Below are 46,486 nucleotides of genomic sequence, written 5' to 3' on the forward strand. Positions count from 1 at the left end.
GTGCTGTGACAACTTGGGCAAAATAGGTACATAATCTTTGAGTTTAGTCACTCCAAAGTTAGGCATTTGCCCCCGTTGTCTATTTTTTTGTTATAGCATTACTTTGCGCGCACTGCCGTCAATTTAAGTCTTACAAAAATTGAGAAACCATGAAAAAAAACATTTACCCTTATTTGTTGGCACTTGCTATCTGTGGAGGCAGTGCTGTTGGCTTTGCCCAGAACATAGTTTCGAACGGCCCACTAAAAGTTTCAGATAACAAACGGTTTTTGGTGCATGAAAACGGCAAACCCTTCTATTGGTTGGGCGATACGGCTTGGGAATTGTTTCACCGACTGAATCGGGAAGAAGCCGATAAATACCTCAAAAACAGGGCTGAAAAAGGCTTTACCGTCATTCAGGCGGTGGCTTTGGCCGAGCTGGATGGTGTTCGTGACCCCAATCCCTACGGAGAAATTCCATTGGAAAACAACGACCCGACCAAGCCGCGCGAAGCCTATTTCAAACACGTAGATTACATCATTGACCGTGCGGCCGAGTTGGGTTTGTACATTGCGTTGTTGCCTACGTGGGGCGACAAACTATCCAAAGAACGTTGGGGGGAAGGACCAGAGGTTTTCAATGCCGAAAATGCCAAAATCTATGGCAAATGGATTGGCAATCGCTACAAAAACCGAAAAAATATCATTTGGGTCATGATGGGTGACCGCAACCCGCGAAATGAGGCTGACGTAAACACATGGCGAGCTATGGCAACTGGTATAGAAGAAGGTGTTGGAGGTCCCAATAAAGCCCTTATCACCGCTCATCCTCAACCCAATGACATGGCCGACGGCGGTTCGGGTAAATGGTTTCACCAAGACAATTGGTTCGATTTCAATATGTTCCAGACGGGACACTGCCGCGAAAATCCCGTGTATGACCGCATTCAGGTAGCGTATAACCGCATGCCCATTAAGCCGACTATTGACGGAGAACCGATTTACGAAGACCATCCGGTTTGTTTCAACAGCAAAGAACTGGGTCTTTCCAATGCTTATGATTGCCGTATATCTGCTTACTTGGATGTGTTTGCGGGAGCTTTTGGCAATACCTACGGCTGTCATGATGTATGGCAAATGTACGCTCCCGGTCGCAAAAGCATCAATGGAGCAGCCATGCCTTGGTACGATGCTATCAACTTGCCGGCGGCAGGTCAAATGCAATACCTTCGGAAATTGATTGAATCACGCCCGATGCTCGACCGAATTCCCGACCAAAGCGTCGTGACGCAATCGGGAGAAGTTTATGACCGGATTCAGGCGACTCGCGGCAAAGACTACGCTTTTGTGTATAGTGTGAAAGGAAAGGCCTTTACCGTAAATTTAGGAAAAATAGCGGGCGCTAACCTAACCGCTTTTTGGTACGATCCGCGTACCGGCAAGAGCAAAGAAGCGGGAACGTTTGCCAACAAAGGACAACAGGCATTTACGCCGCCTAACTCAGGTTATGGGCAGGATTGGGTATTGGTGTTGGACGATGCCGCCAAGAATTACGCAAAACTATGAGAATTGCCATCGTCGGAACCGGTTTTTGGGCAAGGTACCAGATTCCTGCCTGGCAGGAACTGGAAGGGGTGGAAATTGTAGCCGCCTATAATCGAACGCGGTCAAAAGCGGAAGAAATGGCTCAAAAGTTCCGGATTTCTAAGGTACTATGACAACGTAGAATCCTTACTCCTGAATGAAGAATTGGATTGCATTGACATCATCACGGATGTTGATACGCATCCAATTTTTGTAAAAATGGCGGCTGAAAGTGGTGTGAACGTTATTTGTCAAAAACCGATGGCGGCATCTTTTGCGTTGGCTCAGGAAATGACAAAAGTGTGTCGGAAACAGGGGGTAAAATTCTTTATTCACGAAAATTTTCGTTGGCAGGCTCCTATCCGAGCCCTTAAAAAAGCCATACATTCGGGTGTGATTGGGGAGCCTTTCAAGGCAAGAGTTAGTTTTTGTTCCGGTTTTCCAGTATTTGATAATCAACCTTTTTTGGCTGAATTAGAGCAGTTTATCCTCACGGATATTGGCTCACACGTTTTGGATGTGTGCCGATTTTTATTCGGCGAAGCAGACAATTTACGTTGCATGACTGGAAGAGTCAATCCCACCATCAAAGGCGAAGACGTAGCCTGATGGAAATGTAAAGCGGTCTGCATTGTTTTGCCGAAATGTCGTATGCGTCCATTTTGGAAAAAGAGTCTTTTCCCCAAACCTTGGTTTTGGTAGAAGGCACCAAAGGCTCGCTGCATTTGACCGACGATTTTGTCTTGAAAACCACAACTCGGCAAGGGACTTTTTCGGAAATAATCAAACCCGTTTTGTACGATTGGCTTGACCCTGCGTACGCCGTAGTTCATTCGAGTATTGTGGATTGTAACCGAGACATTCTCAAGGGATTACGGGGGGGAGTTGCTGAAACGACGGGTGATGACAATTTTGAAACGGTAAAATTGGTCTTTGCGGCGTATGAATCTGCCCGAACGGGTAAAGTTATACGCCTAAAAAACCTCAGTGAATGGCTATCTTAACCTTACAAACTATCTCCAAAACCTTCCCCGGCGTAAAAGCCCTTTCGGACGTTTCGTTTGCGTTGGAAGCAGGGGAAGTTCATGCGATTTGTGGTGAAAATGGAGCGGGTAAAAGCACTTTGATGAATATTCTGGCGGGCAATCTGCAACCGGATAGCGGTGGGAAAATTTTCATTGAGAATAAACCCGTGCAAATCAGGAACTTCAATCAGGCACGTGAACTCCGTATCGCCATTGTGTACCAGGAGCGTTCGTTGATTGAAATGCTGAGTATAGCCGAAAATATCTTTGCCAATCGGCACCCGAAAACCAAATGGGGATTGATTGATTATCCGCAACTGTACGCCAACACGCAAGCCTTACTTGAACAACCCAATTTAACTCATTTGAGTCCGAAAACGCGGGTAGAAACGCTATCACCTGCGGAACGGCAAATGGTAGAAATCGCCAAGGCTTTGTCTCAAAACCCTCGAATTTTGATTTTGGATGAACCTACGGCCAGTATCTCCGAACAGGAAATCAATACACTTTTTGCAACGATTCGTGAGCTCAAAAAACAAGGCATTGCGGTGATTTATATCTCGCATCGCATGGCCGAAATCTTTGAAATTGCCGACCGAGTCACGGTGCTGAAAGACGGAAAATACCAAGTTACCCTCTCTATTTCTGAAACCAATTCCGCCCAACTCATCAGATTGATGGTTGGGCGTGACTTGGCTAAAATAGTGCATGAGTCGGCAGCGCAGGCCGAAACGTTGTTGGAAGTTAAAGAGTTGGAAAGTGCTTTATTTCAGGATATTAATTTTCACATTAAAAAAGGCGAGATTGTTGCCTTGGCGGGGCTTGTAGGAGCAGGACGCACCGAAATAGCCCGAGCAATTTTCGGGATTGATGCCAAAACTGGTGGCAGTGTGTGGCTCGACGGACAATTGTGCAGCATTCATCATCCTGCCGATGCCATTGCCTACGGGATAGGTTACGTGCCCGAAGACCGAAAAAATCAGGGGCTTTTTTTGGACATGAGTGTGCAGGAGAATATTGTGGCGGGCAGGTTTTTGGGAAAACAAGCCATTTCAGACCAAGAGAAGCAACAAATTGCGACTCAATTCAAAGAAGACCTTCGTATTCAAACACCTACTGTTTCGCAGAAAGTTAGGTTATTAAGCGGTGGAAATCAGCAAAAGTGCGTATTGGCCCGTTGGTTGCACCTGAATCCGAAACTGCTGATAGTAGACGAACCCACGCACGGAGTAGATGTAGGAGCGAAGTTTGAAATTTACGAACTGTTGAAAAAAATGGCGTTGACCAGCACCAGTATTTTACTGATTTCAAGCGAATTGCCTGAAGTGCTTGCGTTGGCGGACAGAATTCTGGTGGTTTATCACGGAAAAATTGTTGGTGAATTGAGCCGCTCGGAAGCTACCGAAGGGCGGATTTTGGCCTTGGCCTCGGGTGAAGAGAGTGACAAATAGCACACGGATAAAACGGATGTAACAGATTTGAACGGGTCTTTTTATCAGTTCAAATCCGTTACATCTGTTCAATCTGTGTTCAATCAGTAATCAAATAATAGAAAATGAAATACCTGCAAGACCGAATTTTTACCTTATTTGTGCTCATTTTATTGGTGTGTATTGGGGCGTCGATTGCCTTTCCCCAACAGTTTCCCACGTTTGAGAATTTTAGCCAAATCCTGCTCAATGTCTCCATTGAAACCATTGTGGCGGTGGGGATGATGGTGTTGATGATTACGGGGGTTTTTGATCTTTCGGTAGGTTCGGTGGTGGCGTTGTCGGGTGGTTTAGCGACCTATTTGATGATGAACATGGGTATTTCAATGCCGATTGCTGTGTTGGCGGGCTTATTGGCTTCTTTGGCCGTGGGTTGGGTTAATGGGTATTTTATTGCCAAAGTAGGCGTAAATCCGTTGATACAAACGTTGGCAACGATGGGCATGGTACGGGGCTTGGCCTTGATGATTGCTGGGGCCGGTATTCAAGATCTGCCCTATGAATTCATTTATATCGGTCAAAGTAAACTGCTGAAAATCCAGTCGCCCATTTGGTGGATGTTGGCCCTTGTGTTGATTTTCCATGTACTGACAACCCGCACCGTTTTCTTTCGTCGCTTTTATTACATTGGCGGCAACGAAAAAGCGGCCGATTTGTCCGGAATCAGAGTCCGCAAAATGAAGCATTACGCTTTTATTCTTTCCGCATTTTTGGCAGGAATCGCTGGAATTTTAATTGCTTCTCGCTTGGGTTCTGCCATTGCTTCCATTGGGAAAGGCATGGAGTTACGGGTAATTACAGCCGTGATTTTGGGCGGAGCCAGTTTGGCAGGAGGACAAGGCCGAATTGTTGGAGCGTTGCTGGGAACGGTTTTTATGGGCATTATTTCCAACGTCATGGTGCTGTCAAGAGTGTCGGGTTATTGGCAGGAAATTATTTTGGGAGCTATTCTGATTTTGGCTATTTGGTTTGATATTGTGGTACAAAAGCGCAGCCCCCTAACCCGCGCGGCGTCGCAGTGGCGCACCACCCGTCCCAATGGGGGAATAAAAAAAACAATTTCTTTATTGTTCCCCCTTTGGGCGGCAGCCGTTGCTGGGTTAGGGGGCTGGGCATTATCGTCCTGCGAAGGCCCGCCTCGTGATAAAACAGCCGCTAAAATCGGCGTTGTCAATGAGGCTGATTATGCCATGACCGAGGCGCCAACGTCGACGAAGAATACGTCATGGTGACTACGGCGACGAGCTTGCCCTTGTTTGTCACCCACGACCAGGCGGCGTTTAAAGCTTGGGGAAAGGCACGAGGCGTGAAAGTGAGTATTGTGGGGCCTACCGACTGGAGTGTGCCCGCACAAATTGAAGCGATAGAGCAGGTAATTGCCACAAAACCCGCAGGAATGCTCATCAACGGTACCGATTTAGCAATAGCCAATGCCATCAACAAAGCCGTGGAAGCTGGTATTCCGACCGTCGTTTATGATTCAGAGATTCCGAGCAAACGGCATTGCTTTTTGGGGTCGGATTGGTATCAGATGGGTTTGAAACAGGGAGAAGCTATTGGGAAATTGGCCAATGGAAAAAAAGGGAAAGTAGCTTGCGTGGGGATATTGGGTCAGAGCAACCAAGAAGAAGGTTTCAGGGGGTTACAGGAGGCGTTAAAAAAGTATTCCAATCTTCAATTTTTGGGAAAATTTGAAACCCATAATTCAACGGAAGAAACGGCACGCATCACCTCTGATTTGATGAGCAGTTACCAGGATTTGGTTGCCATTGCTGGTTTCACCTCCGAAACAGGCCCGGGAATTGGTTTGGGAATTAAAGAAATGAACCGCGTGGGAAAAGTCATCGGTACCAATGTAGATGCCAGTCCGATATTGCTTAAATTGTTGAAAGAAGGCGTGTTGCAATTTTTAGTGGAGCAAAAACGAGAAACGTTTGTGTGGTACGGGGCGCAATTTTTATTTGATATGGTTCACAATGTCAATGCCTTTCCCAAAAACTACATTCAGGCAGGAAGCCACGCGCTGCCGTATTCGGTCAATACGGGCATTATAGAAATCAATAAAAATAATGTAGATAGCTTCATTAAATAAACTTCGGTTTTTTGACGGAATAATACAATGAATGGGTAAAATAGTATTATAAAACTGCGGAGGCGAATCTGTTACTTTGTAACAAATTACGAAGAGAATAGTACCATTTTTTGGGTACAATTCCTGTATCGTACAACCGAACAGTAGTGTTTTTTTCATCATAGATAGATTGTTATTGCATAGATTAGGGGTGGGTAGCTACCCATCCCTAATTTTTTACAAAACCCAAAAATCAAACCCCTATGCAAAGACCTCTCCTTCTGCTTGTTCTCCTTATGCCTTTTATTCGGGCGTTTTCTCAGATTGACAGGAAAGCCACGAAGGAAACCCAATCCCTCTATACCAATTTAAAACGAATACAAAAACAAGGCGTACTGTTTGGACATCAGGATGGTTTGGCGTATGGACTGAACCGTGATTCAACGCGTTGGATGGGCGAAGAAAATCGTTCGGATGTAAAAACAGTTTCGGGTGAATTTCCCGCCGTCATTGGCTGGGACTTAGGAAGAATGGAGTTTGACAGTTCTCGAAATCTGGACGGAGTACCGTTTGATTTGATGAAAAAACGCATTGTGCAGCACTATCGAAGAGGCGGTATTAACACCATCAGTTGGCATCCGAATAATCCAATTGACCCCTCTAAAACGACGTGGGATAAAGTTGATTCGACCATCAAACGGGTGTTGAATGATAAAAAAAGCCTCAAATCTTACAAAAAATGGCTCGATAAAGCCGCCGTTTTCTTCAAAAGTTTACAAATACCTGACGGCACCTTGGTGCCCATTATTTACCGTCCTTACCATGAACATACTGGCAGTTGGTTTTGGTGGGGTGCTGGGCATTGCAGTCCTGATGAGTACAAAGAGTTTTGGCAAATGACGGTGAAATACCTCCAGAAAAAGAAGAAAGTTCACAACCTGCTCATCGCGTATTCGACCGACCGCTTTACGTCCAAAGAGCATTATTTAGAACGATACCCGGGTAATGAGTGGGTGGATTTGGTCGGTTTTGACCTGTATCATCGCAATGCACCCGCGACCAACGAAGCTTTCAAAGCCGACTTTCAAAGAATGGTTACGACCTTACAGGAAATTGCCACCGAAAACGACAAGCCCTGCGCCGTGACTGAAATGGGATTGGAAAAAGTCTCGGAAGCCAATTGGTGGACCAACATTGTATTGCCCGTGGTGCAGGATACCAAACTATCGTATTTTTTGGTGTGGCGTAACGGTCGCCCGGACCATTATTACGCACCGTTTGAAGGTCAGAAAAGTGCGGCTGACTTTATGAAAATGATTCAATCCGGTAAAGTGTGGTTGGAAAGAAAAACCGCCGACCAACGCTTCTACCAAAACAACTAAACCATATCTGCCATTTCGGAAAAGAGAAGTAATCTATGAAAATACAAGGACTTGATTTTTTAGTTATCGCACTGTATCTGATAGTGATTTCGGCCATCGGAATCATCATGAAAAAACGCGCCCAACGCAGTAAAAACGACTATATGCTGGGCGGAAATACCCTGCCATGGTGGATGTTGGGGATTTCCAATGCGTCGGGCATGTTTGATATTTCGGGCACTATTTGGATGGTGTCCATTATGTTTGTGTATGGCCTGAAAAGTATTTGGTTGGTGTGGCTTTGGCCCGTTTTTAACCAAGTGTTTTTGTTTGTCTATTTAGCAGTATGGCTGCGCCGGTCGGGGGCGTCGACGGGGGCGGAGTGGATGCTTACGCGCTTCGGGACGAAGAAAGATGCCCAAATGGCCCATAAAATCATCATCGCTTTTGCGCTCTTGAGTTGCTTTGGTTTCATGGCGTACGGCTTTATTGGTTTAGGGAAATTTATCGAAATCTTTCTCCCGTTTTCCTCCGTTGCTCCGTATGTACCGTTTCATGTTTCTCCTGAGTTTGTGCCTCATTTTTACGGCATCATCTTTACCCTTTTTGCGGTGTTTTATTCCGTTATGGGCGGAATGTCAAGCATTGTGTGGGCGGATGTGATACAGTACGGACTCATGGCATTGGGCTCGGTGTCCATTGGCATCATTGCTATGAGTGAACTCTCGGGGCAAACGCTCAATGTACCACCCGATTGGTCCAAAATCTTCTTCGGCTGGAACTTGAATTTGGATTGGTCAAACATCATTGCTGACGTAAACCAAAAAATTACGGATGATAAATACAGTCCGTTCGGGATGTTTTTTTCGCTCATGTTGGCCAAGGGGATTTTGGCAAGTATTGCCGGTCCGGCACCCAACTATGACATGCAAAAAATCCTTTCTACCAAGTCGCCCCGTGATGCGGCGCTTATGAGTATGTTTGTCAATATCGTGTTGCTGCCCACGCGCTATTTCATGATCATTGGTTTTACCGTTTTGGGACTTTTGTACTATAATGACCTTAACATCCAAACGGCTTCGGGCGGCGTTGATTTTGAACGTATTTTGCCCGCCGCTATTCTCAAATTTGCTCCTGCGGGTCTGTTAGGGCTGTTTTTGGTTGAATTAATGGCGGCTTTTATGGGGACTTTTGCCGGCACGCTCAACGCCGCCCAAGCCTACATTGTGAACGATATTTACCTCAAATCCATCAAACCCAAAGCAACTAACCGGGAAATCAGTCGGGTTAATTATCTGGTCGGTATTGTGGTCGTCGCGATCAGCATTGTGTTGGGTATTTTTGCCAAAGACGTCAACAGTGTTTTGCAGTGGATTGTGGGAGCTCTCTACGGTGGGTATGTAGCTGCCAACGTACTCAAATGGCATTGGTGGCGCTTCAATGGGTCGGGTTTTTTCTGGGGTATGGCGGCAGGGATTATTTCAGCTATGGTTTTACCGTATGTTTTTCCCGATACGTTGCCCTTGTATTATTTCCCCTTGATTTTAGTGTTATCGGCGGTGGGTTCGGTAGCCGGTTCTTTGCTGACACCACCAACCGATAGAGAAGTGCTGAAGAAATTTTACCGCAATGTTCGCCCGTGGGGATTTTGGGGGCCGATTCATGACGCAGTGCTGAAAGAAGACCCTGCGTTTGAACGAAATAAAAATTTCAGTTGGGATCTATTTAATGTGGTGGTTGGGACCATCGCCCAAACTGCCATTACGTCGTTGCCCGTTTTTGTGGTGCTATTGATGCCCATGCAGGGTTTCATTACCGCGACAATATTGGCCGTTTGTGTTTTCATTTTGTGGAAAACCTGGTACAAAAAACTGCCAAGCGCTTAGCGGAGTGCCAAGTATGGATTGACCTGTTTTTGTTGAAACCTATGACTTATTACCTATCATAATGACTTATTTTAAAAATCGTCTTTCGGCCTTAGAAACGGCTTATAACGAATTGGTTATCCAAAAAAATGCCAAAGAAAAATTAGGGAACGGAATATATGACCGTTACGAAAACCCCGTGTTGACAGCTGCTCATGCCCCTCTGTTTTGGCGGTATGATTTGAATCCGGAAACAAACCCGCATCTGATGGAACGTTTCGGAATCAATGCTGCTTTCAACGCGGGGGCTATCAAGTGGAACGGTAGATATCTATTATCCGTAAGGGTAGAAGGAGTAGATCGCAAATCCTTTTTTGCCATTGCCGAAAGTCCCAACGGTGTTGATAATTTTCGTTTTTGGGATTTTCCCATTACCATGCCCGAGTCAGACGTGCCCGACGGAAACGTGTATGATATGCGATTGGTAGCGCACGAAGACGGTTGGGTTTATGGTCTGTTTTGTACCGAGCGCAAAGACCCCAATGCCAAAAAAGGCGATGAAAGTTCGGCCGTAGCGCAATGTGGGATAGCGCGTACCAAAGATTTGAAAACGTGGGAGCGCTTGCCGGACTTAAAAACGCCTTCGCCGCAACAGCGCAACGTAGTACTTCATCCGGAATTTGTGAACGGAAAATACGCGCTGTATACGCGTCCGCAGGATGGTTTTATTGAAGCAGGAACGGGCGGGGGCATTGGTTTGGGTTTTACGGATTCGATGGAAAATGCGGTGGTAGACAAAGAATTTATTGTGGACGAAAAAAGCTACCACACGGTGTATGAAGTCAAAAACGGACAAGGCCCGGCTCCCCTCAAAACCGACAAAGGCTGGTTACACTTAGCGCACGGAGTACGCAACACGGCGGCTGGACTGCGCTATGTATTGTATATGTTCATGACTGATTTAGAGAATTTAACCAAGGTCATTTATAAACCTGCTGGCTATTTCATTGCGCCCGACGGCTACGAAAGAGTGGGGGATGTTTCTAACGTAACTTTCTCCAACGGCTGGATTTTGGACGACGACGGCACGGTGTTCATCTATTACGCTTCGTCCGATACGCGGATGCACGTAGCCACGAGTACGATTGATAAATTGGTGGATTACTGCATCAATACGCCCGCTGACGGCCTGCGCTCGGCAGCTTCGGTAGAGCGATTGAAAGGGTTGATTGAGAAGAATTTAGCGTATTTGGTGGGCACAAGAAAGCAGTAAAGGCAATGTAGTCAGCAGACTTGGAAAGTCCCCAATACTTTTCAAGTCTATCCTTGCTTGGGTTTCATCAGTTCCTGTAACGTTGTTTTATTGATTTGTTCGTCAAAAACAGCAGCAACGGGAATCTCAAAACCTTCAATCATGAAACTTTTGATGTCTTGACTGATTAAATGCGTTTTGGCAGGCATATATTCGGTATCATTGCCAATTAAAATGAATTGGTCAATGAGTTGGCGATTGGGATCAATAATCCAGTATTCTCGGATTCCGTGGGCAGCGTAATCTTGATGTTTAATTGTGCGATCATTTTTGGCAGTGCTTCTGGACAGGATTTCTACCACAAAATCAGGGGCAGGAAAAATCATTTGGTCATTGGAGAAACCCTTTGTTTTCTCTTTTAACCAAAAACAAATGTCGGGTTCATAATCGTTGCGGGTAAGCTCTATTAATGCCTTCTCGACAGCGATTTCTCCTAAGTCGTTTAAACGTACATAAAATTCTAACAGAAATGTTAAATGGCTGGAAGATGACCAATGCTTACGCTTCACGGGAGAGTGCATAATGACCTCACCATTAATAAATTCCGCTTTTTTGTCTTCATCCAGCCATTCGCGGAAAGCCATGCGTTTTTGGTATTCGGCAGATAAAAAGTAATTTACTTTATCCATCAATAACTTAGCATCGGGCCGTTCCAAAATTTTTTCAACGGTAATATTCATCATTCAACAGGATTTTAAACTCAAATATAACGTATTTTAAGCGTTTTCAAATTCGGAATGCACCTTTTACTTCAGACTTATAAACAGGAAATTCAGAAAGAATTAACCCGAATTCTTTCCTTTTGGGAAACGTATTCCCTCGACTCAATCAACGGTGGTTTTATTGGGAAAATGGACTTCGATGGTACTGTTCACCCCGAAGCAGAGAAAGGTAGCGTACTCAACGCCCGCATTTTATGGGCCTTTTCGGCTGCTTTTAATGCTGATTTCGGTGAATCTCTCGAAATCGCCAATCGAGGTTATCACTACATCAATCAACATTTTCGAGACACGCTTCATGGCGGTGTATATTGGTCGGTGGATGCGCAGGGAAAACCGTTGAGTACCCGCAAACAGATTTATGGCTTGGCCTTTACAATGTATGGTTTGACGGAATATTACCGAGCCACAGACAATCCCGAAGCCTTGGATTTTGCCGTTGAGCTGTTTGAACTGATTGAAAAGCACAGTTTTGATCCTGAACATGGCGGTTATTGGGAGGCATTTACGCAGGATTGGCAACTGCTCCAAGACCTGCGCCTGAGTGAAAAAGACCGCAACGACCCCAAAACGATGAATACGCATCTTCACATCATCGAAGCTTACGTCAATCTGTATCGGGTATGGCCTAATGAACGGGTGGAAGCGCGGATTCGGCATTTATTGGAGGTGTTTGAAAAATACATCATTGACCCCCAAACCAGTCACATGAAGCTGTTTTTTGACGCAAAATGGAATCCTCAGTCGGCCGCCGTTTCCTTTGGGCACTACATTGAAGCGTCGTGGCTGTTGTACGAAGCTGCCGAGGTTTTACACGATGAAACTCTTTTGAGAAAATGGAAATTCATCGCGCTTCGCATGGCGGATGCAGCCGCTGAAGGTTTCAACGAAGACGGAAGTTTAAACCATGAATTTGACCATACCACTCAACATTGGGATACGCACCGCGAATGGTGGGTGACAGCGGAGGGTATGGTTGGGTATTTTAATGCTTTTCAATTGAGTGGGGAAGCGCGTTATCTACGCTATGTAGAACGTCTTTGGGAGTTTGCCAAAATGTACCTTATCAACACCGAAATCGGCGAGTGGAATTGGGGCGTGTACGACGATATGTCACCTATGAAGAACGAAGACCGCATCGGATTTTGGAAATGCCCGTACCACAATGCCCGTGCCTGCATGGAAATTTTGAAAAGAATCTAATGAATGTTCCTAATGTTGAAATTACAAACACACCTATTGTTTCTGACTTTTGGCATTCTCTTCAGTGCAGCCCTTTTTGCCCAAAACACCCTCAAAAAAATTAAGGTAGAGGGAAATAAATTCGTGACCGAAGATGGCAAAGCGGTTGTATTCAGGGGACTTAACGTAGCCGATCCCGATAATCTGCACACCAAAGGACATTGGAGCAAAGCATTTTTTCAGGAAGTCAAAAATTGGGGAGCCAACATTGTCCGTTTCCCCGTTCATCCTGCCGCGTGGCGAAGACGGGGAAAAGAGGATTACTTAGAATTACTGGACGAGGGTGTAAAATGGGCCGCAGAATTGGGAATGTATGTCATCATTGACTGGCATTCCATAGGTAATCTGCGTACTGAAATGTACCAAGCAGACATGTATGATACCACCCAAAAAGAAACCTTCGATTTTTGGCGGAGAATGGCGGAGCATTTTAAGGGCAACACGACTGTGGCTTTTTTTGAATTATTTAATGAACCCACCATAGCCGGTGGAAAGTTGGGGACATGTACGTGGGAGCAATGGAAAGAATTGAATGAAGAGATGATTGGCATCATCCGTACCCACGGCAACGAGGCGATTCCGTTGGTGGCGGGATTCAACTGGGCCTATGATTTGACACCCGTGAAAAACAATCCCATCAATGCGCCTGGCATTGCCTACGTAAGTCACCCCTATCCGATGAAAAACGGCGGAAAGCCTTGGGAGGATAAATGGACGGAAGATTGGGGTTTTGTAGCCTCAAAATATCCACTTTTACTGACCGAAATAGGCTTTTCGGGAGCGGAAGAAGTGGGAGCGCACGTCCCTGTGATCAGCGATGAATCCTACGGCGATACGATTACTAAGTACACTGCCGAGCGCGGTATCAGTTGGGTAGGGTGGGTATTTGATGACCGCTGGGCTCCGCGCATGTTTTCGGATTGGAACTTTACGCCTACCAGACAAGGAAAATACTTTAAGAAAGCGCTTTTAGAATATAAGTGATCAAGTCTTGATGTCAATCAACTCTTTAGGTAGAATAAGGAAAAACTGATACCGAATGACTAATTGGATAATTTCAGCAAACTCTCAAATGTATGATCATACGTCATCTTTTGAACATTTTTCATTCATTGACTGGCGACAAGGGCATGCAAATTTTGAAATTGGAGATATAGTATTTATATATTCGACGAGACCGATAAGTATGGTACAATACATATTGTAGAAAAAATTAATTTATTTTATCCAAATATTAGAGACGATAAAGAGTACTGGAAAGAAAAGAAGGAATACCAAAAATCAATTGATGGAAAGTTTATGAGGCTAAAACTTATAGACCAAATTTACAATCAAAAGTTAAGTTTTGATAACCTGAAAGCGAATGGATTAAATGCCGCACCACAAGGTCCAGTAAAAACTAAACAAAATTTATTAACCTATATAAATTCAAATTTTTCTAACAATTATCAGACAGAAATTTTTCCAGAGATTATAGATGGAGAGATAGTTGAATTTGAAGGTATTAAAAAACAAATACTTGTAAACAAATATGAAAGGAGCTCAATTGCACGAAAAAAATGTATTGAATTTCACGGGCTGAATTGTAAAGTATGTGGACTTAACTTTTCTGAAAAGTATGGTTCTATTGGCAATGAATTTATACATATCCACCATTTGATACCTATTTATAAAATAGGGAAAGAATATAAAGTAGATTACAAGAACGATTTAATTCCTGTTTGCCCTAATTGCCATTCTATGTTACACAGAAAAATTAACGGGACTGAACCCACAATAAATGAACTAAAAGAAATGATTAACAAAAACTATATCAGCTAACATCGCTTTAGTAGTAGAGTGATTGACACAGTGTACCATTGCCATACTTCGCAAGAGTGCACTAATCTAAATCTACAAAAATCTCCTTCTCCTCAATCTGACAATGAAAAAACTATTTATTCTTTGCTTTCTTTTTATTCAAATTCAAAGTTTTGCTCAACTCAAACTTGCCCGTTTATTTTCTGACCACGTGGTGCTACAACGTCAAAAACCGGTTCCCGTCTGGGGTTGGGCTAAGCCAAAAGAAAAGGTAACGGTGACCTTGGCAGGGCAAAAGCAAATTGCAACGGCCGATGCTTCCGGGAAATGGACAGTAAAATTTACGCCCATGGAAGCAGGCGGCCCGCACCAAATGATCGTTATGGCTAAATCCGGCAAATTGGAAGTCAATGATATTTTGATGGGGGAAGTGTGGCTTTGCTCCGGACAATCAAATATGGAATGGCCTGTTCGACAAGCCGATAATTTCAAAGAGGAAAAGAAAAATGCTGATTTTTCGCAAATACGGCACTTTTTTGTCGCACACGATGTCACCATGCAACCACAAACGGACCTAACTTCGGGCGATTGGAAGATTTGTAATGAGGAAAATGTCGGAAACTTTACGGCAGTTGGTTTTTTCTTTGCCCGGGAGTTGTATCAAAAATTGAAGATTCCGGTCGGGCTTCTGCATTCGTCGTGGGGCGGGTCGCAGGTGGAAGGTTGGATTAGTAAAGAAGCTATGTTGACCAATGAAGAATTAAAACCCGTAGCTGAAAATTTACCCAAAACCTGGGAAGAAGCCGACGCCATTCTTGACCTAAAGACAAGAAAGGAATTATTGAAAAGTAAGGGAACTCCGACGTTGGCCGACGAGAAAAAATACACCGAAGCAGGCTATGATTTCTCGAAATGGCTCAATGCCGGCAGTCCGCTGGGGCAATGGGATTGGAAAGGAATTTGGATGTTTCGTGGCAAAGGGTATATGGCGCGTACCGTCGAGATTTCGGAAGAAATGGTCAACCAACCCACAATTTTAGGTTTGGGAATTCAGGACAGTTTCAATGAAATTTATATCAATGGCCAATTAGTGTCGCAGGGAATTGTGGAAGGTACGCGCAAAATCACCTTACCTGCCAATACCTGGAAAAGTGGTAACAATCAATTAGTGGTCAAGTTCGGCAACATGGTGCAGTTTCCATGGTATGGATTGGGCGTCAATGGGTCGCCTGATGATTTGTTTGTGAGCTCCAAAGACAGCAAACTGAGTTTGGCTAACGGCTGGTATCTGATGCCGTCTTTTGCAGAATCTCATACTTATATCCACAGCAGCAATAACGTAGGAACCACGATTTATAACGGCATGATTGCCCCGTTGGCACCCTTTGCTATTCGCGGCTCCCTGTGGTATCAAGGCGAGTCAAACGCAGGGCGGGCGTATCAGTATCGTCAAACGTTCCCGTTGATGATCAATGATTGGCGGCAACGTTGGGGCGATGAATTTTCCTTTTATTTTGTCCAATTGGCCAATTATGGCGGGTATCAAAACAGCAACCAAGGCAGTAATTGGGCCGAACTTCGTGAAGCGCAAACCATGACGTTGAGTCTTCCCAAAACGGGGATGGCCGTCATTACCGACATCGGAAATCCCAAAGATATTCACCCCACCAACAAACAGGACGTGGGGCATCGTTTGGCATTGAATGCTCTTAAATTTGATTTCGAGCAGGAAGTGTTGCATTCGGGACCTATGTACAAATCAGTTGAATTTGAGGAAGATAGAGCCATGATTACGTTTGATTTTGCAGGGGAAGGATTGATGGCACAAGATAAATTTGGCTACGTTAAAGGGTTTGAAATTGCGGGCGAGGACAAAGTGTTTTACTACGCCAAGGCCGAAATTATTGGGTACAAAGTAGAAGTGTATCACCCGAAAGGTCAAAAACCCGTGGCAGTGCGCTACGCATGGGCCGACTCTCCCGATGATGCCAATTTATTCAACAGCGACGGACTTCCAGCCAGCCCTTTTCGCACCGATGATTGGAAAGGAAAAACGGTTGGGCAAAAGTTTGAGTAAAATTATTAACCGCATAAAAATCTATGACTTACGTACCCCATCACGCTCGCTATGAGCGCATGACCTACCGCCGTTGCGGCAAAAGTGGACTCAAATTGCCCGCGATTTCGCTGGGCTTATGGCATAATTTCGGAGGTGTCGATGTGTTTGAAAACTACCGCGCTATCCTTCGTACCGCTTTTGACGCGGGCATTACCCATTTCGATTTAGCCAACAACTACGGTCCGCCGCCGGGCTCAGCTGAAGAAAATTTGGGACTATTGCTCAAAAAAGACTTCGCGGCGTATCGCGACGAACTCATTATTTCCTCCAAAGCGGGTTATCTGATGTGGCCTGGGCCGTATGGTGAATGGGGCTCGCGGAAATACGTCATGGCAAGCTGCGACCAAAGTCTCAAACGCATGGGCTTGGATTACGTGGATATTTTTTATTCGCACCGACCTGACCCTAACACACCATTGGAAGAAACAATGGGTGCTTTGGACAGCATTGTACGTCAAGGGAAGGCGCTGTACGTGGGTATTTCAAACTATTCAGCCGAAGATTCGGCCAAAGCCATTCAGATTTTAAAGGAATTGGGAACGCCATGTCTCATTCATCAACCCAAATATTCGATGTTTGAACGGTGGGTAGAAGGCGGTCTGATGGATGTGTTGGGAGAAACGGGCGTTGGATGTATTCCTTTTTCACCGTTGGCGCAAGGCCTTCTGACCGATAAATACCTGAAAGGAATCCCGAGTGACTCACGGGCGGCCAAAGAACACGGCTTTCTGAAAACGAGCCAAATTACCCCTGAAACGCTTCAAAAAATCGAAAAACTCAATGCGTTGGCCGTCGAACGCGGACAGACATTGGCTCAAATGGCGTTGGCGTGGTTGCTGAAAGATGAGCGTGTTACGTCCGTACTGATTGGAGCAAGCCGGGTTTCTCAATTACATGATTCATTGAAATGCCTTGATAATCAATTTTTCAGTCTGGAAGAGCTCTCGAAAATTGAGGAGATTTTGAACATGAATAGCCCCATGCTTTAGGGTAAAATGAATAGTGGGGTAAAATGAATAGCCCCATGCTTTAGCGTGGGGTAGGGGTAGAAAATAAATAGTGTAAGAGGATGACTAAAAAGGATGTGTTTTTATACCTGTTTATGTGGTTACTTGCGAATGCGGGCAGTGCCCAAATTGACAAAAACGCTACCAAAGAAACCAAAGCATTGTATCGTTTCCTGAAAAAAACGTCAAAAAAGCACATTCTTTTCGGTCACCAACACGCCACCGAATACGGCCACGGTTGGGCAGGTGAAAAGGATCGCTCGGATGTGAAATCAGTAACCGGTTCGCACCCCGCCGTAATTGGCGTAGATTTCAGCGGTTTTTCGGGCAGACCCAAAGCGGTGATTGACCAAACGGTTGCGGCATTGAAAAAGAATGTAGTGGACACCTACAACCGAGGAGGCATCACGACGGTGGCGTGGCATTTTTCCAATCCTGCTTCCAAAGGAGGATTTTATTGGATAGATACGGTATCAGCACCTGCCATTTCCCTGATAAAACCGGGAGGCTCGCATCACGAAAAGTACAAAGAGATTTTACGTACGGTCGGCGATTTTGCAAAGTCTGTACAGGGAAATGACGGCACGTTGGCTCCGATGATTTTTCGTCCTTTTCACGAGTTTGACGGCGGTTGGTTCTGGTGGGGAAAACCGCATTGCAGTCGCGAAGATTTTATCGCTGTTTGGCAGTTTACGGTTTTGTATTTGCGCGACAGTCTGGGTGTTCATAATTTCATTTATACCTTTTCTCCCGACAATAAATTTACAACCGAAGAAGAGTTTTTGGAGCGCTACCCGGGCGATGAGTGGGTAGACATGGTGGGAATGGACAACTACGGAGATTTTGGCAGAGATGGGAAATACAATGTAGAAGCGGGTATTAAAAAACTGAAAATTGTGTCGGATTACGCCCAAAAAGCCAACAAATTAGCGGCCTTTACCGAAACGGGATTGGAATCCATTCCCAACTCGACTTGGTGGACCGAAACGCTTTTGAAAGCCCTCAAAGCCGAAAAAATGAGACTGTCGTATGTATTGGTGTGGCGCAATGACATTCGCAGTCCCACGCATTACTATGCGCCCTTTCCTGGCCATACGAGCGTGCCTGATTTCCTGAGTTTTTACAATGACCCTTATACTTTGTTTGAAAAAGAGTTGAAGAACGTATACAAAAAACGATTCTTAGGCATCTTCTGAATCCATGAAAAAACTCATTCTCTCGTTATTTTTGGCACCTTTTGCTGCCTTGGCGCAACAAACTCCTGCCGTGATTCCACTATGGGAAAAAGGCGCGCCCGGTTTTGAAAACCGCAGAAATGAACCCGAACAGGCCAAAGATTGGTGGGTGAAAAACATTCATAATCCGTCGATAACGGTCTATTTGCCCCCTAAAGACAAAGCCAACGGGACGGCGGTCATCGTTTGTCCGGGCGGCGGGCATAATCAATTGGTGATAACGTCGGAAGGGAAAGACGCAGCTGAATACCTGAACAGCATTGGAGTAACGGCATTTGTGCTCAAATATCGTTTGACGCGGGAACCTAATTCGCCTTATAAGTTAGAAACGCACGTTCGGGAAGATGCGCACCGAGCCATTCGTTTGGTGCGAAACCGCGCTTCCGAATGGGGTATAGATACCAGTCGCGTTGGGATGTTGGGCTTTTCAGCCGGTGGAGAAACGGTGGCGTTGGTTGCTTACGTTAGCGGAAAAGGCGCCCCTACAGCCCCTGATGCCATTGACCGATTGAGCGGAAAACCCAGTTTTCAGATGTTGATCTATCCCGGACCATTGTATATTCCGGGTACGGTGCCAAGCGATGCACCACCTGCGTTTGCTTTAGTCGCTAACGAAGATCCCTGCTGTGCAGGTCCGGTCGTGGATTTGTTACGCAAATACCGGGAAGCGAAGGTGCCCATTGAAGTGCATATTTATGCGAAAGGAAATCACGGATTTAATATGGGCAAGCGTACCCCCCTCAAAACCCTGCAAACGTGGCCGCAGCGAATGGCTGATTGGATGTTGGATGCGGGATACTTGGAAAACAAGTCAAAATAATAAAAGAGATAATTTCTCGAACTTCGGCGAGGCTCCAAGCCTCGCCGAAGTTGCTTTTCGCAAAGCCACAATGAAATTACTCGCCGATATTTTTTTTATAAGTTTTTAAGGCCATTTTTATGATTAAAAAATACAGCGTACGCAACCGATATGGATAATTAGCCGTACATACTGTTTTTAATAGATGGTTCCTCTATACCTTAAAACTTCATGAACAACTATTGCGATGAGATACTCAAAGTGTTGATCTATTATGAAATGTTTCAGTATCCACTTACCAAAAACGAATTGTTTGAGAGAAGCAAATTGAGCAGAGAAGAAATAGAAAGCGGTGTAGAAGAATTGCTGACTGCCAAAAAAATTTTCCGGTTTGGTGCATTTTATAGTTTACAGAATAACCCTTCCATTGAAGAGCATCGTATAAAAAGAAATCAATTAGCGCAGAAGTCTATCCCTAAAGCCCGATTTATTGCTAAAATCGTGGCCAATTTCCCGTATATCAGAGGGCTGTTTTTGTCGGGGTCTATTTCCAAAGACTGCATGGACGAAAACAGCGATATAGATTTTTTCATCGTTGCGGCCCCAAATCGCCTATGGATTGCGCGTTTGGCCTGCATAGTATTCAAAAAGATTTTTTTGCTGAACAGCACCAAGTTTTTTTGTTTCAACTACATCATTGACAGCGAGCATTTGAAATTTGAAGACCACAGCCTTTTTATCGCAACTGAAATTTCAACTTTAATTCCTGTCTACGGGGAAGAATACTATACCGCAATCCTCGATAAAAATGGTTGGATAACCGATTTTTCCCCAAACTTTCCTAAGAGAAAAATGATAGAAAAGGCTAAAAGTCAGCCATTTATTCAAAGGATGGCTGAAAGCTTTTTTAATAATTCATTTGGAGATTGGTTGGACAATTGGTTGTTGAATAAAACGGTTGAAATCAATAAAAAGAGGCATGACCCGAAGCTTTTTAATAATCCGAAGTATTACCTTAACTTTCAAAAACACGTAGCCAAATCTCACACCACTGACAATTATCCAACTATTTTGAAAGTGTATAGAGAAAGAATTCAGGAATACACCCAAAAATGCACGGCCGGACAAAATGCCTGATTCAAAAAAAATACTGTTTACGCATTCTTACTTTTACCGACTTGACCCCAAGCAGTGGAAGGCTCAACAGCCGTATCCCCCCTACAACACGATTTTGGCGGCGAGTATGATGGAGAAAGAAGGGTTTGAGGTCGCCTTGTTTGACAGTAACCTTAAGCGCAGCCCGCTTGAAATTGAGCCTTATTTGCAAAAAGAGCAGCCCACTTACTTGGTGATTTATGATGATTCGTTCAATTATCTCTCAAAAATGTGCCTGACCGCGATGCGATATGCCTGTTTTGAGATGATTCAATTGGGAAAACAATACGGTTGTGTCGTGATTGTCAGCAGTTCGGACGCAACCGATCATTTTGACAAATACTTAGATGCCGGTGCTGATTTTGTACTGTTGGGCGAAGCAGAACTGACGCTCAAAGAATTGATAAAAAGCAGTGAGCAAAAGCTGTCATTTGAGACGATTGACGGGATGGTTTTTCGGGTAAATGACGAAACCGTTAAAACCAAGAAACGAACGATTTTAACGAGCCTTGATTTGCTGCCCATGCCGGCGTGGGATTTGGTTAAAATTGGTGATTATCAACAAATTTGGCAAAAAAGGCATGGGTATTTTTCGTTGAATATTGCCACTACTCGAGGGTGTCCCTACAAGTGCAATTGGTGCGCAAAGCCCATTTATGGTAATCGTTACAATAGCCGATCGCCTCAAAAAGTAGCCGACGAAATTGCGTTTTTAATGAAAACCTATCAAGTCAATCATTTTTGGATTTGTGATGATATTTTTGGGCTGAAACCAGGTTGGGTGAAGCAATTTAAGGCAAGTTTGGAGGAGAAAAAGGTGAAACCCAAATTGAAGATTCAGTCTCGGGCAGACTTGTTGTTGAAAGAAGATACGATTCAGGATTTGGTGGAGGTGGGACTGGACGAAGTTTGGATGGGGGCGGAAAGCGGTTCCCAAAAAATCTTGGATGCCATGGATAAAGGAATCACGACGCTGGAAATTGAGAAATCAACCCAATTACTGAAGCAAAAAGGGGTAAAAGTGGCTTTTTTTCTGCAATACGGGTATCTTGGTGAGCATTGGGAAGATATTGAGAAAACACTTTCGATGGTCAAACAACTCTTGCCTAGTGACTTGGGAATTTCGGTATCGTATCCTTTACCGGGTACTGGATTTCACGAAAAAGTAAAGGCAGAGTTGCAAACCAAGCAAAATTGGGAACATTCAAATGACTTGGCGATGATGTACCAAGCGACGTTCTCGCCCGAGTTTTATCGGCAGTTACATCAGCATACACACCGGGTTTATCAGAAAGAAAAACTTTTAAAAAACTTTCAGAATCTCTCCACAAAGTCACTGATAAAATTGTCGTATTTATGGTTTAGAGAGAAAATTAGTTACCGAAAACTAATAGGATTACGAAGTGAGGCATTATGAAAAAAAGCACTTTAACACTACTTACTGTAAGCTATTTATTGCTACCCAATCTTATCTTTTTGGGTGGTTGGATAAAACCATATTGGGCTATTCCAGCGGTTGGGGTGTTATTGTTTTGTTTTTGGAAGACATTTATCATAAAAGTAATAGCGACTGATTCTGAAAGAATAGTAATCAAACACGGATTGATTTTGTTGCTATTAGCAGTGTTTTTTACTTTCATTTCGGGTATTGGCGAATATATGCCACAACATGGCGATATGTATGCTCACAATTTACTTTTCTATGATTTGATTACACAGAACTGGGCGGTTACTTATCAAAATCAAGTGTTTAAGAATCCATATTTGTGTTATTACATTGCCTATTATTTACCTACGGCCTTTTTTGCAAAAAGCTTAGGTATCGAATATGCCAATGAAGTTTCATTTGTTTGGGGCTTATTGGGTATGTTTTTAATTTTTTCTTGGCTCTATTGGCTGGGTGGAAAATACAAATGGTGGGTTTGTGCTGGTTTTGTGTTTTTGGGGGGGCTTTATTTTTTAACTCATTTTACACAAGTTCAAGATACTTTTCTAAATGTTTTTCGCAGCGTTCCTATAAAAAGCCACATTGCAATTACTGACGTCTCCACGGGTATTTTTTCAAATGGGATCTCCGATACTCGAATTACCTATTCTTCCCAAATTATTCAATTAATGGCTGCACCTTCACAAGCCATAGGAGGTTGGCTGGCAACAGTTTTGCTATTGTATTGGGCAAAAACCAAGCAATTTAAAGGGTTTTTCTTCGTTGGGGCTTGCACCTTGTTATGGTCACCTTTTGTATTTATAGGTTTACTTCCCCTGGGTATTTATGTATTGTTTCAGTCAAAATTTGCAATTTTTCGCTCTTCGATTGAGTTTTTGGGTATTATTATACTTTTATTTTTTGTAGGCTTTTATTTTCAGGGGCATCTGCAACACGGCTTTAATGGCTGGATTTTTGAAGCGCTTATTACCCCAAAAGATATAGCTAAATATCTTTACTTTGAGCTATGCCAAGTTGGATTTTATGCACTTATTGTCTATTGGTTAAATAGTGAATATAAGCTTTTAGCTGAATGGAAATCGCTGTTTTATCTATCCGTTTTTACCTATTTGGTATTGAGTTTTTATCATTTTGGTTCCGTAAATGATTGGGTTATACGCACAGCTATTCCAGCAAATGCCATTGTGAATGTGGTTTTGTTGATAATACTTGGAAAACTCGTTGAAAAACGAATCTTCAATTTCAAATCAGCCATTTTTATCTTATTTATTGCCATGGGAATGTATGCCACAACCATCACATTGGCACATTTTGTACAGGTTTTTGGTAAAGAAGATTCTTACAGGAAATTTCGTTCTATATTAAATGCAACTCAAGATAGAAAAATTAAAAATCTCGGGGATAATCAAGGAGGGGAATATCCACTAAATGTAGAGTTCTGGCTGGGAGAAAAAAAATCTTTTTTCGGAAAATATTTAATGAAGTGAAAGCTGCTTTTGACCATATTGCCCAACATTATGATGGTGATTTTACGAATACCCTTGTAGGTAAGTCTCAACGGAAATTAGTTTGGCAGCATCTTGAAAAATTAGTAAACTCTGAGAAAAACCTAAAGATTTTAGAGCTTAATTGTGGTACGGGAGAAGACGCGATTTGGTTAGCCCAAAAAGGACATGACGTTTGGGCAACTGATATTTCAGAGGAAATGATTATTTGTGTCAACAACAAGGCTAATCAGTATGATTTAGCGGGTAGCGTAAATACTAAAGCATCTAATATTCAGGAGATTAGTGAAGTTTTTAAAGGGAAAGAGTTTGACTTGGTTTTCTCAAATTTTGGTGGCTTAAATTGCTTGTTACCCGAAGAAATAGCCCATTTTTTTCAAGTACAACTACCTAATTTGCTAAAACCTAACGGCCGATTTGTAGGCGTAATTATGCCTCAATTTTCATTGTTTGAAAGCACTTATTTCTTTTTGAGTTTACAGTGGAGAAAAATTTTTAGAAGGTTATCAAGAAAAGGAATTGAAGCTAAATTGAATGAAAATATCTCTGTCATAACTTGGTATTATTCAACAAAAAAGGTTCAAAAATATTTATCAAACAATTTACAAATTATACACCAACAACCCATTGGATTCTTCTTACCCCCTTCCTATTTGAATTCTTCTCTTGAGAAAAGACTAAAGTGGTTTAAACAAATGGAAGAATGGGAACAATGGGCCATAGATATGCCTTTTTTAGCCAATTTTTCCGACCATTATTTGATAGAAATTATAAGAAAATGATACTATTGACCCATGCCTATTTTTTGGCAGACGACGCTAAAGAACAACAAATTATGAAGCCCTATCCTCCGTTGGGTATTCTGTATTTGTCTGGCTATCTCAAAGAAAACAACATTATCCATGAGGTTTTTGACACCACTTTTTCTACAAAAAACGAATTTTATAATAATCTTTTACAAAAAAAGCCTTCTTACTTAGCTGTTTATATTAACTTGATGACGAAGTTGAACGTTTTGGAAATGATTCAATTTGTCAAGAATAGTCCTGAATTAAGTGAGACAAAAATTATTTTAGGAGGACCTGATGTTCGATACAATACCGATAATTTACTGAATTACGGGGCGGATTTTTTGGTAATAGGAGAAGGTGAAGAAACATTTTTAGAAATTGTTAAAAATGAATCTGATTTTCAATCTATTGATGGTTTGGCTTATAAAGATAAGTCAGGTAAAGTATGTGTCAATAAAGAACGAACCTTACGTAAAAACTTAGAACATTTACCGTTTCCTAATCGAAAATCTATTGATTTAAACCTCTATTTAAATGCTTGGAAAAAGTATCATAGCGAAAGCTCAATGACAATTTCGACCATGCGGGGCTGCCCCTATACTTGTCATTGGTGTAGCCGTGGAGTATATGGATTAAGTTATAGAAGAAATTCGCCCCAAAAAGTAGTCGAAGAAATTATGTGGATTCAGACTAATTATGAAGTGGATAATTTTTGGTTTGTGGACGATGTTTTTACAATCAGTCATCGTTGGCTTGAAAATTTTGGAGAAGAGTTAGAAAAAAATCAAGTAAAAATCCGATTTGAGTGCATCACTCGTGCCGACCGTCTAAACGAAAATGTTATACTTTTACTTAAAAAAATAGGTTGTTTTCGAGTTTGGATTGGAGCGGAAAGCGGTTCTCAAAAAATAATTGACTTGATGGATAGACGTGTTAAAGTGGAACAGGTACAAGAAATGATTCAACTGTCTCAAAAATCAGGAATTGAAGCAGGTACGTTTATCATGCTGGGATACCCTGATGAAACAGAAAAAGATATTCATCAAACACTGGCACATTTAAAAAAGGCAAACCCATCTCAGTTCACTATTACGCTTACTTATCCTATAAAAGGTACAGAACTGTACGAAGAAGTAGAGACTTTCAGTACTGCCAACGAACTTGATTGGGCAAAAACTACTGACCGTGATGTAGATTTTAAAAGAACATATTCTCGCAAATATTACGGCTATGCTATTCAATGGATTGTAAGTGAAATGGCTTTTTTTCAACAACAAAAATGGCAATTTAAAGTAAAATCTATAAAAGCACGTATTGGAATGGCTTTAAATAAGTAGAGTCCAGATAGACTCTAATAGGTGTTTTATTCAAGAAAAAAATAGGCAATGAGGTTATCAAAATTTGCTCGAAAACTACTTGGTAAATGGGTGTTAATTCCTTTTTTTCAAAATTATTTATCTCAGGAAAGAAAAGTAAAAGTAGGGGATATGTCTTTAAAAGTCCCCGTGGGCGTATTTCATCCTACTTTATTTTTAAGTACTAAGTTTTTGTTAGAATACATTAAAATACAGGAGTTTAAAGATAAAAAGATGCTGGAGTTAGGGGCAGGGTCGGGACTTTTGTCGATTGAAATGGCAAAACGAGGAGCTACGGTTATGGCTTCCGATATTAGTTTAAAAGCTTGTCAAGCTGTACAAGAAAATGCGTTGCAAAATGGTGTAGTCATTGAAATAATTCATTCCGATTTATTTGCTGATTTTGAAAAAAAAACGTTTGATTTTATTTTAATTAACCCCCCTTATTATCCGAAAAATCCAGAAACTGAGGCCGACCAAGCGTGGTTTTGTGGCGAAAATTTCGAATATTTTCAAAAATTATTTCATCAATTGAGGCATTTTTTAGCTAATAATGGAAAAGCAATTATGGTACTTTCCGAAGATTGTGATATTTTGAAAATCAGTCAGTTAGCAGCTCAGTTTGGCTATTTGTGGAAGCAGGTTGCCCAAAAGAAAAGCTGGGGTGAGTGGAATTATCTGTTTGAAATAACAATTTAGGTTATCGTTGAAGAAAATGATAAAAGAAAGACTACAATCCCTCAACCGAAGTTTATACCCAAGACACAATTTTTTTGCGCCTCAATGGATTGTATTGGGGGTCAACAATATTTGTAATTTGCACTGTAAAATGTGCGATGTAGGGACCGAAAGTCTTGATACAACTTTTGCCCAAAACTTGGTTGGGACTCAGCCTCTCAATATGCCTTTGGACTTATTGAAAAAAATTATTGACCAAACGGCTGCTTATTTTCCGAAAGCCAAACTTGGGTATGCCTTTACTGAGCCTCTCATTTACCCACATTTGATTGAATCGTTGGTTTATGCCAAACAAAAAGGGCTTTATACGACCATTACTACCAATGCGCTGACCCTCAAACAAAAAGCTGGAAAATTGATAGAAGCAGGGTTAGACGAAATTTTCATTTCATTGGATGGAACATCTGAAATACATAATGAAATTAGAGGAAATAAAAAGTCTTTTGAAAAGGCAGTGGAAGGTATCGAGGCCCTTAATGCCTATCCCAATAGCCCCAAAATAACCATTGTTTATGCTATTACGGAGTGGAATATTGAGTGTATGATTCCCTTTTTAGATTTCTTTAAAAATTATAAAATAGCCAGAATCGGTTTTATGCACACGCAGTTTACTGAAAATGAGGTAGCTCAAATTCACAATACCAAATACGGTGATATATACCAAGCGACTATCAGTAATGTGCAGGAATTGGATTTTACAAAAATGGATTTGAAAAAGCTCTTAGAAAATATCCAAACGATAAAAAAACAGAGCTATCCTTTTGAAGTTTTTTTTAGCCCTGAAATGGCATCAGAAAAGGAATTGGAGTTGTATTATTTTCAGCCTGAGAAGATTTTAGGAAAACATTGCCACGATGTGTTTAGCAATATGATGATAAAATCGAATGGTAGCGTGATTCCTTCCCACGGGCGATGTTTTAACCTAACTGTTGGAAATCTTTACGAAGATTCTCTTGAAAATATCTGGAACTCCGCAACTTTTAGTAAACTCCGAACCGACATTATGAAAGCGGGTGGTTATTTTGACGCGTGCAGCAGGTGTTGTAGTGGATTTAATGGTTACACAGCAAAACAACAAAATGGATAAGCGCGATTTAGGGGCGAACAAAATTATCATTTTCAACCCACTGGTTACCAAACAAAAAGCCCGAATTCCTTTGACCATTTTGCAAGTGGCCGCTTCTATCTATGGTAAATTCGAGTTTGTGTTGGTGGATGGAAACCGTGAAGAAGACGCTTGGCAGACTATCCAAAATTACTTGGATTCGGGTGAATTTAAGTACTTTGCCTGTACTGTAATGCCTGGTCCGCAATTGCGGCAGGCAATTCCTTTTACTAAAAAGATAAGAGAAGAATACCCCAATATCATCACCATTTGGGGTGGGTATTTTGCGTCCAATCAATACAAAGTTTCGATAGAATCAGGCTATGTAGATTATATTGTGAATGGGATTGGAGATGTTGCTTTTCCAGCGTTGTTGGAAGCATTGGAAGCGGAAAGCGGGACGGTTATCGTTCAACAGGTCGGAATTACAAATTACGACCAACAAATAAACTCCCTTCCTCTACTTGGAGGAAGGGTCGGGGATAGAGGCTTACATAAAATCAATAACCTGATTTTTAAAGAGAACGGCAAGATTGTTAAAACCCATAAAATCACTGCGATTGACATGGATTTATTACCCAAGTTGCCGTTTGCAGAGCTTGAAAAGTTTTATCCCGTTCCGTCTTATTTTGGCAAAACCCACCTTGGTAAAAAGACCGCTATGTACCACAGCAGTTTTGGTTGTCCGTTTACCTGTTCGTTTTGCGGCATTGTTCCCATTTTTGAGGCTCGTTGGAAAGGGGCGTCTGCCGAACGAATTTACGATGACATCAAATATTTGAAGGAAAAGTACGCCACAGATGCGGTTGAGTTTGCCGACAATAACTTTTTTGTGTCCGAAAAACGAATTCAGGCTTTTTCTGAACTTGTTAAAAACGACTCAATTTCATGGTGGGGTGAAGCTCGAATCGACACCCTTGATAAATTCTCGGACGATACCCTTGCTCTGATGCGGGCGGCGGGCTGCAAAATGATTTTCTTGGGTGCTGAAACCGGCAATGAAGATACCCTCAAGGCGATTGACAAAGGCGGTACTCAAAATGCTGGTCAGATGATTCGATTCGCGGAACGTTTACGACGCTTTGACATTATCCCTGAGTATTCATTTGTGTTGGGTTTTCCTGCCGAAACTCCCGAAAAAGTGATGGCAATGATTGACGAGGACATTGAGTTTATCAAAAAAGTAAAGAAGGCCAATCCTGATACGGAGATAATCATTTATTTGTACAGCCCCGTTTTGACGGAAGGCAGTGAATTGTTTGAGAAAGTAAAAGCAACGGGTTTTCGTTTTCCCGAGAAATTGGAAGATTGGCTGGAACAGGAATGGAGAGGGTTTGATTTACGAAAAAATCCCTTGACTCCTTGGCTTACTTCTGCCATGATTGACAAAATTCAAAACTTTGAGGTGGTCTTAAATGCGCGTTATCCTACTGCACAAGATGTAAAACTGACTCGTTTTCAGCGAAAAGCCATTTCGACACTCGCTGAAGCAAGGTACAAAACCAATTTTTTTCATTTTCCGTACGAACTCAAATTTTTGCAACGTTTTTGGCTCAAATACCGCCAACCCGAAACGGAAGGTGCCGAAATGATTTGATGCAATGGCCCAGAAAACCAACCGCTATGAATAGTCGCCCAAAAGTAGTCCTTTATAATCCTAAAGCTGAATACTATACCATGCCATTGGCGTTGGTGGCCATAGGTTCTTATTTAGACAGCAGCCGTTTTGAAGTGATTATCATTGATGGACGCTTGGAGAAAGACCCGTTGATCAAGATTCGAGAGGCATTGAGCCAAAACGCGCTTTGTTTTGCAACCACAGTACTCACGGGAAGTATCATAAAAGATGCCTTAGAAGTGTCGAGAGCAGTTAAAAGCCAATTTCCAGAGGTTCCTGTTGTTTGGGGAGGGTGGCATGCTTCTTTGTTTCCAACCGAAACGTTGCAAGATGCGAGTGTTGATATTGTGGTACGGGGGCAAGGAGAAATTGTCTTTGCCGAACTGCTCGAAAGACTCCAAATAAAATCCCCGCTCCAAGGACTGCAAGGGATTTCGTACAAAGAAGAGGGGAAAATCCATGCCAATCCGGAACGAAGTATGGTTGACATCAACGCGTTTCCTGCCTTTAATTATGACCTGATAGCCGTTGAGAAATACATGCAGTTGAGTGGACGAAAACAACTTGATTATATATCATCTCAAGGCTGCCGTTTTAGGTGTACTTTTTGTGCCGACCCTTTTGTGTTCAACAGGGGCTGGTATGGCTATAGCCCCAAACGAATCGGTGACGAAATCGAACAGCTTTGGAAAAAATATGGCTTTAATCACGTTCATTTTCAGGACGAAACCTATTTTACCAATAAAAAAAGGGTAGCGGAGGTAGCGCAGGAGTTCATCCGCCGCCAATTACCCATCACTTGGTTTGGGACGATGCGTGCTGACCAAGGGTATAGATTAGACGACGAAATTTGGGCGTTGTGTAAAAAATCGGGCTTGGAACGCGTAATGATTGGGGTAGAAGCAGGCTCGCAGGAAATGCTCGATTGGATGAAAAAAGACATTAAGATTGAACAGGTATTTGACTGTGCCAAGAAATGCCTCAAGTATGATATCGGCATCAATTTTAGTGTGATTGTGGGTTTTCCCGACGAAACCGAAGCGAGTATTAACGAGTCGTTGCACGTAGCCAAAGAGTTGAGAAAAATGAGCGCGAAGTTTCAGGTATCTATTTTTTATTTCAAGCCTTATCCGGGCAATGAAATTGCTGATTTGCTGACCCAAAGAGGGTATGAATTTCCCAAAAACTTGGAAGGTTGGGCCGATTTTGACTATGTAGGGGCAATAAACAGCGATTGGATTGCTGATAAAAAAGTGCAGGAAATAGAAGGATTCAAGTTTTATCAGCAATTGGCATGGTCAAAACCAACACCGCTTAAATATGTAGTTCAAAAAATTGCGCAATGGCGATGCGAATATAAAATGTACCAGTTTCCAATCGAAAAAAAATTAATTAACTGGCTAAAACCAAGGGTAGAAATGAGTTAATTGCTCGCTGTCAGCAGTGTCCGGTATAAATCTTCATACTTTCGGCTTTGAGCTGCTAAATCATTTTTCTTACTCCATGCAATTCCTTTGTTTCTTAATGCTTCCTGTTTCTCCCGGTCATTGAGTAAATGAAGAACTTTTTGAGCCAGCTCTTCTGCATCCCCTACGGCAGCAACGGTAGTGATTTCGTCTTCCAAATCCGCAATAATGCCAACTCTTGTTCCGCACACTAATACTCCGCACGCCAAAGCCTCATTGACCGCCATGGTTTGCGATTCTGAATAAGAAGTATGCAGTAAAATATGGGCTTGGGCATAAAAAGCCGGTAAATAATAATGAGAAATGCGGGGTAGAAAGGTGATTTTGTCAGCAAGTCCCAACTCCAAAGCCAGTTTTTGGATTCGGCCATTGAGCGTATCTACTCCAATAATTGTAAGGTGGGCCTTTACCTGCTTGGTAATCAGTTGAAAAGCAGCAAGCAGCATAGGTTGATTTTTGACCAAATTCAGGTCAGCAATGTGTAAGAATTTATAGGGCTCGCTCAGTGATTTGGGAGTGGGAACAAAGAGAGAAGTGTCAATTCCGAAAGATATGGTATGGTGTTTTTTGGAGTTGGGCAGATTGGTTTGGATTTGATCCGCCGCTGTTTTGGTAAGAATCACTAATTCATCACAATGATTGAGGGTAAAACCCAGAAAAGGGCGGAGATGTTTATGACTCCAAAGTCCATAGTTAATTTCAGGAATGCTGAGGTATTCACCGCCCAAGAGGGTAACAAGCGACTTCTTTTTGACAATTTTACTTTGAACAACGGCTAACAAACCCGCAGGAAAGGCCCCAAAACCATGAATAACCTGAAATGGACGAAAAAGATGATGCCATAGGATTTTGAAAAATAACCAAAACAGTCGTAACCAGGCATTTTGAAGATGGGTAAATTGAATATCAATGACTTGAAAAGGAAGTTTTACTTTATAGGAGTCGGTTTTTACCAAAGAGAAAACAATAAGGTCGAAGGTAGAAGCTAACGATGAAAGTAATTGGGTAATGACGGCATCGCCCTCTGAAAAATGACCCGTAGCAATACCTCCGTTGATAATAATGGCGATTCGTTTTTTTGGAGAAGTCATGCCGTAATTGCGTGAACTAACTTTTAATTTCTTTTTCTATACCAGAGGCAATTGCCTGAAATGACAAATCTTTGTTGAATTTATCAATTACCTTTTTTATAAAAGACGCTTTGTCAATTGTAGGAAGTTTCATTAAAACTCTATACAGACCTTCAGCATCTCCTGGTGTGAACAAAAAACCACATTTGCCTTCATCGGTCATTTTTTTGAAGGATGGAATATTACTTACAATGGGAATGCACCCGCAGGCCATGGCTTCGCAAAGTGAAAACCCACTGCCTTCTCTGGAAGATCCTAATAGAAAAAAATCGGCGGCACAATAATACTTTTCCAGTTCTTTATAAGGTAAACGCCCCAACAAGATAACTTGTTGATGTAAGGAATTGCTTTCAATAAATTCTTTAACTTCATTAATAAGTTCTGAAGAGTTAAAAACCATGTATAAATAAGAGGTTGGATTTACTTGACTGTATTTTTCAAATGCAGTCAAGATTGTTAGAGGGTCTTTATTCTTGTTTAAACTACCGCACCATAAAAATAAAGTGTCGCCTTCAAAGTGCAGTTCTTTCTTACTGTCAAATTTATTTCTGTAAGTAAAAAGGGTTGAACCCTCCATTATTTCACGTATTTTTTTTTGAGAATCGAATACTTTTCTTTGTATCCAAATAGGAGCTTGTTCAAATGAAACTAAAAAATAAATGTCTATGCATTTTGCGGCAATTTTTTGAATAATAAGTTTAGGGTATCGAAATGGAAGCTCTGCGTGATTTTGAACTATTATTTTTGTTTTCTTGCCAACAAATAAACGTAATATAATTATTTGCCAGGCAAACATAAAGCTGTGGATAAATATTGCAGTGGGTTTGTGCTTTTTTAGTTTGTAAAATAAACTCAAATGCATATTCCATTTTTTATTTTTCCCTTTTATGAACTCATATTTTATCCCATCTTTTTCAAATTTCTTATTAATGCCACAATACTTTATGACTTTTTTTTCAATTTCATTATCTATAAAACGCAAATATGGTAAACTGTGAACTTGTGAATTTATTATTTCTTCCACATCGGTTTCGCCTTCTAAACTATACAGTGTTAAGTCTATAAATTTTAGTTTTTTCATCCTTAAAATAATAATTTTATGTTATGAGTTCATGCCTAAATAATCAAACAATTCTCGCCAATCTTTGGCAAAAGGATACGTTGGAATAATGGCTTCATTTTTGTCATATTCCAATCTGTTTTTGATAAACTTATCCAAATTATTAGCCAGTGAATCAGGTGAGTTAGGGTTGAAAAATTTTATTTTGTTGTAGTTTCCTGCCGTTTCCCTTGCATAAGGAAAATCTATGGCGAAAATAGGCTTTTGGAAAGTCATTCCTTCCGAAATACCCATTCCCCAGGTTTCGGTTTTTGAGGAGAAAATAACCGCATCCGATTGTTTATAAAACTCAAAAACCTGTTTCCTGCTCAGTTCCCCTACAAATTTAATCTGTTTTATGTGCCCGTACTCTTTGTAAATACTTTGGGCATATTTGTTTTCAGTACCCGAAAAAGTAAAAACCATTTCAAAATTTGAAATATTTTCGGATAGTAAAATTTTAACAGCTTCCGTAATCAGCTCGAAATTTTTGAAAACACGAGGAATGGAAGGGTAAAAAAAAGTAAAGTGGTTTTTATTAGGTTTAATTTCTTCTTTTAAGTCACCAGTCAAGGCTGTAATTTTTGGATAAGCAACGAGTACATTATTTATTTCGAAAAGTTGTTCAAATTCTTCTTTTAGCCACTGTTGCTGAACAATCACAAATTTATTTTTTCGTATGTTGATTTGATAAATGTATTTAAAAATAAAGTGGTAAATGGCCAAAACTGGGTCGAATTGTGCGTCTTTTCGGGTGATTTTATAGAATGGAGCTAAATTGTGACAATAAACGGCTTGGACAGGAGCGATAACTCGCGGAGTGGCATCGGCCAATGATAACCAAATGTCAGGCTTTATGTCCTTTGAGAGTTGGTAAAAATATACATACTCATAATACAATCTCCAATACCAATTGCTGCGTGCTTTCGGGAATTCTAAATACGTAATTCCTTCAATTCCAACCATGGATTTGTTGTAAACCAAAGCCGTAATTTCAATAGTATTCCCGTACATATCAATCATTTCCTGTAAGCAATCCTGAACAACGGAAAGTACACCACCACCGAACGAATTGATCGCAGAAACGACTATTTTTTGCTTCATTATTCCGTACTTAAACTTTTTGCTATGGTTGCTCATTTTGCTTCTGAATCAATTCATGATTTTGAAGCAATAACAGAGCAGGAACCAGAAATGATAATACGCACTTTTGCTGGTGCCGGTTGCTTGCCGAAAAGTTGAAATAACCGAAAATCTGCCTAAAAATCGGCTTTTTATGTGAAACGGCTCGTAAATACGTTGAAATTTATAAAAAAACGTGCGGGTAAAAACTAAGTTGCGTCTATGTGGATGGCTATTATTATGGCAGGAAAACTTGAAGTTTTATCCTGCCATGATAGATCTGTGATAAACCTAAAAGAACCCAGCTGTATTACTCTGGCCCCGCCGCGAGACGCGAGCTACTGCCGGAGCATCAAAAAGCAGGGTTAAAAATTTTACTGATTGAGTTTATATTTTCCGATGTAGGGAACAACGTCACCTCCGATGTACAGATATCCATTGTGTTCTTTCACTGCGCCCGTTTCAGGTGTGAATGTGCCGGTGGTATCAAAAAGAGCGTTGATTACTTTTCCTTCCTGTGAAATATTCAAAATCATACCAAACAATTCCTGTTTAGGTTGAAGGAAATTGGGTAAGGCATAGACCACTTTTTTCAGGGTAGGTTTTGGATGGATTTGGTCAAGTGCATCATTTCTTTTGGTAGAAAAACCTAACCAATAACTGCCATCCTCCCGTATCGAAATGCCATTGGGAAAGCCCGGAAGATTATCCATAAAAATATCGGTTTTCCCTGTTTGAGGCCCCTTTAACCAGTATCGCAGTATTCTGTACTTCTCAGTTTCGGTCATCAAAATATAGCTTTCATCTTTACTTAGTACTACACCGTTTCCAAAATAGGTTCCCTCAATTAAAGTTTTCACTTCGTGGTTTTTAGGGTCATAGCAATGCAAGCCGCCTGTAGGGCGCATTTCCATTATAATTTTTCGGCCATAATTGATGTTATAGGCTGATTCATGAGAGGTATTGGAAAAATAGATTTTACCGTCGGTCGCGATATCCAAACCATTGGGAATCAGGAAAGGTCTTCCTTTTTCGTCTTTATTCGCCAATAGTATTGCTGTTTTGTCGGAGTTGATGCTGATTAGACCGAGTTTATGACTTAGAGCGATCAAGTTTCCTCGGTTATCAAAATGGAGTCCCGCCACCCACGAATTGCTACTGAAGAAAACCTCTGCTTTGCCTGAAGTGTCAATTTTTAGAATTCTTCCGTCGCTAAAATCCTTTTCTCCGATGTGTACACCGCAATACATATTTCCTAAACTGTCAAAGACAATATCTTCTGGTCCATACCAGCTGTTAAGACCAATTTTTTGGATTGTACTTAGTTTTTCGTTTAGGGTCAATTCACCAGTAAATGTAGGTTTAACTTTGGGTTGCCATGCTAAAGGATGAATGGTGCAGGCATTGAATAGTAAACCCATTCCTGCTGCCATGATGATTGAAATAGAAGCGAAGAGTATTTTTTTTTGATGTTTTCATTCCCTTTAGTTGTTATGTGTGAAGTCACAAAGGTATTTTCGTACCAAAGGAGTCGCATTAACATAGGTTAAGGAATGAGGACTTATTTTTTTGCCGATTGGCGGCGGATACGGCTTAGCTGAATAGGAGTGATGCCAAGATAAGAAGCCACGTGGTATTGAGGGATGTATTGTTCAATTTTTGGAAATTCCGCTTGAAATAGCTGGTAGCGTTCAGTTGCGTTTAGCAACACGATTTCGAGTTCTTTTCTTTCTTTTTCCAGAAAGTAGTGTTCTGCCATTTTTCTTGCCAGACGCTCAAGGTCGGGAAAATCATCGTAACGACGGGTAATTGCAGCGTACTCGGCAGTCCAAATGATACAATCTGTAAGTGCCTGTTGCGGAATAAGGTTAGGACTTCCCGTCAGGAGTGAAGTGTAAGCTCCGATACTTGAGGGTGCTACAAAAAATTGCTTATTATATTCCTGACCTTCTTGGTTGGTAAAATAGGCCCTAACTATGCCTGATTCCAAAAACGCGATTTTATGGGCAGTTTCATTTACATCAATAAAGTGCTTCTGTTTGGGGAGTAAGGTCCTGTGGAAAAGAGGCTCAATCTCTTTCCAAGTTGCTTCTTTTAAAGGAGAAACGGCGCCAAAAAAGATTTTAATGTCATTTGAATTTGATTTAAGTATTGAGTAATTGAGTATTCAGAAAATGTATAATTATTTGTTTATCAATAACTTAACAAACTCAATACTTGGTACTATTTACTTAATACTCCTTAATAACAATGATTGCAAAATAGAGGCTTCATCGTGAGACTGCAAATAATTTCCTCAAAATTTCAACATTCTTTAAACGGTTTTTAAACTGGGAATTTTGCCCTAATCGAATGAAAAAGCAAAGACCGAGCGATAGCCAAGATGTACTCTGATTTGAGTATGACTACCGCCCGATTCTGCCAATTACAACCTATTTAAGTTAAGGTTTGAAAGTAACGATTAGGGGTTTGTCTAAGATAATTTCAGAGGCAAGCTGCGTAAGTTTTTACCCGTCAAATCAAATACTGCTGCGGCAATAGCTGGTGCAACGGGCGCCAGCGGCGGCTCGCCCACGCCATACGGTTCATCGTGCCCTTCCAAAATAATTACCTCAATTTCAGGAGTATCCGATAGCATGGCAACCGGGTACAGGTGAAAATTAGTTGCGGTTATTTGCCCGTCTTTCACTTCCAGTCCTTCATACAGAGCCGCCGTAATGCCCATCATGGTGGCTCCTTCCACCTGCTGACGAATTCCTTCGGGATTAATGGCGAAACCCGCATCAATAACCTGCGTTACTTTTTTTACCTGAATTTTTCCGTCCACTACGGCCACTTCAATTACCGCTGCTGCAATGCTTTTTCGGTCGTTGCCGATGGCGACCCCACGGCCTATGCCCGCGGCTTTGGGGGTGTTCCAGCCGCTTTTCTCGGCGAGGGTTTCGAGGACTTTTTTGTAACGCTGATTGATTTGTTCATTGCCTGACAACAAGCCCAAACGCATCTTCAAAGGGTCTTTTCCTGTTTTGTGGGCCAATTCGTTCATAAAACTTTCAATGGCAAACGTATTGGGAAACATCCCCACGCTCCGCCAAATGCCCGTTTGAACGGGCAGCTTGTTTTGCCAGATCGTCGCTGATTTGTGCTCAATGTTGTACAAAATACTGGCCCCGTGCCCGGCAGAGACAAAATCAGCTCCTAAAAGAGTGTAGCCCAAATTGGCCGGAAGAACCCCGAGGATTTGGTCGGGAGTGGCTTGGTTGTGGGTAATGGCTTCGATATTCCCCTCTTTACCGATTTTGGCGGATAGAACATGGTGCGTTTGCGGACGATAGATGGCGTTCTGAAATTCCTGCTGACGGGTATTGAAAACGTGAACTGGTTTCCCGACAATTTGAGCAATGCGGGCTACTTTTTCCGCCTGTTTTGAATCGATTCTTCGGCCAAAACTACCCCCCGCAAACGTGGTTTCAATGTTTACCTGTTCTGCCTCTAAATCAATGGTTTTGGCGATATTGCCCCGGAACATTGTAGATGCCTGCGTTCCCACAAACACCGTGGCTTTGTCTTTTTCTACCTGTGCTACGGCGCCGTTCGGTTCCATGTGAGCGTGCGTAGCCAAGGGAGTTCGGTATTCCTGTTTGAAGACCTCATTGGGGCTTTTTTCGAGAATAGATTCGGGCGAGCCTTCACTTTGAATGCGAACCTCCGTTCCAATACCTACGGTGGTCAGTGCTGCAAATTCGGCTTGTTGCCATTTTTTGGGAATATCCCAGACGGCTTCTAATTTCTGCAAACCCATTTCGGCAGCGTAGCGGTTTTTGGCAACAACGGCTACCAAATCCTGGTCTTCAATGACCTGTACAACACCGCTGATTTTGGCGGCCTCTTTGGTATTCAAGCTCTTGAGCGTTCCGCCAATGTAAGGCGATTGCAAAATCACCGCATACAGCATATCAGGCAGGGTTTGGTCAATGCCAAAAATGGGTTTTCCCATCACTTTGGGCTTTAAATCCACCCTTTTTACGTTTTTGCCAACGTATTTGAAAGCTGAAGTTGGCTTCAGTGCTGGGGTTTCAGGGGCTTTCCATTCTTTGGTAGAAGTGGAAATTTCGTAATAAGTGGCTTTGTGATTGCCCGAGGTCATTACTCCATTTTCTACCTTGATGGCAGTAACCGGCACACTCCATTGTTTGGCTGCCTGTGCCTTCAACATTTCGCGCATTGTGGCGGCTACTTCTCGGATCGGTTTGTACAAAGTCAAGGTTGAATTACTTCCTCCTGTTCCCAACGAATCCTCTACTCCGTTGGCCGTATTGGCATGAACCACCTTGATTTGTTCGAGTGATACCTCCAACTCTTCGGCGGCCAACATGGCCAAGCCCGTAAAAACGCCCTGTCCCATTTCCAGTTTAGTGGATTTGTACTGAATAGTATTGTCGGGCATGACCTCAAACCAAAAGGTAGGTTCAAGGCTTGAAATCAAGATTGGTGTATCGGTGTTTTCGGCCGTTTGGGCAATAAAACGGCGTATGGGGCCTTTCGCCGCGATGGTTGCTACTATTGTGCCGCCAAAAACAATCGCTCCCCGTTGTAAAAACTTACGGCGTGAAAATTTCTTTTTTGGTTTTTTCTCTTCGGTTGCCATGGTATTAAAGGGTAACGGTTTGTTGGATTTGAGCGGCTCTTTTGATGGCTTTCAGGATGCGAGGCTGCGTGCCGCAACGGCAAATATTGCTGATGCCGGTCTTGATGTCTTCGTCGGTTGGATTGGGATTTTTGGCAAGGAGACCGGCGGCGGCCATCATAAATCCGGGCTGACAATAACCGCACTGAGGCACGTTTTCTTCCATCCATGCCTGTTGAACAGGGTGTAAGTTGTCTTCACTTTCCGATAATCCTTCGAGGGTGGTTACTTCTTTCCCTTCCGCAAAACTGACGGGAATGGAGCAGGAACGGTAGGCTTCGCCGTCGATGTGCAGTGTGCAGGCACCGCACAAAGCCGCGCCGCAACCGAATTTTGTGCCTTTGAGGTTCAGTTCATCCCGAACGACCCAAAGCAAAGGCATGGACGGGTCAACGTCCGGTTTTGCCGGCTTTCCGTTTATTTTAAAGGTGATTTCCATTTGATTAGGTTGTATAAATTGATTTGACTAATCACTCTATTTGTACGGCAAATTTTTTAATTACCTTTTGTCAGGGGAGCAAAGTCTTTGATTTCCAATACATTATTTTTATAGCCTTTGGTAGCAACGTAGATCATAGCTTGCCCCAATTCCGCCAACGTACTTACATAGTTTGGGAAAAACTTGCGTGCGAATGGATACATCCAACTGATGTATTTGTAAGCGGGAAGGGTATTTTTCAAACCCGGTGTGGAATGCATATACCCCGGGCGGAAATTATACACGGCTTTGAAAGGTAATTTCGTCAAATCGTTTTCGGTTTTTCCTTTGACTCTCGCCCACATGCTGCGACCTTTTTCGGTGCTGTCGGTACCACTGCCGGATACATAACAGAAGGTCATGTCAGGGTTAAGTTCGCTTAACGTTTCGGCTACGTGCATCGTGAGCGTGTAGGTCATTTTGGTATATTCCTCTTCTTTCATCCCGACGGAAGAAACCCCCAAGCAGAAAAAACAGGCATTATACCCTTTCAATTGGGCTTTGATGGGAGAGATATCAAAGAAATCTTGGTGAATGATTTCCTTTAATTTGGGATGAGTAATGCCCGAAGGTTTGCGGTTGATAATTAAAACTTCTTCTACTTCAGGACTTTGCAGGCATTCGTGCAATACTCCTTCGCCGACCATACCGGTAGCACCGGTGACAATGGCTCGTATTTTTTTGGTTTCTTTCATGGTTATTTTTGTTCGGTTAGCATATCCCACAGCATGTCAAAGCCGCTTTCGATGATGGGTTTTTGTTCATCGGTCGGTAAGTTGACAACGTAATTATAAATCCCCATTAGGTGGCTGTTGGTCAAGGTATATATCAAGTTGGTAGGTAAATCTTTGATGACTTTGGTGGCTTTGGCTTCTTCAATGAGCTGAATGTGTTTTTGTGATTGCTCCATGGCGACCGACTCAGGGATTTGGAAAATGTGGGGCGAAAACAACACCTGTTGGATATAATGGTTCTTTTCTCGGTTCTCTAAAGCCCAGTAAATGAAATAGATAAACACTTTTTTGATAACCGCTTCAATGCCATCTTGGGGCGTGATTTTTGAGAATAAAAATTGGTTTAGTTCATTTTTGATGGAAATGTATAATTCCTTGATGAGGTCTTCTTTGGTGGCGAAATAATGGAAAAGGGTTCCGTTTGACACCCCCGCTTCTTTAGCGATTTTGCTGGTGGGCGTACCGTGAAAACCAAACTCCACAAAAAGCCTCAACGCACTCGCCAGTATCTGTTCTCTTTTATCCATTGACAATAGATTGACTAATCACTCTATAAAAGTAGGGTTTGCTTTTGATAATTCAAATTTGTTTTTGGGATTTTAAACCTTGATTGGAAAATAGACCAAGATAAGCGCTGCTGTCATACCGCTGAAATTAGCTAAAAACTGACATATCGCTTACCATACAGCCCTCTGCAAGCAATTCAAACACCCCCTTTTTTTTGCGCAGTTGTTGGTGAAAAACACCATAGCCGTCAGACTAACGGCCTCGGAACGGTCCGCCGCGCGGAGGCCCAATCCGAAGCTTACTAACTTACTGAATATGGGTTTCAACAAACGTCTTGCTTCTCCGAAGCTATACTTAGCCTGACGGCTATGGTGATACCACCAACAACGGCGTAAATTTCCCAAAGCGGAGGGGTGTTCAGGTGATGCCCCTTTTTGTTTTTGCTTGTGCCCAACGGTTGCATGGATGCTGCCCTGCCTCGGCTTTGAGCGCCGGGCATGGGCCGCGTAAGCGAGCATGCAAACCATTGGGCGGGTTTAATTACTGTTCAAATACATCCACAGACGGGGGTGAAACTACCTTGTTACATTAGACTTGTTGCGAGGGGAATCATCGAGGGGTCAAAAAGGCCCTTTTTTTCCCATACTGTGCCTTTTTTCGGTCATATAGCGCGGCTATACTCCCTCAAAAAGCCTTCGTATGGATAAAAAATGACTCTTTTTTCCCACCTCGCTGACCCCTCGCAACAAGTCTATTATTTTATATGCTTTTTTCTCCTTCTATAACTAACCAAGCCTCACCAAGACCCTTTAAACTATATTTAGATTCAATTTTTAGAGAATTACTCAAATATCTACGAAATTGACTCATAAAATCATTCAGAGAAAAACCTGCTCCTTTCTCATCTAATAAGGGAATATTCAATGTAATATCTACTGAATAATCGTTTTCTTGATTGTCAATATTGTAACGTTTTAATTTTTTCTTTAAGTAAACATCCATCCAATCTAATAGTCTTTTCTCTTCTTCAGCAATATTCATGTCTTTATCTAAGTTAATATTCGCTTTTTTATTAACACGAACAAAAAGTTTAGATTCACGGCCTTTTTCCATTAAAACATCAAAGTATTTTTGCAAAGAAGCAGTAAAATTATCCATTTGAGACAATACAGCTTCTTCTAATAAGACGGGTAAATTTACTGAAACAGATGGTGCGCCAGTACCATTTGCCCCTACAACTTGGTTTTGATTGTATGCATCCAATGCTTGAAGATTAAAAACGATGGATTTTTTAGGGCCTTCTTGCATGAGTGTATAAGTAATTTGGATAATCATATCCGTTTTAAGGGTTCTGAGTAGCTGCTCAAATGGTGTTTCTGGAATGGCTTCTGCAAAAGCGGCCATTGTATTGCTTGTATTTTCTATTTTTTTTATTTCAGATTCTAGGTTTTTTAAAGGAAAACCTCTTTCGGCCATAATTGTATTGATTTTAGAAATGACAAGTAATAAATTAGCGTCATTTTGAAAGGCTTTTTTATAATCAGGAATAAAATATCCTTTTTCGTTCATGTCCCCAAAATTATTGGTTTTCATCCAAACATCTGAAGGAATAATTATTAATGTTGGTTTTTTAGCTTGCATATTTTCCATTGCCCACGAATAACGCTTCGCTTGGCAGTGCTGCGCCCTACTAGTTTCCCAAATCGGAGGGGTGTTCAGGTGATGCCCCTTTTTGTTTTTGGTTGTGCCCAACGGTTGCATGGATGCTGCCCTGCCTTGGCTTTGAGCACTGGGCATGGGCCGCGTAAGCGAGCATGCAAACCGTTGGGCGGGTTTAATTACTGTTCAAATACAGCCACAGACGGGGGAGGTTAAAATCCTATTATGGCTCCTTCAAGGTCGGCTCCGGTAAGGTCGGCTCCCTCAAGTCGGGCTCCGCTAAGGTCGGCATCCATAAGGTTGGCTCCGCTAAGGTCGGTGAATGTAAGTTGGGCTCCGCCGCTAAGGTTGGCTCCGCTAAGGTTGGCTCCGCTAAGGTCGGCTCTGAAAAGGTTGGCTCCGCTAAAGTTGACTCCTCTAAGGTCAGCTCCGCTAAGGTTGGCTCCGCTAAGGTCGGCATCCATAAGGTCGGCTCGGCTAAGGTTGGCTCCGCTAAGGTCGGCTCCGCTAAAGTCCCTTTCACCTGCGGCGCATGCCGCCAATAATTCTTGTGCTGTCATATTTTCCATTGCCCACGAATAACGCTTCGCTTGGCAGTGCTGCGCCCTGCTAGTTTCCCAAAGCGGAGGGGTGTTCGGGTGATGCCCCTTTTGGTTTTTGCTTGTGCCCAACGGTTACATGGATGCTGCCCTGCCTTGGCTTTGAGTGCCGGGCACGGGCCGCATCGAGCATGCAAACCGTTGGGCGGGATTAATTATGGTTCAAATACACCCACAGACGAGGGGTAGGCTACCTTATGACTCCATCTTGGTTGGCTCCATCAAGGTTGGCTCCATCAAGTTGGGCTCCGCTAAGGTAGGCCTTGCTAAGGTTGGCTCCGCTAAGGTTGGCGTTGAGAAGGTTGGCTCCGTTAAGGATTGCTCCGCTAAGGTTGGCCTTGCTCAGGTCGGCTGCGCGGAGGAAGGCGTCGCGAATGTCGGCCTTGCTCAGGTCGGCTCCGCTAAAGTCTGCTCCGCTAAGGATGGCCTCGCGAAGGTAGGCTCCGCTAAGTTTGGCTCCGCTAAGGTTGGAAAACTCAAGGTCGGTTCCGATAAGGTTGGCTTCGTAAAGGTAGGCCTTGCTAAGGTTGGCTCGGCTAAGGTTGGCTCGGCTAAGGTTGGTTCTGTTAAGGCCGGCTTCGCTTAGGTTGGCTCCTTCAAGGTTGGCTCCGATAAGGTTGGCTGCGTGAAGGTCGGTTCCGCTAAAGTTTCTTGCACCTTTGGCGTATGCCGCCAATAATTCTTGTGCTGTCTTTGGGCTACCATATGACTTGCTGTCTTCATCCAGGTTGGCTCCGATAAGGTAGGCTCTGAAAAGGTTGGCTCCGCTAAGGTTGGCTTCGCTAAGGTTGGCTACGCGAAGGTCGGCTTCCATAAGGTCGGCTCCGCTAAAGTTGGCACCGCTAAGGTTGGCTCCGCGAAGGTAAGCATTGGAAATTCCGGCTCGGCTAAGGTTGGCTCCGCTAAGGTTGGCTCCGATAAGGTTGGCTCCGATAAGGTCGGTTCCGATAAGGAAGGCCTTGCTAAGGTTGGCTCCGCTAAGGTTGGCATAGCTAAGTTCGGCATCGTTAAGGTCGGCAAACGAAAGGTCGGCAAACGAAAGGTCGGCTCCGCGAAGGTTGGTGGTGTTAAGGTTGGCTCCGCTAAGTTTGGCTCCGCGAAGGTTGGCTCCGCGAAGGTTGGCTCCGAAAAGGTGGGCTCGGCTAAGGTCGGCTCCGCTAAAGTTTCTTCCACCTGCGGAGTATCTCGCCAATAATTCTTGTACTGTCATATTCTATATTGCCCACGAATAACGCTTCGCTTGGCAGTGCTGCGCCCTACTAGTTTCCCAAAGCGGAGGGGTGTTCAGGTGATGCCCCTTTTTGTTTTTGATTGTGCCCAACGGTTGCATGGATGCTGCCCCGCCTTGGCTTTGAGTGCCGGGCATGGGCCGCGTAAGCGAGCATGCAAACCGTTGGGCGGGATTAATTATGGTTCAAATACACCCACAGACGGGGGGAGGCTACTTTATGACTCCATAAAGGTTGGCGTAGCTAAGGTTGGCATCTCTAAGGTTGGCTCCGCGAATGTCGGCTCGGCGAAGGTTGGCTCCTTCAAGGTTGGCTCTGCAAAGGTTGGCTCCGCGAAGGTTGGCCCCGCTAAGGTCGGTGAATTCAAGGACGGCTCCGCCAAGGTCGGCTCCGCTGAGGTTGGCATCGCCAAGATTGGCTCCAATAAATTCGGCTGCGCTAAGGTTGGCTCCGCTAAGATTGGCTTTGAAAAGGTCGGCTCCGCGAAAGTTTCTTTCACCTCTGGCGTATGCCGCCAATAATTCTTGTACTGTCATATTCTATATTGCCCACGAATAACGCTTCGCTTGGCAGTGCTGCGCCCTACTAGTTTCCCAAAGCGGAGGGGTGTTCAGGTGTTGCCCCTTTTTGTTTTTGATTGTGCCCAACGGTTGCATGGATGCTGCCCCGCCTTGGCTTTGAGTGCCGGGCACGGGCCGCATCAAGCATGCAAACCGTTGGGCGGGATTAATTATGGTTCAAATACACCCACAGACGAGGGGTAGGCTACCTTATGACTCTATCTTGGTTGGCTCCGGTAAGGTCGGCTCCGTCAAGTCGGGCTCCGGTAAGGTCGGCATAGCTAAGGTTGGCAAAGCGAAGGACGGCTCGGCTAAGGTTGGCTCCGCGAAGGTTGGCCCCACGAAGGTCGGCTCTTTCAAGTTTGGCTCCTTCAAGTTTGGCTCCTTTAAGTTTGGCTCCAACAAATTCGGCTTCGCTAAGGCTGGCTCCGCTAAGGTCGGCTCCCATAAGGTTGGCAAAGTAAAATCCTCTTTCACCTCTGGCGTATGCCGCCAATAATTCTTGTCCTGCCATATTGGCTCCATCAAGGTGGACTCCGATGGCTCCATCAAGTTTGGCTCCATCAAGTATGGCTCCATCAAGTATGGCTCCGCTAAGATTGGCTCCCCAAAAGTCGGCTCCGCGAAGGTCGGCTCCGCTAAGGTCGGCGTGCACAAGTTCGGCTTTCCAAAATCTGGCTCCGCGAAGGTCGGCTGCCCTAAGGTCGGCCTTGAGAAGGCCGGCGGAGCAAAGATCGACTCCGCGAAGGCTGGCTCCCATAAGGTTGGCGTAGTCAAGGTCAACTGCGCTAAATGATCTTCTACCTTTGGCGTATTCCGCCAAAAAATCTTCTAATCTCATTTTTTTCATTGCCCACGAATAACGCTTCGCTTGGCAGTGCTGCGCCCTACTAGTTTCCCAAAGCGGAGGGGTGTTCAGGTGATGCCCCTTTTTGTTTTTGGTTGTGCCCAACGGTTGCATGGATGCTGCCCTGCCTTGGCTTTGAGCACCGGGCATGGGCCGCGTAACCGAGCATGCAAACCGTTGGGCGGGTTTCATTGCTGTTCAAATATACCCACAGAATGGGAGAGGCTACCTTATGACTCCATCTTGGTTGGCTCTGGTAAGGTCGGCTCCGTCAAGGTCGGCTCCGCTAAGGTTGGCTCCGCTAAGGTTGGCTCCGCTAAGGTCGGCTCCGCTAAGGTTGGCTCTGCTAAGGTCGGCTCCGCTAAGGTTGGCTCTGCTAAGGTCGGCTCCTTTAAGGTCGGCTCCGCTAAGGTTGGCTCCGTTAAGGTCGACTCCTCTAAAGCTTTTTTCACCTTTGGCGTATTCCGCCAATAATTCTGGTCCTGTCATATTTTATATTGCCCACGAATAACGCTTCGCTTGGCAGTGCTGCGCCCTACTAGTTTCCCAAAGCGGAGGGGTGTTCGGGTGATGCCCCTTTTGGTTTTTCCCAGAGGGATGCTGTACCGCATCTTCTGACACAGCTCACATCTCGTACAATCCAGAAACAGCGTAAAAGTGAAACCCCAGGTTTGATTTTCCTAATTTTTGACATGTACAACGTATGTACAAATTGGGTCTGGAGGGCAGTTTTTACCTAAAAAAGCCAAGATTTAGCATGAAGAGCCTGTATATTCACCCAACCAAATTCATTTTCCTGGTAAAGGAGTTTGTCTACCTGCCCATGTTCCCAAACTTCCATTTCAGCAATAGTTCTGTATCTTTGTGTTCAAGCGCAAACAATTTTTATATGGGCAAGAAACTTCCACTGGGGCTACAGGATTTTCGAAAAATCATCGAGAATGATTTCAAGTACATCGACAAGACCGAGTACATCTACCGGATGGTGAGTAAGCCAGGTGCTTATTTCCTTTCCCGTCCCCGTCGTTTTGGCAAGTCCATCACA

General features: G+C 43.1%; 44 protein-coding genes. 27 read left to right on the plus strand and 17 right to left on the minus strand.

The window, feature by feature from the left end:
* Positions 1 to 149 precede the first annotated feature (149 nt).
* The 10 genes from Q0081_RS20895 (at position 150) to Q0081_RS20940 (ending at position 10,650) form a co-directional block, all read left to right on the plus strand.
* Positions 150 to 1,547 carry a glycoside hydrolase family 140 protein gene (locus Q0081_RS20895; RefSeq protein WP_298358045.1) on the plus strand — a complete coding sequence of 466 codons (1,398 nt, stop codon included), beginning with the start codon at positions 150 to 152 and terminating at the stop codon, positions 1,545 to 1,547.
* Positions 1,544 to 1,699 carry a Gfo/Idh/MocA family oxidoreductase gene (locus Q0081_RS20900; RefSeq protein WP_298358049.1) on the plus strand — a complete coding sequence of 52 codons (156 nt, stop codon included), beginning with the start codon at positions 1,544 to 1,546 and terminating at the stop codon, positions 1,697 to 1,699. The genes Q0081_RS20895 and Q0081_RS20900 overlap by 4 nt, the downstream gene beginning before the upstream one ends.
* Positions 1,638 to 2,174 carry a Gfo/Idh/MocA family protein gene (locus Q0081_RS20905; RefSeq protein ID WP_298358138.1) on the plus strand — a complete coding sequence of 179 codons (537 nt, stop codon included), beginning with the start codon at positions 1,638 to 1,640 and terminating at the stop codon, positions 2,172 to 2,174. The genes Q0081_RS20900 and Q0081_RS20905 overlap by 62 nt, the downstream gene beginning before the upstream one ends.
* Before the next feature lie 35 nt (positions 2,175 to 2,209).
* A complete protein-coding gene (locus Q0081_RS20910; protein ID WP_298358052.1) occupies positions 2,210 to 2,569 on the plus strand; it encodes a hypothetical protein in 360 nt (119 codons plus the stop codon).
* Positions 2,557 to 4,041, plus strand: coding sequence for a sugar ABC transporter ATP-binding protein (locus Q0081_RS20915; RefSeq protein WP_298358055.1), 1,485 nt, complete (start codon positions 2,557 to 2,559; stop codon positions 4,039 to 4,041). Before Q0081_RS20910 ends, Q0081_RS20915 begins: the two co-directional genes overlap by 13 nt.
* A 104-nt stretch (positions 4,042 to 4,145) precedes the next feature.
* Entirely contained in the window at positions 4,146 to 5,312 is a 1,167-nt protein-coding gene (locus tag Q0081_RS20920; RefSeq protein WP_298358058.1) for an ABC transporter permease, read from the plus strand.
* Positions 5,306 to 6,172 carry a substrate-binding domain-containing protein gene (locus Q0081_RS20925; RefSeq protein WP_298358061.1) on the plus strand — a complete coding sequence of 289 codons (867 nt, stop codon included), beginning with the start codon at positions 5,306 to 5,308 and terminating at the stop codon, positions 6,170 to 6,172. The genes Q0081_RS20920 and Q0081_RS20925 overlap by 7 nt, the downstream gene beginning before the upstream one ends.
* Positions 6,173 to 6,414: 242 nt before the next feature.
* Positions 6,415 to 7,533: a glycoside hydrolase family 26 protein gene (locus Q0081_RS20930; protein WP_298358064.1), complete on the plus strand. Its 1,119-nt coding sequence runs from the start codon at positions 6,415 to 6,417 to the stop codon at positions 7,531 to 7,533.
* Between the two features lie 35 nt (positions 7,534 to 7,568).
* On the plus strand, positions 7,569 to 9,398 hold the full coding sequence (locus Q0081_RS20935) for a sodium:solute symporter family protein (RefSeq protein ID WP_298358067.1): 1,830 nt from the start codon (positions 7,569 to 7,571) through the stop codon (positions 9,396 to 9,398).
* A gap of 61 nt (positions 9,399 to 9,459) precedes the next feature.
* The gene (locus Q0081_RS20940) at positions 9,460 to 10,650 is read left to right on the plus strand and encodes a glycosidase (RefSeq protein ID WP_298358069.1); all 1,191 of its coding nucleotides are present in this window, start codon (positions 9,460 to 9,462) and stop codon (positions 10,648 to 10,650) included.
* A gap of 47 nt (positions 10,651 to 10,697) precedes the next feature.
* On the opposite strand, the gene Q0081_RS20945 is transcribed toward Q0081_RS20940, so the two are convergent.
* Positions 10,698 to 11,372 carry a Uma2 family endonuclease gene (locus tag Q0081_RS20945; protein WP_310586516.1) on the minus strand — a complete coding sequence of 225 codons (675 nt, stop codon included), beginning with the start codon at positions 11,370 to 11,372 and terminating at the stop codon, positions 10,698 to 10,700.
* A 54-nt stretch (positions 11,373 to 11,426) separates the two neighbouring features.
* Here Q0081_RS20945 and Q0081_RS20950 point away from each other — a divergent pair, with 54 nt between their 5' ends.
* The 16 genes from Q0081_RS20950 to Q0081_RS21025 all read left to right on the plus strand — a co-directional run bounded on the left by Q0081_RS20950 (position 11,427) and on the right by Q0081_RS21025 (position 30,751).
* Positions 11,427 to 12,611, plus strand: coding sequence for an AGE family epimerase/isomerase (locus Q0081_RS20950; protein WP_298358071.1), 1,185 nt, complete (start codon positions 11,427 to 11,429; stop codon positions 12,609 to 12,611).
* A 12-nt stretch (positions 12,612 to 12,623) separates the two neighbouring features.
* Positions 12,624 to 13,634 (plus strand): glycoside hydrolase family 5 protein, encoded by a 1,011-nt coding sequence (locus tag Q0081_RS20955; protein WP_298358073.1) that lies wholly within the window; start codon positions 12,624 to 12,626, stop codon positions 13,632 to 13,634.
* Between the two features lie 315 nt (positions 13,635 to 13,949).
* Positions 13,950 to 14,471, plus strand: a complete 522-nt coding sequence (locus tag Q0081_RS20960) for an HNH endonuclease (RefSeq protein ID WP_298358075.1) — start codon at positions 13,950 to 13,952, stop codon at positions 14,469 to 14,471.
* A gap of 103 nt (positions 14,472 to 14,574) precedes the next feature.
* Positions 14,575 to 16,527: a sialate O-acetylesterase gene (locus Q0081_RS20965; protein ID WP_298358078.1), complete on the plus strand. Its 1,953-nt coding sequence runs from the start codon at positions 14,575 to 14,577 to the stop codon at positions 16,525 to 16,527.
* 23 nt (positions 16,528 to 16,550) lie between these two features.
* On the plus strand, positions 16,551 to 17,558 hold the full coding sequence (mgrA, locus tag Q0081_RS20970; RefSeq protein WP_298358080.1) for an L-glyceraldehyde 3-phosphate reductase: 1,008 nt from the start codon (positions 16,551 to 16,553) through the stop codon (positions 17,556 to 17,558).
* 113 nt (positions 17,559 to 17,671) lie between these two features.
* Positions 17,672 to 18,772: a glycoside hydrolase family 26 protein gene (locus Q0081_RS20975; protein WP_298358145.1), complete on the plus strand. Its 1,101-nt coding sequence runs from the start codon at positions 17,672 to 17,674 to the stop codon at positions 18,770 to 18,772.
* Between the two features lie 4 nt (positions 18,773 to 18,776).
* Positions 18,777 to 19,631, plus strand: a complete 855-nt coding sequence (locus Q0081_RS20980; RefSeq protein ID WP_298358082.1) for an alpha/beta hydrolase — start codon at positions 18,777 to 18,779, stop codon at positions 19,629 to 19,631.
* Between the two features lie 210 nt (positions 19,632 to 19,841).
* Positions 19,842 to 20,747, plus strand: a complete 906-nt coding sequence (locus Q0081_RS20985) for a hypothetical protein (RefSeq protein WP_298358084.1) — start codon at positions 19,842 to 19,844, stop codon at positions 20,745 to 20,747.
* A complete protein-coding gene (locus tag Q0081_RS20990) occupies positions 20,740 to 22,182 on the plus strand; it encodes a radical SAM protein (RefSeq protein WP_298358086.1) in 1,443 nt (480 codons plus the stop codon). The genes Q0081_RS20985 and Q0081_RS20990 overlap by 8 nt, the downstream gene beginning before the upstream one ends.
* Positions 22,179 to 23,699 carry a hypothetical protein gene (locus Q0081_RS20995; RefSeq protein ID WP_298358088.1) on the plus strand — a complete coding sequence of 507 codons (1,521 nt, stop codon included), beginning with the start codon at positions 22,179 to 22,181 and terminating at the stop codon, positions 23,697 to 23,699. The genes Q0081_RS20990 and Q0081_RS20995 overlap by 4 nt, the downstream gene beginning before the upstream one ends.
* The gene (locus Q0081_RS21000) at positions 23,696 to 24,499 is read left to right on the plus strand and encodes a bifunctional 2-polyprenyl-6-hydroxyphenol methylase/3-demethylubiquinol 3-O-methyltransferase UbiG (RefSeq protein WP_298358090.1); all 804 of its coding nucleotides are present in this window, start codon (positions 23,696 to 23,698) and stop codon (positions 24,497 to 24,499) included. Before Q0081_RS20995 ends, Q0081_RS21000 begins: the two co-directional genes overlap by 4 nt.
* Positions 24,421 to 25,845 (plus strand): B12-binding domain-containing radical SAM protein, encoded by a 1,425-nt coding sequence (locus Q0081_RS21005; RefSeq protein ID WP_298358092.1) that lies wholly within the window; start codon positions 24,421 to 24,423, stop codon positions 25,843 to 25,845. Before Q0081_RS21000 ends, Q0081_RS21005 begins: the two co-directional genes overlap by 79 nt.
* Before the next feature lie 48 nt (positions 25,846 to 25,893).
* The gene (locus Q0081_RS21010; protein ID WP_298358094.1) at positions 25,894 to 26,562 is read left to right on the plus strand and encodes a HemK2/MTQ2 family protein methyltransferase; all 669 of its coding nucleotides are present in this window, start codon (positions 25,894 to 25,896) and stop codon (positions 26,560 to 26,562) included.
* A gap of 16 nt (positions 26,563 to 26,578) precedes the next feature.
* Positions 26,579 to 27,688 carry a radical SAM protein gene (locus tag Q0081_RS21015; RefSeq protein ID WP_298358095.1) on the plus strand — a complete coding sequence of 370 codons (1,110 nt, stop codon included), beginning with the start codon at positions 26,579 to 26,581 and terminating at the stop codon, positions 27,686 to 27,688.
* Positions 27,681 to 29,303: a radical SAM protein gene (locus tag Q0081_RS21020; RefSeq protein ID WP_298358096.1), complete on the plus strand. Its 1,623-nt coding sequence runs from the start codon at positions 27,681 to 27,683 to the stop codon at positions 29,301 to 29,303. Before Q0081_RS21015 ends, Q0081_RS21020 begins: the two co-directional genes overlap by 8 nt.
* Positions 29,304 to 29,329: 26 nt before the next feature.
* Positions 29,330 to 30,751, plus strand: coding sequence for a B12-binding domain-containing radical SAM protein (locus tag Q0081_RS21025; RefSeq protein ID WP_298358098.1), 1,422 nt, complete (start codon positions 29,330 to 29,332; stop codon positions 30,749 to 30,751).
* Here the strand turns inward: Q0081_RS21025 and Q0081_RS21030 are convergent.
* The 16 genes from Q0081_RS21030 to Q0081_RS21100 form a co-directional block, all read right to left on the minus strand.
* Positions 30,748 to 31,881, minus strand: a complete 1,134-nt coding sequence (locus Q0081_RS21030) for a glycosyltransferase family 4 protein (protein WP_298358100.1) — start codon at positions 31,879 to 31,881, stop codon at positions 30,748 to 30,750. The two genes, Q0081_RS21025 and Q0081_RS21030, sit on opposite strands and share 4 nt — an antisense overlap.
* A 16-nt stretch (positions 31,882 to 31,897) precedes the next feature.
* Positions 31,898 to 33,001 (minus strand): glycosyltransferase family 4 protein, encoded by a 1,104-nt coding sequence (locus Q0081_RS21035; protein WP_298358102.1) that lies wholly within the window; start codon positions 32,999 to 33,001, stop codon positions 31,898 to 31,900.
* Between the two features lie 21 nt (positions 33,002 to 33,022).
* The gene (locus Q0081_RS21040; RefSeq protein ID WP_298358104.1) at positions 33,023 to 34,123 is read right to left on the minus strand and encodes a glycosyltransferase; all 1,101 of its coding nucleotides are present in this window, start codon (positions 34,121 to 34,123) and stop codon (positions 33,023 to 33,025) included.
* Positions 34,124 to 34,515: 392 nt separating this feature from the next.
* On the minus strand, positions 34,516 to 35,574 hold the full coding sequence (locus Q0081_RS21045) for an SMP-30/gluconolactonase/LRE family protein (protein WP_298358106.1): 1,059 nt from the start codon (positions 35,572 to 35,574) through the stop codon (positions 34,516 to 34,518).
* A 128-nt stretch (positions 35,575 to 35,702) separates the two neighbouring features.
* Positions 35,703 to 36,131: a Crp/Fnr family transcriptional regulator gene (locus tag Q0081_RS21050; RefSeq protein ID WP_298358108.1), complete on the minus strand. Its 429-nt coding sequence runs from the start codon at positions 36,129 to 36,131 to the stop codon at positions 35,703 to 35,705.
* Between the two features lie 483 nt (positions 36,132 to 36,614).
* Positions 36,615 to 38,789, minus strand: coding sequence for a xanthine dehydrogenase family protein molybdopterin-binding subunit (locus Q0081_RS21055; RefSeq protein ID WP_298358111.1), 2,175 nt, complete (start codon positions 38,787 to 38,789; stop codon positions 36,615 to 36,617).
* A 4-nt stretch (positions 38,790 to 38,793) separates the two neighbouring features.
* Positions 38,794 to 39,267 (minus strand): (2Fe-2S)-binding protein, encoded by a 474-nt coding sequence (locus Q0081_RS21060; RefSeq protein ID WP_298358114.1) that lies wholly within the window; start codon positions 39,265 to 39,267, stop codon positions 38,794 to 38,796.
* A 56-nt stretch (positions 39,268 to 39,323) separates the two neighbouring features.
* Complete coding sequence (locus Q0081_RS21065) at positions 39,324 to 40,001, minus strand: NAD-dependent epimerase/dehydratase family protein (RefSeq protein ID WP_298358117.1); 678 nt, start codon at positions 39,999 to 40,001, stop codon at positions 39,324 to 39,326.
* A gap of 2 nt (positions 40,002 to 40,003) precedes the next feature.
* Positions 40,004 to 40,567, minus strand: coding sequence for a TetR/AcrR family transcriptional regulator (locus Q0081_RS21070; RefSeq protein WP_298358120.1), 564 nt, complete (start codon positions 40,565 to 40,567; stop codon positions 40,004 to 40,006).
* Positions 40,568 to 40,717: 150 nt separating this feature from the next.
* Entirely contained in the window at positions 40,718 to 41,074 is a 357-nt protein-coding gene (locus Q0081_RS21075) for a hypothetical protein (protein ID WP_298358122.1), read from the minus strand.
* Between the two features lie 232 nt (positions 41,075 to 41,306).
* Positions 41,307 to 42,344: a DUF6175 family protein gene (locus Q0081_RS21080; RefSeq protein WP_298358124.1), complete on the minus strand. Its 1,038-nt coding sequence runs from the start codon at positions 42,342 to 42,344 to the stop codon at positions 41,307 to 41,309.
* Positions 42,345 to 42,418: 74 nt separating this feature from the next.
* A complete protein-coding gene (locus tag Q0081_RS31940) occupies positions 42,419 to 42,766 on the minus strand; it encodes a pentapeptide repeat-containing protein (RefSeq protein WP_409034084.1) in 348 nt (115 codons plus the stop codon).
* Positions 42,767 to 42,995: 229 nt separating this feature from the next.
* The gene (locus Q0081_RS21085; RefSeq protein WP_298358127.1) at positions 42,996 to 44,015 is read right to left on the minus strand and encodes a pentapeptide repeat-containing protein; all 1,020 of its coding nucleotides are present in this window, start codon (positions 44,013 to 44,015) and stop codon (positions 42,996 to 42,998) included.
* A gap of 231 nt (positions 44,016 to 44,246) precedes the next feature.
* Entirely contained in the window at positions 44,247 to 44,570 is a 324-nt protein-coding gene (locus Q0081_RS21090) for a pentapeptide repeat-containing protein (protein WP_298358130.1), read from the minus strand.
* A 229-nt stretch (positions 44,571 to 44,799) separates the two neighbouring features.
* Positions 44,800 to 45,633 carry a pentapeptide repeat-containing protein gene (locus Q0081_RS21095; protein WP_298358132.1) on the minus strand — a complete coding sequence of 278 codons (834 nt, stop codon included), beginning with the start codon at positions 45,631 to 45,633 and terminating at the stop codon, positions 44,800 to 44,802.
* Between the two features lie 33 nt (positions 45,634 to 45,666).
* On the minus strand, positions 45,667 to 45,930 hold the full coding sequence (locus Q0081_RS21100) for a pentapeptide repeat-containing protein (protein ID WP_298358135.1): 264 nt from the start codon (positions 45,928 to 45,930) through the stop codon (positions 45,667 to 45,669).
* Between the two features lie 400 nt (positions 45,931 to 46,330).
* Between Q0081_RS21100 and Q0081_RS31945 the strand changes: the two genes are divergently transcribed.
* Positions 46,331 to 46,486, plus strand: a 156-nt coding sequence (locus Q0081_RS31945; RefSeq protein ID WP_409034085.1) for an AAA family ATPase, incomplete at its 3' end; no start/stop codon positions are given.

It is taken from the genome of Runella sp., from assembly GCF_027484545.1.
Taxonomy (GTDB): domain Bacteria; phylum Bacteroidota; class Bacteroidia; order Cytophagales; family Spirosomataceae; genus Runella.

Excerpts from the sequence above, each read along its gene's own strand:
- Q0081_RS21010 (WP_298358094.1), top strand. The coding sequence starts at position 25,894 with ATGAGGTTATCAAAATTTGCTCGAAAACTACTTGGTAAATGGGTGTTA.
- mgrA (WP_298358080.1), top strand. The coding sequence starts at position 16,551 with ATGACTTACGTACCCCATCACGCTCGCTATGAGCGCATGACCTACCGC.
- Q0081_RS21075 (WP_298358122.1), bottom strand. The coding sequence starts at position 41,074 with ATGGTTTGCATGCTCGCTTACGCGGCCCATGCCCGGCGCTCAAAGCCG.
- Q0081_RS21055 (WP_298358111.1), bottom strand. The coding sequence starts at position 38,789 with ATGGCAACCGAAGAGAAAAAACCAAAAAAGAAATTTTCACGCCGTAAG.
- Q0081_RS21005 (WP_298358092.1), top strand. The coding sequence starts at position 24,421 with ATGGGAACAATGGGCCATAGATATGCCTTTTTTAGCCAATTTTTCCGA.
- Q0081_RS31940 (WP_409034084.1), bottom strand. The coding sequence starts at position 42,766 with ATGACAGCACAAGAATTATTGGCGGCATGCGCCGCAGGTGAAAGGGAC.
- Q0081_RS21035 (WP_298358102.1), bottom strand. The coding sequence starts at position 33,001 with ATGAAAAAACTAAAATTTATAGACTTAACACTGTATAGTTTAGAAGGC.
- Q0081_RS20910 (WP_298358052.1), top strand. The coding sequence starts at position 2,210 with ATGTCGTATGCGTCCATTTTGGAAAAAGAGTCTTTTCCCCAAACCTTG.
- Q0081_RS20940 (WP_298358069.1), top strand. The coding sequence starts at position 9,460 with ATGACTTATTTTAAAAATCGTCTTTCGGCCTTAGAAACGGCTTATAAC.
- Q0081_RS20935 (WP_298358067.1), top strand. The coding sequence starts at position 7,569 with ATGAAAATACAAGGACTTGATTTTTTAGTTATCGCACTGTATCTGATA.
- Q0081_RS20920 (WP_298358058.1), top strand. The coding sequence starts at position 4,146 with ATGAAATACCTGCAAGACCGAATTTTTACCTTATTTGTGCTCATTTTA.
- Q0081_RS20950 (WP_298358071.1), top strand. The coding sequence starts at position 11,427 with ATGCACCTTTTACTTCAGACTTATAAACAGGAAATTCAGAAAGAATTA.
- Q0081_RS21080 (WP_298358124.1), bottom strand. The coding sequence starts at position 42,344 with ATGCCCAGTGCTCAAAGCCAAGGCAGGGCAGCATCCATGCAACCGTTG.
- Q0081_RS21030 (WP_298358100.1), bottom strand. The coding sequence starts at position 31,881 with ATGACTTCTCCAAAAAAACGAATCGCCATTATTATCAACGGAGGTATT.
- Q0081_RS20985 (WP_298358084.1), top strand. The coding sequence starts at position 19,842 with ATGAACAACTATTGCGATGAGATACTCAAAGTGTTGATCTATTATGAA.
- Q0081_RS21095 (WP_298358132.1), bottom strand. The coding sequence starts at position 45,633 with ATGAAACCCGCCCAACGGTTTGCATGCTCGGTTACGCGGCCCATGCCC.
- Q0081_RS20995 (WP_298358088.1), top strand. The coding sequence starts at position 22,179 with ATGAAAAAAAGCACTTTAACACTACTTACTGTAAGCTATTTATTGCTA.
- Q0081_RS21040 (WP_298358104.1), bottom strand. The coding sequence starts at position 34,123 with ATGAAGCAAAAAATAGTCGTTTCTGCGATCAATTCGTTCGGTGGTGGT.
- Q0081_RS20900 (WP_298358049.1), top strand. The coding sequence starts at position 1,544 with ATGAGAATTGCCATCGTCGGAACCGGTTTTTGGGCAAGGTACCAGATT.
- Q0081_RS21090 (WP_298358130.1), bottom strand. The coding sequence starts at position 44,570 with ATGACAGTACAAGAATTATTGGCGGCATACGCCAGAGGTGAAAGAAAC.
- Q0081_RS20955 (WP_298358073.1), top strand. The coding sequence starts at position 12,624 with ATGTTGAAATTACAAACACACCTATTGTTTCTGACTTTTGGCATTCTC.
- Q0081_RS20925 (WP_298358061.1), top strand. The coding sequence starts at position 5,306 with ATGGTGACTACGGCGACGAGCTTGCCCTTGTTTGTCACCCACGACCAG.
- Q0081_RS21070 (WP_298358120.1), bottom strand. The coding sequence starts at position 40,567 with ATGGATAAAAGAGAACAGATACTGGCGAGTGCGTTGAGGCTTTTTGTG.
- Q0081_RS20895 (WP_298358045.1), top strand. The coding sequence starts at position 150 with ATGAAAAAAAACATTTACCCTTATTTGTTGGCACTTGCTATCTGTGGA.
- Q0081_RS21085 (WP_298358127.1), bottom strand. The coding sequence starts at position 44,015 with ATGACAGTACAAGAATTATTGGCGAGATACTCCGCAGGTGGAAGAAAC.
- Q0081_RS21100 (WP_298358135.1), bottom strand. The coding sequence starts at position 45,930 with ATGACAGGACCAGAATTATTGGCGGAATACGCCAAAGGTGAAAAAAGC.
- Q0081_RS20990 (WP_298358086.1), top strand. The coding sequence starts at position 20,740 with ATGCCTGATTCAAAAAAAATACTGTTTACGCATTCTTACTTTTACCGA.
- Q0081_RS20915 (WP_298358055.1), top strand. The coding sequence starts at position 2,557 with ATGGCTATCTTAACCTTACAAACTATCTCCAAAACCTTCCCCGGCGTA.
- Q0081_RS21020 (WP_298358096.1), top strand. The coding sequence starts at position 27,681 with ATGGATAAGCGCGATTTAGGGGCGAACAAAATTATCATTTTCAACCCA.
- Q0081_RS20960 (WP_298358075.1), top strand. The coding sequence starts at position 13,950 with ATGAGGCTAAAACTTATAGACCAAATTTACAATCAAAAGTTAAGTTTT.
- Q0081_RS20980 (WP_298358082.1), top strand. The coding sequence starts at position 18,777 with ATGAAAAAACTCATTCTCTCGTTATTTTTGGCACCTTTTGCTGCCTTG.
- Q0081_RS20975 (WP_298358145.1), top strand. The coding sequence starts at position 17,672 with ATGTGGTTACTTGCGAATGCGGGCAGTGCCCAAATTGACAAAAACGCT.
- Q0081_RS21025 (WP_298358098.1), top strand. The coding sequence starts at position 29,330 with ATGAATAGTCGCCCAAAAGTAGTCCTTTATAATCCTAAAGCTGAATAC.
- Q0081_RS21045 (WP_298358106.1), bottom strand. The coding sequence starts at position 35,574 with ATGGCAGCAGGAATGGGTTTACTATTCAATGCCTGCACCATTCATCCT.
- Q0081_RS20945 (WP_310586516.1), bottom strand. The coding sequence starts at position 11,372 with ATGATGAATATTACCGTTGAAAAAATTTTGGAACGGCCCGATGCTAAG.
- Q0081_RS21060 (WP_298358114.1), bottom strand. The coding sequence starts at position 39,267 with ATGGAAATCACCTTTAAAATAAACGGAAAGCCGGCAAAACCGGACGTT.
- Q0081_RS20930 (WP_298358064.1), top strand. The coding sequence starts at position 6,415 with ATGCAAAGACCTCTCCTTCTGCTTGTTCTCCTTATGCCTTTTATTCGG.
- Q0081_RS21065 (WP_298358117.1), bottom strand. The coding sequence starts at position 40,001 with ATGAAAGAAACCAAAAAAATACGAGCCATTGTCACCGGTGCTACCGGT.
- Q0081_RS21015 (WP_298358095.1), top strand. The coding sequence starts at position 26,579 with ATGATAAAAGAAAGACTACAATCCCTCAACCGAAGTTTATACCCAAGA.
- Q0081_RS20965 (WP_298358078.1), top strand. The coding sequence starts at position 14,575 with ATGAAAAAACTATTTATTCTTTGCTTTCTTTTTATTCAAATTCAAAGT.